At 69.4% G+C, this 57671-nt stretch carries 52 protein-coding genes (2 of these 52 only partly in view); 26 read left to right on the top strand and 26 right to left on the bottom strand.

The genetic code is table 11. From position 1 onward, the window contains the following. A protein-coding gene (locus tag FEK34_RS08935) for an RNA polymerase sigma factor (RefSeq protein ID WP_138447344.1) crosses the window boundary here: on the top strand, positions 1-471 show its 3' end. Its footprint begins 891 nt before the window's first position; the window shows 471 of its 1362 coding nt (coding positions 892-1362); its start codon lies beyond the left edge, outside the window; its stop codon occupies positions 469-471. A 67-nt stretch (positions 472-538) separates the two neighbouring features. On the opposite strand, the gene FEK34_RS08930 is transcribed toward FEK34_RS08935, so the two are convergent. The 3 genes from FEK34_RS08930 to FEK34_RS08920 all read right to left on the bottom strand — a co-directional run bounded on the left by FEK34_RS08930 (position 539) and on the right by FEK34_RS08920 (position 3288). Then, positions 539-1315 (bottom strand): MHYT domain-containing protein, encoded by a 777-nt coding sequence (locus FEK34_RS08930; RefSeq protein ID WP_138447343.1) that lies wholly within the window; start codon positions 1313-1315, stop codon positions 539-541. Between the two features lie 322 nt (positions 1316-1637). Beyond that, positions 1638-2801 (bottom strand): cation:proton antiporter, encoded by a 1164-nt coding sequence (locus FEK34_RS08925; protein ID WP_138447342.1) that lies wholly within the window; start codon positions 2799-2801, stop codon positions 1638-1640. Between the two features lie 4 nt (positions 2802-2805). Next, positions 2806-3288 (bottom strand): cation:proton antiporter regulatory subunit, encoded by a 483-nt coding sequence (locus FEK34_RS08920; protein ID WP_138447341.1) that lies wholly within the window; start codon positions 3286-3288, stop codon positions 2806-2808. A 236-nt stretch (positions 3289-3524) separates the two neighbouring features. Between FEK34_RS08920 and FEK34_RS08915 the strand changes: the two genes are divergently transcribed. Both FEK34_RS08915 and FEK34_RS08910 read left to right on the top strand, forming a co-directional pair. After that, complete coding sequence (locus tag FEK34_RS08915; RefSeq protein WP_249358889.1) at positions 3525-4736, top strand: sensor histidine kinase; 1212 nt, start codon at positions 3525-3527, stop codon at positions 4734-4736. Next, positions 4733-5380 (top strand): response regulator, encoded by a 648-nt coding sequence (locus tag FEK34_RS08910; protein ID WP_138447340.1) that lies wholly within the window; start codon positions 4733-4735, stop codon positions 5378-5380. The genes FEK34_RS08915 and FEK34_RS08910 overlap by 4 nt, the downstream gene beginning before the upstream one ends. 4 nt (positions 5381-5384) lie before the next feature. Here FEK34_RS08910 and FEK34_RS08905 read toward each other — a convergent pair whose 3' ends face one another. Then, positions 5385-5744: a DUF952 domain-containing protein gene (locus FEK34_RS08905; protein ID WP_138447339.1), complete on the bottom strand. Its 360-nt coding sequence runs from the start codon at positions 5742-5744 to the stop codon at positions 5385-5387. A 274-nt stretch (positions 5745-6018) separates the two neighbouring features. Here FEK34_RS08905 and FEK34_RS30680 point away from each other — a divergent pair, with 274 nt between their 5' ends. Beyond that, a complete protein-coding gene (locus tag FEK34_RS30680; protein WP_036538000.1) occupies positions 6019-6213 on the top strand; it encodes a DUF7455 domain-containing protein in 195 nt (64 codons plus the stop codon). Positions 6214-6324: 111 nt separating this feature from the next. Here the strand turns inward: FEK34_RS30680 and FEK34_RS08895 are convergent, their stop codons facing one another. After that, complete coding sequence (locus FEK34_RS08895; RefSeq protein ID WP_171048103.1) at positions 6325-7080, bottom strand: TetR/AcrR family transcriptional regulator; 756 nt, start codon at positions 7078-7080, stop codon at positions 6325-6327. Positions 7081-7210: 130 nt separating this feature from the next. Between FEK34_RS08895 and FEK34_RS08890 the strand changes: the two genes are divergently transcribed. Beyond that, complete coding sequence (locus tag FEK34_RS08890; RefSeq protein ID WP_138447338.1) at positions 7211-8974, top strand: DEAD/DEAH box helicase; 1764 nt, start codon at positions 7211-7213, stop codon at positions 8972-8974. Further along, positions 8974-9534 carry a hypothetical protein gene (locus tag FEK34_RS08885; protein WP_138447337.1) on the top strand — a complete coding sequence of 187 codons (561 nt, stop codon included), beginning with the start codon at positions 8974-8976 and terminating at the stop codon, positions 9532-9534. The genes FEK34_RS08890 and FEK34_RS08885 overlap by 1 nt, the downstream gene beginning before the upstream one ends. Positions 9535-9701: 167 nt before the next feature. Here FEK34_RS08885 and FEK34_RS08880 read toward each other — a convergent pair whose 3' ends face one another. Continuing rightward, a complete protein-coding gene (locus tag FEK34_RS08880) occupies positions 9702-11426 on the bottom strand; it encodes a DEAD/DEAH box helicase (protein WP_171048101.1) in 1725 nt (574 codons plus the stop codon). Between the two features lie 230 nt (positions 11427-11656). Between FEK34_RS08880 and FEK34_RS08875 the strand changes: the two genes are divergently transcribed. Next, entirely contained in the window at positions 11657-12718 is a 1062-nt protein-coding gene (locus FEK34_RS08875) for a YihY/virulence factor BrkB family protein (RefSeq protein WP_249358936.1), read from the top strand. A gap of 30 nt (positions 12719-12748) precedes the next feature. Here FEK34_RS08875 and FEK34_RS08870 read toward each other — a convergent pair whose 3' ends face one another. After that, positions 12749-12985, bottom strand: coding sequence for a DUF3039 domain-containing protein (locus FEK34_RS08870; RefSeq protein ID WP_036538019.1), 237 nt, complete (start codon positions 12983-12985; stop codon positions 12749-12751). Between the two features lie 146 nt (positions 12986-13131). On the opposite strand from FEK34_RS08870, the gene FEK34_RS08865 reads away from it, so the two are divergent. From FEK34_RS08865 to FEK34_RS08855, 3 genes are all read left to right on the top strand, one after another. Then, positions 13132-13482 carry a DUF3099 domain-containing protein gene (locus tag FEK34_RS08865; RefSeq protein ID WP_138447565.1) on the top strand — a complete coding sequence of 117 codons (351 nt, stop codon included), beginning with the start codon at positions 13132-13134 and terminating at the stop codon, positions 13480-13482. 65 nt (positions 13483-13547) lie between these two features. Beyond that, positions 13548-15068 carry a DUF7059 domain-containing protein gene (locus tag FEK34_RS08860; RefSeq protein WP_138447334.1) on the top strand — a complete coding sequence of 507 codons (1521 nt, stop codon included), beginning with the start codon at positions 13548-13550 and terminating at the stop codon, positions 15066-15068. A 184-nt stretch (positions 15069-15252) separates the two neighbouring features. Further along, positions 15253-16221, top strand: coding sequence for a sigma-70 family RNA polymerase sigma factor (locus FEK34_RS08855; RefSeq protein WP_014351896.1), 969 nt, complete (start codon positions 15253-15255; stop codon positions 16219-16221). Positions 16222-16356: 135 nt separating this feature from the next. Here the strand turns inward: FEK34_RS08855 and FEK34_RS08850 are convergent, their stop codons facing one another. Further along, entirely contained in the window at positions 16357-19032 is a 2676-nt protein-coding gene (locus FEK34_RS08850; RefSeq protein WP_138447333.1) for a bifunctional GNAT family N-acetyltransferase/acetate--CoA ligase family protein, read from the bottom strand. Further along, complete coding sequence (locus FEK34_RS08845) at positions 19025-20293, bottom strand: acetoin utilization protein AcuC (protein WP_138447332.1); 1269 nt, start codon at positions 20291-20293, stop codon at positions 19025-19027. Before FEK34_RS08845 ends, FEK34_RS08850 begins: the two co-directional genes overlap by 8 nt. A gap of 186 nt (positions 20294-20479) precedes the next feature. Here FEK34_RS08845 and FEK34_RS08840 point away from each other — a divergent pair, with 186 nt between their 5' ends. Beyond that, on the top strand, positions 20480-21166 hold the full coding sequence (locus FEK34_RS08840) for a metal-dependent transcriptional regulator (RefSeq protein ID WP_138447331.1): 687 nt from the start codon (positions 20480-20482) through the stop codon (positions 21164-21166). Between the two features lie 3 nt (positions 21167-21169). Next, entirely contained in the window at positions 21170-22150 is a 981-nt protein-coding gene (gene galE, locus FEK34_RS08835) for a UDP-glucose 4-epimerase GalE (RefSeq protein WP_138447330.1), read from the top strand. Positions 22151-22179: 29 nt separating this feature from the next. Here galE and FEK34_RS08830 read toward each other — a convergent pair whose 3' ends face one another. After that, entirely contained in the window at positions 22180-23259 is a 1080-nt protein-coding gene (locus tag FEK34_RS08830; protein WP_249358934.1) for a DUF4192 domain-containing protein, read from the bottom strand. 650 nt (positions 23260-23909) lie between these two features. After that, a complete protein-coding gene (locus tag FEK34_RS08825; protein ID WP_349292419.1) occupies positions 23910-24638 on the bottom strand; it encodes a DUF5642 family protein in 729 nt (242 codons plus the stop codon). Between the two features lie 250 nt (positions 24639-24888). Between FEK34_RS08825 and FEK34_RS08820 the strand changes: the two genes are divergently transcribed. The 4 genes from FEK34_RS08820 (at position 24889) to speD (ending at position 30817) form a co-directional block, all read left to right on the top strand. After that, positions 24889-25845 carry a PAC2 family protein gene (locus FEK34_RS08820; RefSeq protein WP_138447328.1) on the top strand — a complete coding sequence of 319 codons (957 nt, stop codon included), beginning with the start codon at positions 24889-24891 and terminating at the stop codon, positions 25843-25845. A gap of 42 nt (positions 25846-25887) precedes the next feature. Next, positions 25888-28386, top strand: a complete 2499-nt coding sequence (locus FEK34_RS08815) for a DEAD/DEAH box helicase (RefSeq protein ID WP_138447327.1) — start codon at positions 25888-25890, stop codon at positions 28384-28386. Between the two features lie 99 nt (positions 28387-28485). Further along, positions 28486-29598 (top strand): type III PLP-dependent enzyme, encoded by a 1113-nt coding sequence (locus FEK34_RS08810; RefSeq protein WP_138447326.1) that lies wholly within the window; start codon positions 28486-28488, stop codon positions 29596-29598. A 10-nt stretch (positions 29599-29608) separates the two neighbouring features. Beyond that, positions 29609-30817 carry an adenosylmethionine decarboxylase gene (gene speD, locus FEK34_RS08805; protein ID WP_138447325.1) on the top strand — a complete coding sequence of 403 codons (1209 nt, stop codon included), beginning with the start codon at positions 29609-29611 and terminating at the stop codon, positions 30815-30817. 55 nt (positions 30818-30872) lie between these two features. Here the strand turns inward: speD and FEK34_RS08800 are convergent, their stop codons facing one another. Then, positions 30873-31781 carry a hydrogen peroxide-inducible genes activator gene (locus tag FEK34_RS08800; protein ID WP_138447324.1) on the bottom strand — a complete coding sequence of 303 codons (909 nt, stop codon included), beginning with the start codon at positions 31779-31781 and terminating at the stop codon, positions 30873-30875. Between the two features lie 130 nt (positions 31782-31911). Here FEK34_RS08800 and FEK34_RS08795 point away from each other — a divergent pair, with 130 nt between their 5' ends. The 3 genes from FEK34_RS08795 to FEK34_RS08785 all read left to right on the top strand — a co-directional run bounded on the left by FEK34_RS08795 (position 31912) and on the right by FEK34_RS08785 (position 33862). Beyond that, positions 31912-32499 (top strand): peroxiredoxin, encoded by a 588-nt coding sequence (locus FEK34_RS08795; RefSeq protein WP_036538064.1) that lies wholly within the window; start codon positions 31912-31914, stop codon positions 32497-32499. A 9-nt stretch (positions 32500-32508) separates the two neighbouring features. Beyond that, complete coding sequence (locus tag FEK34_RS08790; protein WP_138447323.1) at positions 32509-33048, top strand: carboxymuconolactone decarboxylase family protein; 540 nt, start codon at positions 32509-32511, stop codon at positions 33046-33048. A 139-nt stretch (positions 33049-33187) separates the two neighbouring features. After that, entirely contained in the window at positions 33188-33862 is a 675-nt protein-coding gene (locus FEK34_RS08785; RefSeq protein ID WP_138447322.1) for a PhzF family phenazine biosynthesis protein, read from the top strand. A gap of 18 nt (positions 33863-33880) precedes the next feature. On the opposite strand, the gene FEK34_RS08780 is transcribed toward FEK34_RS08785, so the two are convergent. From FEK34_RS08780 to FEK34_RS08770, 3 genes are all read right to left on the bottom strand, one after another. Then, the gene (locus tag FEK34_RS08780) at positions 33881-34510 is read right to left on the bottom strand and encodes a DUF5134 domain-containing protein (protein WP_171048100.1); all 630 of its coding nucleotides are present in this window, start codon (positions 34508-34510) and stop codon (positions 33881-33883) included. A 218-nt stretch (positions 34511-34728) separates the two neighbouring features. Continuing rightward, the gene (locus FEK34_RS08775) at positions 34729-35952 is read right to left on the bottom strand and encodes an aspartate aminotransferase family protein (protein ID WP_138447320.1); all 1224 of its coding nucleotides are present in this window, start codon (positions 35950-35952) and stop codon (positions 34729-34731) included. Beyond that, positions 35952-36605 (bottom strand): Pr6Pr family membrane protein, encoded by a 654-nt coding sequence (locus tag FEK34_RS08770; protein WP_138447319.1) that lies wholly within the window; start codon positions 36603-36605, stop codon positions 35952-35954. The genes FEK34_RS08775 and FEK34_RS08770 overlap by 1 nt, the downstream gene beginning before the upstream one ends. Before the next feature lie 374 nt (positions 36606-36979). Between FEK34_RS08770 and hrpA the strand changes: the two genes are divergently transcribed. Next, a complete protein-coding gene (gene hrpA, locus FEK34_RS08765; RefSeq protein WP_138447318.1) occupies positions 36980-41164 on the top strand; it encodes an ATP-dependent RNA helicase HrpA in 4185 nt (1394 codons plus the stop codon). Between the two features lie 209 nt (positions 41165-41373). Next, a complete protein-coding gene (locus FEK34_RS08760) occupies positions 41374-41604 on the top strand; it encodes a hypothetical protein (protein ID WP_171048099.1) in 231 nt (76 codons plus the stop codon). A gap of 12 nt (positions 41605-41616) precedes the next feature. Here FEK34_RS08760 and nrdR read toward each other — a convergent pair whose 3' ends face one another. From nrdR to FEK34_RS08745, 3 genes are all read right to left on the bottom strand, one after another. Continuing rightward, positions 41617-42087: a transcriptional regulator NrdR gene (gene nrdR / locus FEK34_RS08755; protein ID WP_036538050.1), complete on the bottom strand. Its 471-nt coding sequence runs from the start codon at positions 42085-42087 to the stop codon at positions 41617-41619. A gap of 208 nt (positions 42088-42295) precedes the next feature. Then, entirely contained in the window at positions 42296-43552 is a 1257-nt protein-coding gene (locus FEK34_RS08750) for a hypothetical protein (RefSeq protein ID WP_138447316.1), read from the bottom strand. A gap of 391 nt (positions 43553-43943) precedes the next feature. Further along, positions 43944-44465, bottom strand: coding sequence for a hypothetical protein (locus FEK34_RS08745; protein WP_138447315.1), 522 nt, complete (start codon positions 44463-44465; stop codon positions 43944-43946). A gap of 289 nt (positions 44466-44754) precedes the next feature. Between FEK34_RS08745 and lexA the strand changes: the two genes are divergently transcribed. Both lexA and FEK34_RS08735 read left to right on the top strand, forming a co-directional pair. Further along, a complete protein-coding gene (lexA, locus tag FEK34_RS08740) occupies positions 44755-45489 on the top strand; it encodes a transcriptional repressor LexA (RefSeq protein ID WP_171048098.1) in 735 nt (244 codons plus the stop codon). 107 nt (positions 45490-45596) lie between these two features. Beyond that, entirely contained in the window at positions 45597-46268 is a 672-nt protein-coding gene (locus FEK34_RS08735; protein ID WP_249358886.1) for a histone deacetylase, read from the top strand. Positions 46269-46360: 92 nt separating this feature from the next. On the opposite strand, the gene FEK34_RS08730 is transcribed toward FEK34_RS08735, so the two are convergent. Next, positions 46361-47239, bottom strand: a complete 879-nt coding sequence (locus FEK34_RS08730) for a helix-turn-helix domain-containing protein (protein ID WP_171048097.1) — start codon at positions 47237-47239, stop codon at positions 46361-46363. Between the two features lie 94 nt (positions 47240-47333). Here FEK34_RS08730 and FEK34_RS08725 point away from each other — a divergent pair, with 94 nt between their 5' ends. Continuing rightward, positions 47334-48125, top strand: coding sequence for an SDR family oxidoreductase (locus FEK34_RS08725; RefSeq protein WP_138447314.1), 792 nt, complete (start codon positions 47334-47336; stop codon positions 48123-48125). A 10-nt stretch (positions 48126-48135) separates the two neighbouring features. After that, positions 48136-49209, top strand: a complete 1074-nt coding sequence (locus tag FEK34_RS08720; protein WP_138447313.1) for an NAD(P)H-dependent amine dehydrogenase family protein — start codon at positions 48136-48138, stop codon at positions 49207-49209. Between the two features lie 204 nt (positions 49210-49413). On the opposite strand, the gene FEK34_RS08715 is transcribed toward FEK34_RS08720, so the two are convergent. The 7 genes from FEK34_RS08715 to FEK34_RS08685 all read right to left on the bottom strand — a co-directional run bounded on the left by FEK34_RS08715 (position 49414) and on the right by FEK34_RS08685 (position 57026). After that, positions 49414-50559, bottom strand: a complete 1146-nt coding sequence (locus tag FEK34_RS08715) for an acyl-CoA dehydrogenase family protein (RefSeq protein WP_138447312.1) — start codon at positions 50557-50559, stop codon at positions 49414-49416. A 149-nt stretch (positions 50560-50708) separates the two neighbouring features. Then, positions 50709-51719 (bottom strand): lysophospholipid acyltransferase family protein, encoded by a 1011-nt coding sequence (locus FEK34_RS08710; protein WP_249358884.1) that lies wholly within the window; start codon positions 51717-51719, stop codon positions 50709-50711. A gap of 116 nt (positions 51720-51835) precedes the next feature. Then, positions 51836-53356 carry a GTPase HflX gene (gene hflX / locus FEK34_RS08705; RefSeq protein WP_138447311.1) on the bottom strand — a complete coding sequence of 507 codons (1521 nt, stop codon included), beginning with the start codon at positions 53354-53356 and terminating at the stop codon, positions 51836-51838. Between the two features lie 88 nt (positions 53357-53444). Beyond that, complete coding sequence (gene dapF, locus FEK34_RS08700) at positions 53445-54326, bottom strand: diaminopimelate epimerase (RefSeq protein ID WP_138447559.1); 882 nt, start codon at positions 54324-54326, stop codon at positions 53445-53447. 41 nt (positions 54327-54367) lie between these two features. Next, positions 54368-55201 (bottom strand): TrmH family RNA methyltransferase, encoded by an 834-nt coding sequence (locus FEK34_RS08695; protein WP_138447310.1) that lies wholly within the window; start codon positions 55199-55201, stop codon positions 54368-54370. Continuing rightward, positions 55198-56274: a tRNA (adenosine(37)-N6)-dimethylallyltransferase MiaA gene (gene miaA, locus FEK34_RS08690; RefSeq protein ID WP_249358882.1), complete on the bottom strand. Its 1077-nt coding sequence runs from the start codon at positions 56272-56274 to the stop codon at positions 55198-55200. Before miaA ends, FEK34_RS08695 begins: the two co-directional genes overlap by 4 nt. Next, positions 56271-57026, bottom strand: a complete 756-nt coding sequence (locus FEK34_RS08685) for a hypothetical protein (RefSeq protein ID WP_138447558.1) — start codon at positions 57024-57026, stop codon at positions 56271-56273. The genes miaA and FEK34_RS08685 overlap by 4 nt, the downstream gene beginning before the upstream one ends. Positions 57027-57291: 265 nt before the next feature. On the opposite strand from FEK34_RS08685, the gene FEK34_RS08680 reads away from it, so the two are divergent. After that, positions 57292-57671, top strand: partial view of a DUF349 domain-containing protein gene (locus FEK34_RS08680; RefSeq protein ID WP_138447309.1) — the beginning only. Its footprint extends 994 nt past the window's final position; the window shows 380 of its 1374 coding nt (coding positions 1-380); it begins with the start codon at positions 57292-57294; its stop codon lies off the right edge, out of view.

Raw genomic sequence — 57671 nt, 5'->3', positions numbered from 1 at the left:
GTCGAGGTCATCAACAAGCTCGGCCGCATCCAGCGCGAGCTGCTCCAGGATCTGGGCCGTGAGCCCACCCCGGAGGAGCTGGCCAAGGAAATGGACATCACGCCGGAGAAGGTGCTGGAGATCCAGCAGTACGCGCGTGAGCCCATCTCGCTGGACCAGACCATCGGCGACGAAGGCGACAGCCAGCTCGGCGACTTCATCGAAGACTCCGAAGCCGTCGTCGCGGTCGACGCGGTGAGCTTCACCCTGCTGCAGGATCAGTTGCAGTCGGTGCTGGAGACGCTGTCCGAGCGCGAGGCGGGCGTGGTCCGGCTGCGTTTCGGCCTGACCGACGGTCAGCCGCGCACGCTGGACGAGATCGGTCAGGTGTACGGGGTCACCCGTGAGCGCATCCGTCAGATCGAGTCCAAGACCATGAGCAAGCTGCGCCACCCCAGCCGCTCCCAGGTGCTGCGCGACTACCTGGACTAGGTATGTCGACTACGGCCCGCGTGCTGCCCCCATCTGGGCGGTGCGCGGGCCGTAGTCGTCGGTGGGTCTAGTCCCGGGTGGGCCAGTACTGGGCGGGCCGGCGGGACCGGGTGGTGCGGGCCTCCGATTCGCCGGCTTCGGTCATGGCCAGGTGCAGCAGCAGCACGACCGTCACCATGCTGACCCCGACCGTCAGCGGGGTCAGCAGTTGCGCCGCGCCCGCGCCGGAGGGTTCGTGCATGTGCGCGACGTGCTGCACGCGCATGGCGAACATGCCGGTGTAGTGCATGCCGGACACGGCCACCCCCATGACCGCCGCCGCGCCGACGGTCGCGAGGGTGCCGCGCACATGCAGGGTGAACCACAGCGCGGCCGTCGCGGCGATGACGGCGATCACGATGGACACCAGGACGATCCAGCCGTTGTAGTCGAGCGCGGCGTCGGATTTCATCGCGTACATGCCGCAGTAGTGCATGGTGCCGACGCCCGCGCCGGTGATGGCGCCACCGGCCAGCAGCGCCGCCGGCCCCCAGGTGCGCCGTTGCGCAACGCCGAGCCCGATCCACACCACCACCATGGCGATGAGCGCGCTGATCAGGGTGAGTGGCACGTTGTAGCGGATCGAGGCGCCGTCGATGGTGAAGCCGAGCATCGCGATGAAATGCATGACCCAGATGCCGGTGCCGCCGATGGCGACCGCGGCCGCGACCATCCAGCCGTCGCGCAGCGAGGTCGAGCGCGCCCTGGCCATGCAGCGTAGCCCTAGCAATGACCCGGTGAACGACATGAGATAGGCGACGACGGGTGTGAGCCACCCATAGCTGAAGTGATCGATCGTGGGCACACGAGCTCCCTAGCTGGCCTGAGCTCGGACCATGCGTGCGCATGATCCGAGCCATAGATGTACAAGGATCCGCAGCTAGAGAATTTACAGTAATAGTTTCCTTTTAAACAGGAATCCGGTTCGACCGAAGAATGGGAGGCCGGAGCACAGCACGCCCGAATGTCGCCAGGATGCTCCGGTGATCCTGCCCCCGAGCCGCGCGACGGTCCACCGGGTTGTCCCACGCAGGCCAGCGGCAACCTGCCGGCGCTGCCCGCCGTGCGCTCTCCGTGTCCGTCCCCGTCACCATCGGAGTGGGCGCGGCAGGCCGGCGGTAGCGCGATCAGCGCGCGGTCGTGACCCGTTCGAGCACCGGCTCCACCACGCGCGCGGCAATGGGCCCGACCACCGCCATGATCAAGACGTAGGCCGAGGCCAGCGCGGCGAGTTTGCCGTCGATGGCGCCGGTGGTGACCGCGAGGCCGGCGATGACGATGGAGAATTCGCCACGCGCCACCAGCGCCACACCCGCCCTGGCCCGGCCCATCCGCCGGATGCCCTGGCGGCGCGCACCCCACCAGCCGGTGGCGATCTTGGTGAAGGTGGTGACCACCGCCAGCGCCACCGCCCAGCCCAGGACCGGGGGAATGGCGGTCGGATCGGTATTGAGTCCGAAAGCCACGAAGAAGATCGCGGCGAACAGATCGCGCAGTGGTTCCAGCAGCCGCACCGCCTCTCGTGCGGTGGAGCCGGATATCGCGATGCCGAGCAGGAACGCGCCCACCGCCGTCGAGACGTTCAGCGCCGAGGCCACACCCGCCACCAGCAGGGCCGCCCCCAGCAGCTTCAGCAGGAACACCTCGCGGTCGGTGCTGTCCACCACCGCAGAGACGTAGCGTCCATAACGCAGCGTCACCACCAGGACCACCGTGATCGCGATCAGCGCGACGGCCAGCGATTTCAGTCCGCTGGCGAAGCTCAGCCCGGCCAGCACCGTGGTGAGCACCGGCAGGTAGACCGCCATCGTCAGGTCCTCGAACACCAGGATCGACAGGATCACCGGCGTCTCCCGGTTGCCCAGCCGCCCGAGGTCGTTGAGTACTTTCGCGGCGATGCCCGAGGAGGAGATGTAGGTGACTCCGCCGAGGGTCAGCGCGCCCACCGGACCCCAGCCCAGCAGCAGCGCCACCACCGCACCGGGCGTCGCGTTGGCGACGATGTCGAGCAGGCCCACCGGCCAGGAGCGGCGCATGCCGGTCATCAGCTCGGCGGCGGTGTATTCCAGGCCGAGCAGCAACAGCAGCAGGACCACACCGATTTCCCCGGCGATATGCCCGAACTCGTTGGCGGCGCCGAGGTGAATAAAGCCCCCTTGACCGAAGGCGAGGCCGCCGAGCAGATACAGCGGTATCGGTGAGAGCCCGAATCGGCCCGCTACCCGGGCGAAGACCCCGAGTGCGAACAACACCGCGCCCAGCTCGATGAGGGCGAGCGCGGTCGTGGTCACCGGATCAGCCGTGCGTGAGAATCTTCGCCGCGGCGTCCAGGCCGTCGGGCGTCCCGACGACGACGAGCAGGTCACCAGCGGTGAAGGTGAAATCCGGCCCCGGTGAGGGGTGCAGCTGCCCGGCGCGCATCACCGCGACGATGGACACCTTGGTGCGGGTGCGCATCTGCGTTTCACCGAGCGTGCGGCCGCTGTAGGGCGAGTCGTCGGAGATCGGCAGCTGCCGGGTGGTGATGCCGGGCATGTCGCGATGGTCGTCGTTGAGCCGGGACACCAGCTGCGGCGCGCCGAGCAGATTGGCCAGCACGGCGGCCTCGTCGGTGGTCAACGCGACCTGCGCGGCGCAGGCGTCCGGGTCCTCGAGCTTGGACACGATCAGATCGATATCGCCGTCGCGGTGGGCGACGACGCCGATCCGGCGCCCGGACTTCACCTCGAAGTCTTTTCGCACCCCGATCCCGGGTAACGCAGTGACATCGACATTCACAACTCCAGGCTAGCCGTCGCCGGACAATCCGCCGAGCGCGCCACGAGCGCCCCGGGTCCCCGTGCCCGCGAGCCCCATCGGCGGTGCTGTCTACCGGGCGCTCGAGCACACCATCGAGCCGGATGAGCAGCGGGTTCGACGCCGGCGCGCCGGGTCCGTGCCGGTGACCGGCGTCGCGTGGCGACTCATCACTTCGGCGGACCCGGGCGATGTGGACGCTGTGCTGAGATGAGTGGGTGAAGTGGCGGGCGACGTTGTCGGCGACGGCGCAGGATGCGCTGATCGTCGCGTTCGTGTTCACCCTCGGTGCCGCGCTCTACGGCTTCGGCCTGTACGCCATGACCGAACACGGCACGCAGACGCCGCTGGCGGTGCGGATGGTGTTGCTCGCGGCGCTGTGCGCGACGACCATGTGGCGCAGGCGCAAACCGATGTGGGCGCTGGCGGCCGGCCTGGTGCCGCTACTGATCGACTTCACGTTGGGGCCGACGATTCCGATCTGGCTCGTCTACTCCGATCTGGTCTACGCGGGCGTGCTGTACGGGACGCGGCGCCAGTCGCGCTTCGTGGTCGGCGCCGCCATCGCCGCCACCGCGGCAGGCTCGGTGGCCGCGCTGGCCGTCACCGGCGAGTGGCGCGCGATCGTGATCACGCTGCTGGCCTCGTCGGCCTTCCTCGGCACGTCGATCTGGTCGGCGCTGACGGTGCGCGCGCACAAGGAGACCGCGCAGGCCGAACGGGCCAAGGCCAGGGCGCTGTCGCTGGTGGCCGAACTGGATCGCCGGGCGGCCATCGCCGATGAACGCAAGACGATGGCCCGCGACCTGCACGATGTGATCGCCGGGCACCTGTCGGCCATCGCCATCCAATCCGAGGCCGCACTCGGGCTGCTGGCCCGGCGCGACGGCGGCGACCCGGCACTGGCCGGCGTCGTCGAATCCATCCGGTCGAACAGTGTCAGCGCGCTCCAAGAGATGCGCACCATGATCGGCTTGCTGCGCCGCGACGACGGCGCCGAGGATCTGGCCGCCCCACGCGGACTGGCGCAGCTGGCGCTGCTGGTGGACGCCGCGCACGCCGCGGGAAGCACGGTCCGAGTGCACGGCGAGGTGGGCGCGACCCCAGTGCCGAGCGCGGTCGATCAGGCCGCCTACCGGATCATTCAGGAAGCTCTGACCAACGCCATGAAGCACGCTCCCGGCCAGGAGGTCGACATCCACATCAGCACCGACGCGACGACGCTCACCGTCGCGATCCGCAATCCGCTCTCCCGCTCGAACGGCCTGGCCGACCCGGCCGACCTGCCCCATCGCGGCCTGACGAATATGCGCGAACGCGCTGCGGCGCTGGGCGGGGGACTCACGGCGGGCGCGTCCGCGCAGGGGTGGACGGTGCGCGCCGAACTGCCACTGTCGGCGCAGCCGGTCACCGGAGGTGAACGCCTATGACGATCCGGGTACTGATCGCCGACGACCACAGCGCGATCCGCGCCGGTTTGCGCATGATCCTCGACGCCGCCGAGGACATCGAGGTGGTGGGTGAGGCCGCCGACGGTGATGTGGCAGTCGCCCAGGCCAGGGCGCTGCGACCGGATGTGGTGCTCATGGATGTGCGCATGCCAGGCGTCGACGGCATCGCGGCCACCGCGAGAATCACCGCCGACGGCGTGGCGAAGGTGCTCATCCTGACCACCTTCGACCTGGACGAGTACGTCTTCCGCACGCTGCGGGCCGGCGCCTCCGGATTCGTGCTCAAATCGGTGTCGGGCCAAGACCTGGTGGCCTCGGTGCGTGCGGTCGCCGCCGGGGACGGTGTGCTCGCACCGGAGGTGACGCGGAAGGTGATCGACGCCTTCGCCGCCGCGCCCAGCGCCCCGGCCCACCGCGAGCCCGACGGACTCGCGGATCTGACCGAACGCGAACTCGAGGTGCTCGAATGCCTGGGTGACGGCCTGTCCAACGCGCAAATCGCCGGGCGGCTGTTCATCGGCGAGACCACGGTCAAAACGCACGTCTCACGCGTGCTGACGAAGCTGGGTGTTCGCTCGCGCGTACAGGCGGCGATCCTGGCGCGCGAGCTGCGCGGCGACTAGCGGCTCAGTGGTCGAGCGCGGCGAAGGTCCCGTCCTCGCGGGGCTGGTAGTCCTCGACCGCGACGACCGCGGCGGCGGGCAGTGGCCCGTACAGGTGCGGGAACAGCATGCCCGGATCGTCGGACGGCACGCCCGGCTCCCAGCGCACCGGCGATCCGAGCCGGGCGGGGTCCAGACGCAGCAACACCAAGTCGCGCCGCCCGGCGAAGAGGCGATTGGCGGGCAGGTGCACCTGCTGCGGCGTGGACAGGTGCACGAATCCCTCGGCGTCGAGCGACGGCGGCCGACGCGCACCCGTGGCCTCGGCGGTTCGCCATTCTGTGACCGTGCACAGGTGAACCAGCGTGTGAGTGTCGTAGGTCACGGGTAATCTCCCGGTAGACAACTGGATCGGCCTGTTCGAGTCGGTGATTCGAGTGGCTTCCCACCCACGACAAGCGTCGTTCGCGCACAGCGAAAAGCACTGGTCGTGTTAGGGAAAACACATCGATTCGCTTGCGGGAACAAAGCCCCCGTCCCGAACGTCTGACAGAGTAGTCATACCACTGCTGGGAAGTAGCGGTAGCGAGCCCGCGGAGTGACCACGGGCCCCACACCAGGTGAACGGTCTGTGTGCCGGGAGCCAGGACGGAGGAGTCATGCCAGGAACCCTGACAAGCACCCCACTGACCGCGGTCGATCGTTGCGACCGCTGCGGGGCGGCTGCCCGAGTGCGTGCCGTTCTGCCCGCAGGTGGAGAGTTGCTCTTCTGCCAGCACCACGCGAATGAACACATGGACAGGCTGCGTGAGCTCGACGCCGTGATCGACACGGAATCCGCTCCCGCCCTCTGACCGCTCCTCGCGTCCGACACAACAGCATCGAACAACCGGATACCGCGTACAACCACAGCGGGCGACCATACGGTCGCCCGCTGTGCTGCGTTCAGGGGCGACTCTCAGCTCTCAGCTCTCGGCAAGGATCCCGTCCAGCAACGCGTCCAACCCGAACTCGAAGGCCCCGTCGGGATCGGCGGGCGCCTGATACAGCTCCCCCACCGCAGCACCGACACGCGAGGCGAGCGGGAACTCATGGGCGGGCATGACCTGCGTCAGCAGCGGTCCGTGCACCTCCCACCACCGCGCATCGCTCATCTCTTCCGCCTCGCGCGCCGCGGCGACGGCCATGCGGGCGTTGCCGGTGGCGAACTCGGTCAGCACCGCCACCACGCGGTCCATCTCCACCTCACTCAGCCCGATCCCGTCCACCGCGGCGAGCTGGCGTTCGTAGCGGCGCATCCGCCCCGGGCCGAGCACCATGCGCCACGGCGAGACCTCCAGCAGCCACGGATGCGCGATCACCTCGCCGCGCACCTGCCGCGCCACCGCGACCAAACGCTCGCGTGGCGGCACATCGGTGGGCAGCGGTTCGTCGCCGGCCGCGACGGCGTCGACCATCAGCACGGTCAGCGCCCGCATGCTCGGCACGTAGGTGTAGAGGCTCATCGGGCGCAGGCCCAGCTCGGTGGCGACCGCGCGCACCGACAGTTTCGCCAGCCCGTCCCGGTCGGCCAGCGCGATGGCCGTACGCACCACCTCGTCGACGCTCACGGCCTGTTTGGGGCCGCGACCACCGGGGCGCGGCGGGAGCCGGTGACGCCACAGCAGGGCCAGCAGTTGCCCCGCCTGCTCGACGGGGTCCGGCGATGGACGAGCGGCCATCGAACTCCTTGTGCCAACGGCGGAACAATTCCGCTACGGTATGCGTTACCACATTACTCCGTACACCATACGATGATTTGAGGGGTCCGCTCTGCCCAGCACACAGGCCACCTACCTGCCCGACCGGAACATGTTCGCGATATGGACGTGGACCGGGCACGGTCCCGGGCGTCCGCCGCGCGATCTCGGTGTACCGGCGGTGCAGGCCCTTGCCGTCCCGACCGGCACCGCGGCGCAGGCCGCCGCGGGTAGCGCGACGGTCCAGGTCGCCGACGTCGACTGCGCGCTGCTCGAACCCGAGGAGTTCGCCGCGGCCGACGTCCCCGAGCCGGACGCCTCGGTCCGGGCCTGGCGAGAGGCCCTCGCCGACGATCACACCAGCGGCGAGATATCGCTGCCGCCCGCCGCGCACGCGGTGCCGAACGCGACCGGCACCGCCATCCTCTCCGCCCACTACCTGCGCACCGCGTTCACCACCACCCGCGCGGTCGCACACGAACTGCGCGACACCTTGAAAGCCGACCTGCGCCCCTATCAGGCCCGTGGCGTGAGCTGGCTGCGCGCCGCGGTCGACGAGCACGGCGGCGCGGTGCTCGCCGACGAGATGGGTCTCGGTAAAACCGTGCAGACCATCGGTTTCCTGCTCGGCCGCGCGAGCGACGGACCGCAACTGGTGGTGTGCCCGACCTCGCTGGTGGGCAACTGGATACACGAGATCCAGCGGTTCGCGCCAGGGCTGCGTCCGATCGCCTGGCGCGGCGGAGAATTCGAGGCCGGAGCAGCCACGATCGTCGTCACCGGCTATCCGACGTTGCGACTGCACGGCGCCGGCCTGCGTGAAACCCGCTGGGCCAGCGCCGTGTTCGACGAGGCGCAGGCCTTGAAGAACCCACGGACGCAGGTGTCCAAGGCCGCACGGTCCATCGACGCGGCCGCGACCGTGGCGTTGACCGGCACCCCGGTGGAGAACCACCTCGAAGAGCTGTGGGCATTGCTGAATCTGGTCGCGCCGCGACTTTTCGGCCATCGCAGCCAATTCCGGCGCCGCTTCGCCCGGCCGATCCAGGAAGGTTCGGCAAGCGCGGCGGCGCGACTGCGTGAGGCGATCGAGCCGGTGGTGCTGGCCCGCCGCAAGGATCAGGTCGCCGCGTCGCTGCCCGCCAAGATCCACACCGACCTGCTGTGTGATCTCACGACCGAACAGGAACGGCTCTACGATCAGCTACTCGACCGCGCCATCGACGACGGCTTCGGCCACGGCGCCCAACGCCAGAGCCGGGTGCTGGCCGCACTCACCGGCCTCAAGCAGGTCTGCAACCATCCCGGCCTGATCACCGGCGAGCTCGACGAGCTGGCCGGACGGTCGGGCAAGCTCGATCTGTGCACCGACATCGTGGCCAACAATCTCGATCTCGGCGCGCCGACGCTGGTGTTCACCCAATACCGCAAGACCGGTGACCTGCTCGTGCGGCATTTTGCCGAACAGTTCGGGGTGGACGCGCCGTTCTTCCACGGCGGGCTGAACCAGGCCGAACGCGCCCGGATCGTCAGCGGGTTCCAGGCCGCCGACGGGCCGCCGGTGCTCATCCTGAGCCTGCGCGCGGCCGGCACCGGGCTCACACTCACCCGCGCCGCCGACGTCATCCATTTCGATCGCTGGTGGAATCCGGCGGTGGAGGCGCAGGCCTCGGACCGGGCGCACCGGATCGGGCAGACGCGCACCGTCACCGTCACCACGCTCACCTCGGGCACCACCGTCGAGGAACACATCGCCACCATGCAACGACGTAAGTCGGCGCTGACCGATCTCGGTGACGCCGCCGGCATCGCCGAACTGGCCCGCCTCGACGACGACCAGCTGATCGAGATCCTGCGCCGCAAACGGGAGAACTGATGGCCGACAACGAATTCGGATACACCCGCTGGGGGATGGACTGGGTGCGCCTGGCCGAGCCCCTGCGCCAGACCCGCCCCGATCCGCTGCTACCGCGAGCGCGCAGCATCGCCCGCAACCACGGCGTACAGGCCACCGTCACCGGCCGGATCGTCAGCGCGCACATCCACCGGGGCGGACAGGCCTCGGTGACACATATCGAGGTGGCCCCGATGCCGCGCCCGGTCATCGACGCGATTGCCGCGATCGTCGGCCCTGACCCGGTAACTCTCACCGACGAGATGCACCGCGCCGTCATCGACGCCGGCATCACCGCGGCCCCGACGCTGTTCGCCGTCGACTGTTCCTGCTCCGCCCGCACCGACCGCTGCGTGCACCTGCTGGCCGCGCTCTACGACATGGCCCGCCGCATCGACGAAACCCCACGCCTGGCCCTGGAAATCCAGGGCTACTTCACCGCCGCCGACGCCCCGGCGGGCGCGGAAGCGACGGCGGAGCCGGCGCGCTGGATCCCGATCAACACCCTCGATCCGGTCGGATGGTTCGCGGTGCCGAGCTGAGAGGCGAACCGCGACCGGCGTTCGGCGCCGCGGCCGAAATCGCCGCCGTACGGCCGGCTGATCCGGCCGGCGCATACGTGGCCGCCTTCCGACCGCACTGTCGGCCTCCCGCCGGGACTGCCCAACGCCGTACATCCGACCCAACGCCGTACATGCGGCGCAGCGCCTTACATGCGGCGCAAGGCAGCGATGCGCTCACCCAACTGCTCGGCACTGGCCAGCGCCGTCGGCGGACCACCACACTGACGGCGCAACTCGCCGTGGATCACCCCGTGCGGTTTGCCGGTCCGGTGATGATGCATGGCCACCAGGCTGTTGAGTTCGCGCCGCAACTCACCGAGCCGGTCGGCGGTGGCGACCCGCTCGGCCGCCCCACCCGACTGCGGCGCCGGTTCGGCCGTCGCCACCGGCGCCCGGTCGGCGATCTGCTTGGCCTGGCGTTCCCGCAGCAGCGCACGCATTTGCTCGGCATCGAGCAGACCCGGGATACCGAGATAGTCGGCTTCCTCGGCGCTGCCGGCGAAGGTGGCGGTGCCGAAGGACGATCCGTCGTAGATCACCTGATCCAGTTCGGCGTCGGCGGCCAGCGCGACGAACGGCTTCTCGTCCTCGCCGGGCTCGTCCTTCTGCTTGTTGGCGTCGATGAGCAGCTCGTCGTCGAGGCCGTCCTTCTCCCGGTGCGGTTTGCCGATGACGTGGTCGCGCTGCAACTCCAGCTGCGCGGCCAGATCCAGCAACACCGGCACCGACGGCAGGAACACACTCGCGGTCTCACCGGGCCTGCGCGCACGCACGAACCGCCCGATCGCCTGCGCGAAGTACAGCGGCGTCGAGGCGCTGGTGGCGTACACGCCGACCGCCAGCCGCGGCACGTCGACGCCTTCGGACACCATACGCACCGCGACCATCCACGGCTGGGTGCCAGCACTGAACTCACCGATCCGCGCCGAGGAGGTCGGGTCGTCGGACAGCACCAGCACCGGCGGTGTGCCGGTGATGTGTTCGAGCAGCTCGGCGTAGGCGCGGGCGCGTTCCTGATCGGTGGCGATCACCAGCCCACCGGCGTCGGGCATGCCGGTGGAGCGCAGCTGCCCGAGCCGCATGTCGGCTGCCCGCAGCACCGCCGACATCCAGTCGCCGGCCGGGTCGAGGGCGGTCCGCCAGGCCCGCGCGGTCTGTTCGGCATTGAGCGGTTCGCCCAGGCGGGCGGAGTATTCCTCACCCGCGCTGTCGCGCCAATGCGCCTCACCGGAGTAGGCCAGGAAGACCACCGGGCGCACGACGCCGTCGGCGAGGGCCTCGGCGTAGCCGTAGGCGTGGTCGGCGCGCGAACGCGGGAAGCCGCCCTCGTCGGGTTCATAGGTGACGAACGGGATCTGGCTGTCGTCGCTGCGGAACGGCGTACCGGTCAGCGCCAGCCTGCGGGTCGCGTCGCCGAAGGCTTCGGCGACCGCGTCACCCCAGCTCTTGGCGTCGCCGGCATGGTGGATCTCGTCCAGGATCACGAGTGTGCGCCGGTTCTCGGTGCGCACCCGGTGCCTGGACGGATGCGAGGCGACCTGCGCATAGGTGACCACCACGCCGTGATAGTCACCGGAGGTGCCGCCGGTGCTGTTGGAGAACCGCGAATCCAGCGCGATCCCGGCCCGCGCCGCCGACTGCGCCCACTGATGCTTGAGGTGCTCGGTCGGTGCGACCACGGTGATCTGGTCGACGGTGCGATCGGCCAGCAACTCCGCGGCGACCCGCAGAGCGAAAGTGGTCTTACCCGCGCCCGGCGTGGCGACCGCGAGGAAGTCACGTGGTTTTGTCGCAAGGTATTTGGTGAGCGCACGCCTCTGCCAGGCGCGTAGCGCTCCTCCCGCCGCAGTGGCGCCACCCGAACCTGTCACGGAAGCCAACACTAACGGTCGGAGGCCGCGAGTCGCCAAACCGACGCGACGGGCGCGACCGGCATCACAGCGCCCACCCGGGTAACCAGCGGTTCACCTGTTGCCCGCCGACACGATGCCCGCCCCGCCCGGCCGACGCGGCGCCGGTGCGCGATGCTTGTCACACCATGAGCAACCTGTCAGGCACTCGCGCGAGCGCGGCCGCCCTCGCGCGCCGTGCGGGCGCCGGGATGGCGCAGGCGGGGCGGCAGACGTGGCGGCTGGTGGCCAGGGTGGCGGTCAAGGCGTGGCAGGATTCGATCTTCGCCAAGTCGGCGGCGGCGGCGTTCTGGCAGACGCTGTCACTGGCGCCGTTGTTGCTCGGCGTTCTCGGCAGCCTCGGCTATGTCGGCGGATGGTTCGGCCCCGACACCGTCGAGATCGTCGAGTCCAAGATCCTCACCTTCAGCCGCGACCTGTTCAACCCGACGGTGGTGCACGACCTCATCGAACCCACGGTCCGCGATGTGCTCGGCCAGGGGCGGGCGGCGTTCGTCTCGGTGGGTTTCGTGCTCTCGCTGTGGGCCGGTTCCTCGGCGATGGCCACCTTCGTCGACGCGATCGTGGAGGCCCACGACCAGCAGGACGCCAGGCATCCGGTGTGGCAGCGGATCTTCGCGCTGCTGCTGTATGTGCAGTTCTTGGTGGCGGCGGTGTTCATCCTGCCGCTGATCGCACTGGGCCCGGTGCTGATCGGGCGGGCACTGCCCGACGGCTGGCGCGAGCCGGGACTGCGGTTGATCGACGCGTTCTACTACCCGGGCGTCGGCCTGCTGCTGATCGTGGGACTGACCACGCTGTACAAGCTGGCCCTGCACACCACGCTGCCCTGGCACCGGCTCTTCGGCGGGGCGCTGGTGGCGGGCGTGTTCTTCATGGCGGCCAGCGAGGGACTGCGCCGGTATTTGGGGTGGGTCACCCGCACCGGCGTCAGCTATGGCGCGCTGGCAACGCCGATCGCGTTCCTGCTGTTCACGTTCTTCCTTGCGTTCGCCGTCATCGTGGGAGCGGAGTTCAACGCGGCGGTGCAGGAGTTCTGGCCGGCCCGGGCGACCCGGGTGGAGCAGGTGAAGGCGTGGCTGGCCGAGCAGGTCAGGGGCGATTCCGCCGAACCGGCCACGATCGGCGCGGCTGCCGGGATCGAACCGGAGTGGGCGCAGCAGCCGAGCGGCCCCGAATCACCCGACGACCGGACGCGCGGGAAGCCGCCGCTGGACAGCCCGCAACCCTCGCGCGCCGGGCCGGAAAGCTGACGGGCCGGGCGGCGCGAGGGGCCATGGCTGTCAGTCGCCCTTACGCAGCTGCTCGTAGACCTTCTTGCATTCCGGGCACACCGGCGAGCCGGGCTTCGGCGAGCGGGTCACCGGGAACACCTCACCGCACAGCGCGACGACATGGGTGCCCATGACCGCGCTTTCGGCGATCTTGTCCTTCTTCACGTAGTGGAAGAACTTCGGGGTGTCATCGCCGGTCGACTCGTCGGTAGTCGTATCGGGGCGAACCAGAGTGTCGGTACTCACGCCTTCCATGATGCCGCATGCCGTCCCCGGCGTCGTGACCACCGGGTGTGCGCCCCGCTGCGGACAGTGGAAGACTCGGGGGTATGCAGCAGCACGGCGATTCTTCCGACGAGAGCGTCGGCCGTGACGACTCGACCGGCGCGCCGATGCCGCCCCGGCCCCGCCGTTCTGCCGGCTACTTCCCCGGAGACGACAAACATCCGGTGCTGATCACCGAGGCCGCCCCCTCGCTCGAGGATCAGCATCGCGCCCGGGTCCGGCGCTACCTGACGATCATGTCCTTCCGCATCCCGGCGCTGATCCTGGCGGCGATCGCCTACAGCGCCTTCAGCAACGCGCTCATCTCGATCCTGATCATCGTCGCCTCGATTCCCCTGCCCTGGATCGCGGTCCTGATCGCCAATGACCGCCCGCCGCGGGGCAAGAACGAGCCCAGTCGCTGGGATCGGCCACGTCCGGCGCTGGAATCGCGGCCGCACAACGCCATCGACGGCTGAGCCGGACACCCGTTCTCGCGGGCAGTGACGGCGGCCACGGCGGGAGGCGGTGGCAGAGTACCGATGTGCCTACGAATCGTTCGACTACCACGGGATCGCTGCTGACCGCCCTGTGCCCGGCCCTGCGCACCGCGCTGATCCGGGTCGGCTACGACGCCGACACCTTGCTGGAGGCTCTCGGCGCCGACGCGCACGCCGCACTCGGCCGCTCCGAACCGGTGCCGGTGCGCCGGGCCGCTCGGGCCGCGGGTGAACTCGGCACGCTGATCCGGCTACTGCTGCTCGGCGACGCGCTGCCGGAGGCCGAGGTCGGGGCCGCGCTGGCGCCGGTCGAGCTCGACCAGGCGGTGGCGGCGGGTCTGCTGGAACGCGACGGCGATCAGGTGCGTGCGGCGCTGGACCTGCGTCCGCTCGACACCGGTGCGGGTACGCGCTGGATCCTGTCCGATCTGGACGATTCGATGCGCAGGCGAACGCTCACCGCCGACCACGTCCTCGGTGTCGGCCATGCCTCGCTGTCGCTGCTTCGGGCCACGCCGACCGAACCGGTGGGCTCGGTGCTCGATCTGGGCACCGGCTGCGGTGTGCAGGCCGTGCACGCCGCGTCCTATGCGGGCCGCGTCACCGCCACCGACGTCAACCGGCGGGCGCTGTGGCTGGCCGAGGCCACCGCCGCGCTCAACGAACTGGCCGTGGAGCTGCTGGAGGGCTCGTGGTTCGAGCCGGTGGCCGGGCGGCGATTCGACCAGGTGGTGGCCAATCCCCCGTTCGTGGTCGGTCCCGCCCGCGTGGAGCACACCTACCGTGATTCCGGTCTCGCCCTCGACGGCGCCAGCGAACTGGTGATCTCCCAGGCGCCGCGGTTGCTCGCGCCGGGCGGCACGGCGGCGATGCTGGCGGCCTGGGTGCACGTCGACGGCGAGGACTGGCGCCAGCGGGTCTCCTCCTGGCTGCCCGAACACGGGGTCGACGCCTGGGTGGTGCAGCGCGACGTCGCCGATCCCGCCCTCTACGTGGGTACCTGGCTGCGCGATGCGGGCCTCGACCCGCGCGATCAGCACGCCCAGCAGCGCGCCGAACAGTGGCTGGAGGCTTTTTCCGCCGCCGATGTCGAGGGCATCGGATTCGGGTTCGTCTACCTGCGTGCCATCGACGGCCCCACCGAGCTGCTCGCCGAGGACCTCACCCACGGCTTCGACGACCCACTCGGCGAGGAAGCGACCCGCTACTTCGAACGGTCGGCCTGGCTGCGCGCCGTGGCCGCCGACAATGATCTGGCCTGGTCGGCGCGCTTCCGGGTCGATCCAGCGACCGCGCTCGAACGGGTGTATCTGCCCGGGCCACAGGGCTGGGAGCAGCGGGTGGCGCGGCTGCATCGCGGCGACGGACCCCGCTGGCAGCATGAGGTTGACGAGACCACGATCTCCCTGGTAGCGGGAATGCGACCGGACGGTCTGCCGTTGCACGAACTGATCGAACTGCTCGCCATCGCTCACGGATCCGACACCGTCACGCCCGAGTTCGCGGCAGAGGCACTGGGAGTGGTGGCCGGATTGGTACGCCACGGACTGATCGTTCCCGGATAGCGAGGACGCCAGGATCGGCCGAGGCAGGACAGGGCCGTTCCCCTCGCGCGGTGTTCTCAGGAACTTCTCAGCCGAACGTGGCGAAAACCGCAGTTCAGAACCGGTTTACCCGCGCCCGGTCAGGGAACTTTCCCTATGTCGGGTCCGTTGATCGGAGTGAGACACCACCGACAGGAGGCAAGTCATGACAAGCCCCGCCACCACTCGAGTGCGCGCCAGCGATTCGGACCTCGACGCCCAGAGCCCCGCCGCCGACCTGGTACGTGTGTACCTGAACGGGATCGGCCGTACGGCGCTGCTCACGGCGGCCGACGAGGTCGAGCTGGCCAAGCGCATCGAGGCGGGCCTCTATGCCCAGCACCTGCTGGAGACCGGCAAGCGATTGTCGGCCGCCCGCAAGCGCGATCTGGCCGTCATCGTCCGCGAAGGCCAGGCCGCCCGCTCGCATCTGCTGGAAGCCAACCTGCGTCTGGTCGTGTCCCTCGCCAAGCGCTACACCGGGCGCGGGATGCCGCTGCTGGACCTCATCCAGGAAGGCAACCTCGGCCTTATCCGCGCGATGGAGAAGTTCGACTACGCCAAGGGCTTCAAGTTCTCCACCTACGCCACCTGGTGGATCCGTCAGGCCATCACCCGCGGCATGGCCGATCAGAGCCGCACTATCCGGCTTCCCGTCCACCTCGTCGAGCAGGTCAACAAGCTGGCCAGGATCAAGCGTGAACTGCACCAGCAGCTCGGCCGCGAGGCCACCGACGACGAACTGGCCAACGAATCGGGCATCCCGGTGGAGAAGATCGCCGATCTGCTCGACCACAGCCGCGATCCGGTGAGCCTGGACATGCCGGTCGGCAACGACGAGGAAGCCCCGCTGGGTGATTTCATCGAGGATTCCGAAGCCACCTCCGCCGAAAGCGCCGTCATCGCCGGTCTGCTGCACCACGACGTCCGCAGCGTGCTCGCCACGCTGGACGAGCGCGAACAGCAGGTGATCCGGTTGCGTTTCGGCCTCGACGACGGCCAGCCGCGCACCCTCGACCAGATCGGCAAGCTGTTCGGCCTGTCCCGTGAGCGGGTCCGCCAGATCGAGCGCGAAGTGATGTCCAAGCTGCGCAAGGGCGAACGCGCCGACAGGCTGCGCGCCTACGCCAGCTGATCCGCAGCGTGCCGGCGTCCCCGGCACGAGCCACACTCGGTGACCGTGCGCGGTCACCTTCCCGACGCCGACCGGTGTCCGCACGTACCCGCCCCCTCCGGAGCGTGCGAGCCGGTCGGCGTAAACGTGTGTGATTCATCCGAGTCTGCGCGGGCCGGTATCGAAACGGCTGGGCTGGGGACCGATTCGGGCTCGCGCGTAGAGGATTTCGGCAGATGTCGGTGACGCGAGCACCGGATCGAAGGACAGCTCCCGCATTTCCGGCAGATCATCGAACAGCGCTGAAATGCGTTGGGCCAGCTCGACCAGCGCCGCCTTGTCCACCCGTGGGCTGGCCGGCGTGCCCGACAGCAGCGGGGCCGCACGCGGCGCATCGATCAGCGCCGCGGCCTCGTCCGGTGACAATGGCAGCGCGCGATAGGCGCGGTCGCCCAGCATTTCGATGATCAGCCCCGACAAGCCGAACTCGATCACCGAACCGAACGACGGATCATCCTGCACCCGCAGCACACAACCCACACCTTTGGTCGCCATCTTCTGGATGTGCAGAGCCGGTTCCCCGCTGAGCGCGACGAGATCGGTGTAGGCCTGTCGCACCGCGTCCGGGCGCCACAGGTCCAGGCGTACCCCACTCAAGTCGGGCCGCCGCCTCCAAGCGTCGCTGGTGGCCTTGGCGGCCACCGGGTAGCCGAGTTCCTCCGCCGCCGCCACCGCGGCATCGGCATCGCGCACCTCGCGGAACTCGACCACCGAAATCCCGTAGCACTCCAGCAATGCCACCGTCTCCAGGTCGGTCAGGCGGCGGCCGCCGGACTCGGCCATCCACCCCGCGACCAACCCGGTGGCGCGCACACTGTCGATGCCGTCGGGCCGCACAACCGCCGACTGCGGGCGATCACGCCATTCCGCATAGCGCCGAACCCGTGCCAGCGCCCGCGCGGCCCGCTCGGGATCCGGATACGACGGAATGGATCCCCGCACCGCGGAGGCACCGGCGCCACGCACCGCCAGCAGGTTCGGAATACCCTGCTCGGCAATGAACGTGGTCAGGATCGGTTTGGCTGCCTCCGGCACCGCCTCCGACGCGGACCGGATCGCGGCCGCGAACTCACCGGTCGGCAACGGCACCGGCGGGGCGAAGACCACGATCACCGAATCGACGTCATCGGAACGCAATTGGGCGAGCACCGCGTCGAAATAGTCGCCGGGGGTGGCCTGCGGGCCCAGGTCCACCGGTTCGCCGACCACCAGGCCCTCACCGCGGGCAGCGTCCACGGCCAGCCATCCCAGCGCCGCACTGTTGCCGATCACCGCCAGCCGGGAGCCCGCGGGTAGCGGTTGGTAGCCGAGCAGCGCCGCGCAGTCGAACAGTTCCGAAATCGAGTCGACCTGCACAATTCCTGCCTGCGCGAACAGATCCCGCACGATCGAGCGGTCCATGTCGCCGGCGGGCTGGGCGCGTGCGGCCAACCGGCCGCTGCTGACCGCGACGATCGGTTTGGTCCGCGCCACCCGCCGTGCGATCCGGGAGAACTTGCGCGGATTACCGAAACTCTCCAGATACAGCAACACCACATCGGTGTCGGGATCGGTGTCCCAGTACTGCAACAGGTCGTTGCCGGACACGTCGGCACGGTTGCCCGCCGACACGAACGTGGACAGCCCGAGATTACGAGCCGCCGCCTCACCGAGGATCGCCGCACCCAACGGCCCGGACTGACAGAAGAATCCGATCCGCCCGCGCCCGGGCAGCACCGGCGCAAGCGTGGCATTGAGCGCGATCGCGGGATCGGTATTGGCGATGCCGAGCGCGCTCGGCCCCACCACCCGCATACCGTGGCCGCGAGCTGCCGCGACCAGGGCGCGCTCGGCCTCCAGACCCGCCTCGCCGGTCTCGCCGAAACCGGCGGTGAGCACCACCAAACCCTTGACGCCCTTGGCCATACAGTCGTCGAGCACCGATCCGATGGATTCGGCGGGCACCGCCACCACCGCAAGATCCACTTCATCGGGGATGTCGCGCACGGTCGCGTAGGCGCGCACGCCCCGCACCGAACGACGGGCCGGATTCACCGGGAACACCGGGCCCTGAAACGCTCCCGAAAGCAGGTTGGCCAGTACCGCGCCACCGACGCGGCCGGCACTCGGCGTGGCACCGATGACGGCGATGGAGCGCGGTGTCAGCAGGTTGCCCACACTGCGGGCCTCCGAAGCGCGTTCGCGCGCATCGCGTACCGACAGCAGCGCCTCGGTCGGGTCGATGGCGAATTCCAGGTGCAGCACCGAACCGTCCCTGCTGCGCTCGACCTGATAGCCGGCTTCCCGGAACACCGTCACCATCACCGTGTTCTCGGCCAGCACCTCGGCGACGAAGGTCTCGATCTCGTTCTCGGCGGCCGCGCCGGCCAGATGCTCGAGCAGAATCGATCCGAGACCGCGGCCCTGATGCCCATCGGCGACCACGAACGCGACCTCCGCGGCGCGCGGGCCGGTGCGGTCGAGCAGTTCGTAGCGCCCGACGGCGATGATCGACTCGCCCAGCTCCGCCACCAGCCCGACCCGATTGTGATGATCGACATGGGTGGAGCGGTACAGATCCTTCGGTGAGATCCGCGGATAGGGCCCGAAGTAGCGCAGGTACCTGGTGCGATCCGATAGCGCGGCGTGAAACTGCTGCAATCGTTCGGCATCGTCGGGTGTGATCGGGCGCAGCCGCACCACACCGCCGTCGGAAGCCAGCACATCGGCGAACCAGTGCTGGGGCGGTGGTGGCGGCACCGCGGGGGTGTCCGGGGTGTCGATCTCAGTCACGGGGATCCTCCGGGTCGAGGCCGAGCGGGCCGAAGCACGCACGACGGGTGGCCAGCACGGCGGTGTCGATGGCGCGCTGCGCTCGGTCCACCCGCGCATCACCGGTTTCGGCGGTCCCGCCCGGGCCGTCCCAGCGCTGGAACGACACATCGGCGCCGTCGCTCATCGTGCGCGGTGGATCGACCCGTGGTGCGGCAGCCTGCACCAGATCGATCCAGTCCTGCGGTATGCCGGTCTCGGGTGCGAGGTCGCGGTCCAGCGCGGCGGCGAGCAGATGAGTCCAGGCCCGCGGCACCACCCGGACCAGCCCGTATCCGCCGCCACCCACCACAAGCCAGCGACCTTCGGCGTAACGATCGGCCAGCTCGCGCATGGCCAGGAACGCCGCGCGCTGACCGTCTACGCTCAGCTCCAGGTCGGCGAGGGGATCTTCGCGGTGGCTGTCCACCCCGCACTGACTGACCACGATCTGCGGCCGGAACGCCGCGACCGCTCCTGGCACCACCGCATGAAATCCACGCAACCACTGCGCGTCCCGGGTGCCGGGCAGCACCGGCAGGTTGATCGACGTGCCCGTGCCCGCCCCACTGCCGTTCTCCTCGGGCCAGCCGGTGTTGGGCCACAACGTCGCCGGATGCTGGTGGATCGAGACGGTGAGCACCCGCGGATCGGCGTAGAACGCGCGCTGTACGCCGTCGCCGTGGTGGACGTCGACATCGAGGTAGGCGATGCGATCGAAACCGTGGTCGAGCAGCCATGAGATGGCCACCGCCGCATCGTTGTAGACGCAGAACCCGGCCGCCGACGCCGGCATCGCGTGATGCATGCCACCGCCGATGCTCACCGCGCGGCGGGTGCGCCCCTCGGCGATCGCGCGGGCCGCGGCCAGCGTGCCGCCGACGATCACCGAGGCCGCCCGGTGCATGCCGGGAAACACCGGGTTGTCGGCCGAGCCGAGGCCGAACGGCGGCGCGAGCGGCGGTTCGCCATGCGGCATGGGCGGGGCGACGGCGTGCTCGACGGCGTCGATGTATTCGGCGGTGTGGATGCGCAGCAGGTCTGAGGTGCCCGCCTCGGCGGGCTCGAGCAATTCGACGCCCTCGAGCACGCCGAGGCTGCGGGCCAGCGCCATCGTGTACGCCAGCCGGGCCGGTTTCATCGGATGTTGCGGGGTCCAGGTGTAGTCGAGGAACCGGTCGGTCCACACGACCGTCGCCGGGTCCGCGGGTCCCGGGCGCGCGCCGGGCACTGCAGTGGCCATGCTCGCAACGCTAGCGGGAAGCGCAGCGCCCCGTTCGGCGTTCACATGCAGTAGAAATACAAGCATCAGCGAACACGGCGGTATGCCGTGCGCCGACAGGGTTCCCGACGCGCGACGCGTGCTGCTGTGGCGTGCGCGAATCGAGACGTCGCGTGGGTAGAATTCGTGCCGACGAAGGGGTAACAGGTGAAGGATCTGGTCGACACCACGGAGATGTACCTCCGTACCATCTACGACCTCGAGGAGGAGGGCGTGGTGCCCCTGCGTGCCCGGATCGCCGAGCGCCTCGAGCAGAGCGGGCCCACGGTCAGCCAGACGGTCGCCCGCATGGAACGCGACGGGCTGCTGCTGGTGGCCGGTGACCGGCATCTCGAGCTCACCGACAAGGGCCGCAGCATGGCCGTCGCGGTGATGCGCAAGCACCGGCTGGCCGAGCGGCTGCTGGTCGACATCATCGGCCTGGACTGGCAGAACGTGCACGCCGAGGCCTGTCGCTGGGAGCATGTGATGAGCGAGGACGTCGAACGACGCCTCGTCGAGGTGCTCAACCACCCCACCACCTCCCCGTACGGCAACCCCATCCCCGGTCTGGACGAGCTGGGTGTGGCCCCGATCGCGCCGGCCGACGAGAACCTGATCCGGCTCTCGGAGCTGCCGCACGGCCAGACGCATGCGGTTGTGGTCCGCAGGCTCGCCGAGCACATTCAGACCGACCCCGAGGTCATCAACCGGCTGCGTGAGGCCGGCGTGGTGCCCGACGCCAGGGTGACCGTCGAGACCAAGCCCGGCTCGGTGGTCATCACGGTGCCTGGCCACGAGGGCTTCGAGCTGTCGGACGAAATGGCCCACGCCGTCCAGGTGAAGCTGGTCTGACCGGTGAAACTTCTGGTCACCGGCGGTGCCGGGTATGTCGGTGGGGTGTGCGCGCAGGTCCTCATCGAGGACGGTCACGAGGTGGTCGTCCTCGACGATCTGTCCACGGGTAACGCCGACGGTGTGCCCGGCGACGCGCGGTTCGTCGAGGGCGATATCGCCGAGGCCGCGCCCGGCCTGCTGGCGTCCGAAAAATTCGACGGCGTCCTGCATTTCGCGGCCCAGTCGCTGGTGGGCGAGTCGGTGCAGCAGCCGGAGAAGTACTGGCACGGCAATGTGGTGAAAACGCTGGAGCTGCTGGAGGCTATGCGCCGCACCGGCACGCCGCGTCTGGTGTTCTCCTCCACCGCAGCGGTGTACGGCGAGCCCGAACAGGTGCCGATCACCGAAGACGCGCCGACCCGGCCGACCAACCCCTACGGCGCCTCGAAGCTGGCGATCGACCATGCCATCACCTCGTACGCCGTCGCGCACGGTCTCGCGGCCACCAGCCTGCGGTATTTCAACGTCGCGGGTGCTTACGGCGGGCTCGGTGAGAACCGCGTGGTGGAGACCCACCTCATTCCGCTGGTACTGCAGGTCGCGGCCGGTCATCGTGAATCCATCGCGGTCTTCGGCACCGACTGGCCCACCCCCGACGGCACCGCCATCAGGGACTACATCCACATCCGCGATCTGGCCGACGCCCATCTGCTCGCTCTCCGGTCGGCCGAGCCGGGCACTCACCGGGTGTTCAACCTCGGTAGCGGCACCGGGTTCTCGGTGCGCGAAGTGATCTCGGCCTGTGAGCGGGTCACCGGGCTGCCCATCGCCGCCAAGGATTCGCCGCGGCGCGCGGGCGATCCGGCCGTGCTCATCGCCTCCAGCGATCGCGCGGTCGCCGAGCTCGGCTGGCGTCCCGCACACAACGATCTCGACGAGATCGTCACCGACGCCTGGAACTTCCTGCGGGACCTGGGCCCACGCGCCCACAGCGCGAAATAGCCCGGCCCCCGGGCGCACTCGCCGGCGGATCACCATGATTGGCCGAGATCGATGCCGAGATCGACGGCCGCTTCGCGACCGCAGGTGATCAGCCGCTGCAACCGCTGCGGCTCCATCCCTGACGTGAGCGCGGCGTCGAGCAACGCTGCCATCGGGTGTTCGGGGTCGGCGTCCAGCGCCGCCGCGAACGCGATACCGGCGAACGGCCCGTCACCGCGGGCGTAGGCGCAATAGCCGAGCAAAGTGGCGGCTTCGGCGCGGTCGGTGTCGGGCAGGCCGCGCGTCAGCATCGCCCACAGTTGTTCGGCGGCACCGGCGTGATCGGTGCCCGCGAGGGCGAACATGGCGTCGCGCGCGTGTTTATCCCGCAGCGCCGCAGCCGATTCCGCGAGCTCGGCCGCCGACAGCCGCACCCCGGATTCCACGTTCGCGATCTGCCACAGCAGGTATTGCGCCGCCCGCCGGCTGTAGCCGATCCGGTCGCCGCCGCCGGCCGCGTCGGCGAATCGCTGGTGGGCTCGCGCGAGCGCCGAACCCATTTCGGCGCAGACCCGTTCACGCATCGCGGGGTCGACCGACACCGCCGCGATCAGTTCCGATCGTGACCGGCGGATCTGCTTGCCGTCGAGCACGTGGCTCAATGTGATCGGTGAGGCGGCCGGATCGGGTACCACCCCACGGCGGTCCGCACCGAGCACGCTCCACCACCCGTGCCCGGCCGCGATCGCCTGCACGGCCCACGCACCGCACAGCGGTATCGACCGCGCCTCCAACTGTGCCGCCAGTGCCGTGACCAGCCCATCGCGGCCGGCTATGCCCGGCTCGGGTTCGCAACGGCGGTCATCGACGACACTTGCCAGCACACCGACCACGCCGTGCTGGTCACACACCTCGGCCACGGTGGCCGCCAGCGTCCGAGCCCCGGTGCCGACCGGCGTGGACACCAGGTCGAAGCGCGCCACCACATCGATCAACGCGCTATCCGGATCGCGCGGCGCCGCCCGCAACACCGCCACTACCAGTGAGCGCACCGGCACGAACCCGAGAATCGCCGGTATGCCGGCCAGGAACTCCCCCGGTTCGGCCAGCCTGATCTCCCCGAGCCGCATATCGATCACGTCGCCCTCGGGATGCGTGAGGTCCTCGGCAGTGTCGCCCGCGCTGCTGTTCCCGCGTTCAGCTCCGGGCTCGGAGCCTCGCGCAGCTGCGTCACCGTCGGCATTCGCACCGTCGGCGCAGCTCAGAATCCCGACCTCGGAACCGCCAGAACCGCCGCACAGTGTGCCGGTCCCCGGCCTCGACTCGGCGGAGCCGAACCACGGTGCCCACGGCCCGTCCAGCCCCTCTGCCGTGGCGCCGACCGACTCGATCGGGCCGGATGAGGCGCCTGCGCTCGATGCAAGGACTACCGGCCCGAGCTCGACCGGGCCCGGTCCGCTCCCGCCGCCGCAACCTCCGTTCGGCCGCTCGGCGGCACCGACTCGGCAGGCCCCGCAGCTTCCCGAACGGCCTGCGCGGGCGGGTGATCTGCGCATTCCGCCTGCACGGATACGCGCACACGCTGGTTCGGAATCGCCGGGCGGCGGGGAGGGGCGCGCGGCGCGGGTGAGGGCGGCCTGCTCGCGCCCGGTGGGGTCGGTGGGTGTCGCGGGAGTCGTCATGGGTGCAGCCTGCCGGATCGCCGATTCGGTGACCGGGACGCGACCTGGGCTTTTCACCCGGCCTGTGGATAACTTCCGCCTGTGGACAACTCCACGTTTCAGCTGGTCGCGACCTTGTTCACGGCGGCGTCGAACAGCTGCTCCAGTGCCTGTGTATCGGGCTCGTTGTCGCTGAACGACATGTAGGTCACCGCGATGCGCACGTCCCCGATCTGCCCGATCAGCGTGCTCATCGACTGGGTGAGTCCGGCTCCCCCGACATCTGGCCGCACCGTGCGCCGCAGCGCCATGGCGTCGTCGGCGTCGACCTGCGGCGCCGGTCCCAGTTCGGTGGTCACCGTGCTCGACGCCCCGGAACGCGACACCCGGATGGTTTCGCACTGCTGCACCTGATTGCGCAGCCGCAGCAGCGGCGTGTCGGTGCGGGTCAGTTCGACGGTCAGGGTGGCGCGGGCCGCGTCGTCGGTGCCGACGGCGACGGCGAGACCGTCGGCTCCCGAACGAGCCTCGGGCGGTGTGCATTCGGCAGGCTCAACGCTCGCGCCTGCCCCGACACCGTCGAGATCACCCGCGGCCTGTCCGGCGGCCTCGGCGGGCAACACCACGGCCGGGTAGCCGTCCGGGAATTCCGCGGGCTCGGGGAGCAGGTCGGCCAAGGATTTCTCGACCTGCCGACTGACCGCGGTCGGCTCGGCGGGTACCGCCCGGCCGGACATCTCGGACCCGCAGCCGGCGCTCAGCAGCACGGCCACCGCCAGCGCGCCGCCGGCCACCGCGCGACCCAGCGACGATCTGTGCGTCGAATCCGGCACGCCCACAGGCCCCACTCTGCCAAACTCCTCTGGCGGCCCGCCCACGCCACGCCGACCACCCTGGTCGCGCGTGCGTTGCCCGGGAATGCTTGTGCCATCGACGCTGTTGCTCCCACGGAAGGGTCGATGTCCGCCCGCGCGCGAAGCAGTGCATCGCCCATGGGGGACAATGGACTGTGGTACACCACGCGACGCGGCGACCGGTGCGAGATACTGGCCCGTCGGCGTCGGCACGTCGGGTGCGCCGCGCAGGAAGGAGTACGCGATGGACTACGAGTCGCGAATGTACGAACTGGAGTTCCCCGCTCCGCAGCTGTCGTCCGACGACGGTTCGGGTCCGGTCCTGGTGCACGGACTCGAGGGTTTCACCGATGCCGGTCACGCGGTGCGGCTGGCCACGACGCACCTGCGCGAGAGCCTGGAAAGCGAACTGGTTGCCTCGTTCGACGTGGACGAGCTACTCGACTACCGGTCGCGGCGGCCGCTGATGACGTTCAAGTCCGATCACTTCGCCGATTACGCCGAGCCCGAACTGAACCTGTGGGCGCTGCGCGACACCGCGGGCACCCCGTTCCTGCTGCTGTCGGGTCTGGAACCGGACCTGCGCTGGGAGAAGTTCACCACGGCTGTGCGTTTGCTGGCCGAGCAGCTGGGTGTGCGCCGCAGCATCGGCCTGAGCGCCATCCCGATGGCCATCCCGCATACCCGCCCGCTCGGCATCACCGCGCATTCGTCCAACCGCGATCTGATCGAGGACAACCAGCGCTGGCCGGGTGAGTTGCAGGTGCCGGGCAGCGCCTCCTCGCTGCTGGAATACCGGATGGCCCAGCACGGGCACGAATCGCTCGGCTTCTCGGTGCACGTGCCGCACTACCTGGCACAGACCGCCTATCCGGAGGCCGCGCAGACGCTGCTCGAGCACGTCTGCGAGAACGCCGGACTGGATATTCCGCTGGCCGCGCTCGGTGAGGCCGCCGCACGCGTGCGCGAGCAGGTCAATGAGCACATCGCGGGCAATTCCGAGGTCGAGACGGTCGTGCACGCCCTCGAGCGCCAGTACGACACGTTCGTCTCCGCGCAGGAACGTCAGTCGAGTCTGCTGGTCGGTGACGGTGAGCTGCCCAGCGGTGACGAGCTCGGCGCCGAATTCGAGCGCTTCCTCGCCGAACAGGGCGGATACGGCGACAACGGCTCCGGCACCGGCGAGGACGACCCGCGCTGACCTGGATCGGTCCCGGCTCCGGCGGCCCGTAGGGTTGTCGGAGTGGATCTGACCGAGCTGCTCGAGATACCGGGAACCGACGCCGACGCGCTGTACGAGTCGTTCGGGACGTGGGCGGCCGAGCAGGGGACGCCGCTGTATCCCGCGCAGGACGAGGCGCTGCTGGAGCTGGCCTCGGAGTCCAACGTCATCCTTGCCACCCCGACCGGCTCGGGGAAGTCGCTGGTCGCGGTGGGTGCGCATCTGTTCGCGCTGACGCGCGGGCAGCGCACCTACTACACCGCGCCGATCAAGGCGCTGGTCAGCGAGAAGTTCTTCGCCCTGTGCGAGGTGTTCGGTGCCGAACGCGTCGGCATGGTCACCGGCGACGCGGCGGTGAACCCGGATGCGCCCATCATCTGCGCGACCGCCGAGATCCTGGCCAATCTGGCCTTGCGCGAGGGCGCGGACGCCGATATCGGCCAGGTGGTGATGGACGAGTTCCATTTCTACGCCGATCCCGATCGCGGATGGGCCTGGCAGGTGCCGCTGCTGGAGTTGCCGCGCGCCCAGTTCCTGCTCATGTCGGCGACGCTGGGCGAGGTCGATTTCTTCGCCACCGATCTGCGCAGGCGCACCGGGCGTTCCACCGCCGTCGTCGCCGGGACCGAGCGCCCGGTGCCGTTGACGTTCTCCTACGCGCGTACTCCGATCACCGAGACGCTCGAGGAGCTGGTCACCACCCATCAGGCGCCGGTCTATGTCGTGCATTTCACCCAGGCCGCCGCTCTCGAGCGCGCGCAGGCGCTCACCAGCGTGAATTTCGCCAGCCGGGCCGAGAAGGACGCCATCGCCGAGGCTTTGGGCAGCTTCCGGTTCTCCGCCGGTTTCGGCAAGACCCTCTCGCGGCTGATCCGCCACGGCATCGGCGTGCATCACGCCGGAATGCTGCCCAAATATCGCAGGCTGGTGGAGAAGCTGGCCCAGGACGGGTTGCTGAAGGTGGTGTGCGGCACCGACACCCTCGGCGTCGGCATCAACGTCCCGATCCGCACCGTGCTGCTCACCGGGCTGACCAAGTACGACGGGGTACGCACCCGCAGGCTCAAGGCCCGCGAGTTCCATCAGATCGCCGGGCGCGCCGGTCGCGCCGGGTACGACACCATGGGCACAGTGGTGGTGCAGGCGCCCGATCACGAGGTCGAGAACACCCGGATGCTGGCCAAGGCCGGCGACGATCCGAAGAAACTGCGCAAGGTACAGCGGCGTAAGCCGCCGGAAGGTTTCGTGTCCTGGAGCGAGGAGACCTTCGACCGCTTGGTGGCCGCGCCGCCGGAACCGATGGTGTCGCGCTTCGCGGTCACCAATTCGATGCTGCTCAATGTGATCGCCCGGCCCGGCAACTGTTTCGACGCCATGCGGCATCTGCTCGAGGACAATCACGAACCGCGCCCGGCGCAGCGCAAGCACATCCTGCGCGCGATCCGGTTGTATCGCGCGTTGCGCGATGCCGGTGTGGTGCAACAGCTTTCCGAACCCGATGCCAAGGGCCGAATGGCGAGGCTGACGGTGGATCTGCAACGTGATTTCGCGCTCGATCAGCCGCTGTCGCCGTTCGCGCTGGCCGCGTTCGAACTACTCGATGATCAATCTCCCACCTACACCCTCGATGTGATCTCGCTCATCGAGTCGACGCTCGAGGATCCGCGCCAGCTGCTGATGGCGCAGCAGCACAAGGCCAGGGGCGAGGCGGTCGCGGAGATGAAAGCCGACGGCATCGACTACGACGAACGGATGGAGCTGCTCGAAGAGGTCACCTGGCCCAAGCCGCTGGCCGAGCTGATCGAACCCGCCTTCGAGACCTACCGGGCGGGCCATCCCTGGGTGTCGGAGTTCGCGCCGTCACCGAAGTCGGTGGTGCGCGAGATGGTGGAACGGTTGATGACCTTCGCCGAGCTCATCTCTCATTACGAGCTGGCCCGCTCCGAAGGTGTCGTGCTGCGCTACCTGGCCGACGCCTATCGCGCGCTGCGCCGCACGGTGCCCGAGTCCGCGCGCACCGAGGAGCTCGACGACATCACCGAGTGGCTGGGTGAGCTGATCCGGCAGGTGGATTCGAGCCTGCTCGACGAATGGGAGCAGCTCACCAACCCCGGCGCGGAGACCGACGCCGAGCAGCTGGCCTTCGGCGCGGAGACCATCCGGCCGATCTCGGCCAACGAGCGCGCCTTCCGGGTGCTGGTCCGCAACGCGATGTTCCGGCGGGTGGAGTTGGCGGCCCTGCGCAACTGGCAGGCGCTGGAGGACCTCGGCACCGGCCCGGACTGGGAAACCGAACTCGCGCCGTATTTCGCCGAGTACGACACCATCGGCACCGGCCCCGACGCACGCGGTCCGCAGATGTTCCGGGTCGAGACCCGGCCAGGTTTCTGGCAGGTGCGCCAGACCCTCGACGACCCGGCGGGCGATCACGGCTGGGCGATCGTCGGTGTGGTCGATCTGGCCGAGTCCGACGCGGCGGGAGAAGTGGTATTCGACGAGGTCACTGTGGTCGCGGGCTGACCGGGCACCGATCACCGGAACTCGAGGTTTGACGGATTCGATTCCGGGTAGGGGCCGCTGATACTGTTGCGCTCCGCTGCCCGACCGAAAGATCCACCGATGCCCGAATCCCCGTACCTGCTCGTCGACCCCGGGCGCGTGCGCGAGAACTACCGAGCCCTCGACGCCGCCCTTCTGCGGGCCGGTCGGCGGGCCCGGATCCGTTTCGCCGTGAAGGCGTGCCCGGTGCCGCAGGTGGTGCGGGTCCTCGATGCCGAAGGCGCGCAGTTCGACGTCGCGAGTGTCGGCGAGATCCGGATGTGCCTGGATCTCGGCGTCGACCCGGGTCGGCTCTATTACGGCAATCCGATCAAGAAGGCCGCCGATATCGCGCTCGCGTACGCGCTCGGTGTGCGCGGGTTCGCCTTCGACACCGAGGACGATCTGGTGCGCATCGCCGAGCACGCGCCCGGCTCCGCCGTCGAATGCCGGTTCCTGGCCGCGGCGCCGCAATCGCAGACGCCGTTCGGCACCAAGTTCGGTTGCGCGCCGGTCGAGGCGCTGCGGCTGCTGGTGCGCGCCCGCGACCTCGGCCTGACCGTCGCGGGTCCCTACTTCCATGTGGGATCCCAGCAGCTCGATCCGCAGGCCTGGCGGATCGGCATCGAGCAGGCGGCGCGGATCGTGGACGCGTTGTCCGACAAGGACATTGCGGTATCGACGGTGAATATCGGTGGCGGTCTTCCGGTCTCCTATGCCGAATCCGCGCCCGGTATCGACCAGATCGCCGCCGTGACAGCTCGGGCGGCAGTCGACCTGCTGCCCGAGACGGCCGAACTGGTGGTGGAGCCCGGCCGCGCACTGGTGGCCACGGCCGGCGTGGTGCATGGCGAGGTGGTCGCGGTGCGGACCGCACCGGACGGGCGGCGCTGGGTCTATCTCGACATCGGCCGCTACAACGGCCTGGCCGAGACCGAAAACGAGTACATCGCTTACCGTTTCGTCACCGACCGCGACGGCGATCCGGTGGACGAGGCGGTGGTCGCGGGCCCGACCTGCGACGGCGACGATGTACTGTATCAACGCACGCGGGTCCTTCTGCCGACCACGTTGCGAGCCGGGGATCGAGTCCGGATTCTCGATACCGGCGCCTATACCGCGAGTTATTCGTCGGTGTCCTTCAATGGTTTCCCGCCCTTGACCGTGCATGTCGTGGGCGCTGAGGGAGAGTGAGTGTGTGTCCATGACGGCGGAGTTCACCGGTTGGCATGTGCTGGCCGAGTTCGGCGGGGTCGACGCGGATCTGTGCAACGACCTGGAACGACTCGACCAGGCCTTGCGCCGGTCACTGGTCGGTGCCGGCGTCACCATCTGCGATGTGGTGCGCAAACAGTTCACCCCGCAGGGCGTGACGGTGCTCGCATTGCTGTCGGAATCGCATGCCTCGATCCACACCTACCCCGAATCCGGTGACATCTTCGTCGACGTGTTCACCTGCGGCAGCATCGGCGACGGCGCGGAGAAGGCCGTGGAGTTGCTGCGGGAGGAGTTGTCGCCCAAGGAAGTTCGCATGTCGACCGTGCGCAGGGGCCGGGCCGGGCAGCGCGTCGAAGAACCCATGGGCGCCGGCCTGACCCGGATCTGGGATCTGTCGGACGTCCTGTTCGACACCAGGACCGAGTTCCAGCATCTGCTCATCGCACGCACCGAACAGGGCATCAGCCTGTTCTCCGACAACGACCGCCAGTCCACCGAGTTCTCCCAGATCACCTATCACGAGGCGATGATGGTGCCCGCGTTCGTGCTGGCCGAGAAGCTCGACAATGTGCTCATCATCGGGTCCGGCGAGGGCGTGGCGAGTCAGATGTCGGTCGCCGCGGGCGCCACCCGGGTCGACCACGTCGACATCGACCGCGAGGCCGTGCAGTTGTGCGCCGAACATCTGCCCTACGGCTACACCGCCGACGAATTGGCCGCCGCCGTGGAGGGTTCGGGCCCGGTGCGGGTGCATTACGCCGATGGCTGGGATTTCCTCGCCGGCGCCGCCGCCGAGGGCGTGCGCTACGACGTCATCGTCATCGATCTGCCCGACGAGCGCGTCGAAGACGCCCAGCACAACCGGCTCTACGAGGCCGAATTCCTGCAGCGATGTCGCGCCCTACTGGCTCCCGGCGGCGTGCTGAGCGCCCAGGCCGGCTGCGCGACCATGTGGCGCAACGACACCCTGAAACGCTCCTGGCAGCGTTTCCACGACAACTTCGGCACCGTCGTGCACTACGGCAGCGATGAACACGAGTGGTCGTTCCTGTTCGGCCTGGTCGACCCGATCGCCGACCCCGTACCCGGCATGCTCGACCGCCTCACCACTCTCCCCTACCGCCCCTCCACCATCGACGCGCGCGCCCTGATGCGGGGGGCGATCGAACCGTACGCGCTGCGCGCGGCGAACTGAGACCGGGACCGGCCCTCCCCCAGACGCATCCGGCGCCGACGGGGAGGGCGGTGGTTCACGCCGGACGCTGGGTGCGGATGATCTCGGCGATATAGGCGTAATCGTCGGCGCGCGCGGTGGACGTGCGGTAGACCATGCCGAGGGTCCGGCCGGGCGCCGGATCGGCGAAGCGCGCTGTCGCCAGTGTGCCGCGCGCGGTTTCGGCCGCCACCGCCATCTCCGGGATCAGCGTGATGCCGAGCCCACCCGCCACACACTGCACCACCGTCGTCAGCGAGGCGGCGCGGGTGTCACCGACCGTGGCGGGATGGGCGTCGGCCGAGCGGCACAGCTCCAGGGTTTGATCGCGCAGGCAGTGACCTTCGTCCAGCAGCAGCATCGGCAGCGCGTCCAAGGCCGCGGGCTGGATGTCGGTGCGGCCGGCCAGTTCGTGTTCACGCGGCAGGACCAGCACGAACTCCTCGGTGTACAGCGGGATCTCGACCAGGCCCGAGGCCTCGGTGGGCAGCGCGAGCACCGCGACATCCAGGACACCGGTGCGCAGGCCCTCGAGCAGCCGGGCGGTCTGATCCTCGACCACCTGCGGCACCAGCGCGGGCAGCTTGCGCCGCAGAGCGGGTAGCAGCGACGGCAGAATGTAGGGGGCAGCGGTCGGGATGATGCCCATGCGCAGGGTGCCGCCGAGACCGTCACCGGTGGCCGAGGCCAGGAACCGATCGGCCGCCTCCAACGTCGCCATCGCCTGTGGCAGCAGCCGCATTCCGGCGGCGGTCACCAGAACGCGCCGGGTGCTGCGCTCGATCAACTGTAACCCGAGGCCGTGTTCGAGCGCGGCCAGCGCCTGCGATAACGTGGGCTGGCTCACATTGAGCCGGGCCGCAGCCGTGCCGAAGTGCCGATACTCGGCGATCGCGACGAACGCACGCAGCTGCGACAGGGTTGGCTGATAAGTCTGATCAGTCACGCCTATCAGTGTAGTGCGACTTATCACCTTTACCTTTCACCGGTTGTTGGGCAAGATCACAGATGAGCTTTTTCGCACCGCCGGCTGGTCGCACGACCAGCCGGCTTCCGACATGAAAGAGGAGATGAGCATGGCCCTGCTGACCATCGGCGACCAGTTCCCGGCGTACAACCTCACCGCGGTGATCGGCGGTGACCTGTCGAAGGTCGACGCTCAGCAGCCAGACGACTACTTCACTCAGATCACCAGCGACGACCACGCGGGCAAGTGGCGGATCGTGTTCTTCTGGCCGAAGGACTTCACCTTCGTCTGCCCCACCGAGATCGCCGCGTTCGGCAAGCTCAACGACGAATTCGCCGACCGCGACGCGCAGGTGCTCGGCGTGTCCGTCGACAACGAGTTCGTGCACTTCCAGTGGCGGGCCCAGCACGAGGACCTGAAGACCCTCCCCTTCCCGATGCTGTCGGACCTCAAGCGTGAGCTGGCCACCGCCACCGGCGTTCTCAACGCCGACGGCGTCGCCGACCGCGCCACCTTCATCGTCGACCCGAACAACGAGATCCAGTTCGTCTCGGTCACCGCGGGTTCGGTCGGCCGCAACGTCGACGAGGTGCTGCGGGTGCTCGACGCGCTGCAGTCCGACGAGCTGTGCGCCTGCAACTGGAAGAAGGGCGACCCGACCATCAACGCCGGCGAGCTGCTGGCCGCGAGCGTCTGAGGTAGCACCATGAGCATCGACAATCTGAAGAATTCGCTACCGGAGTACGCGAAGGACCTCAAGCTCAACCTGTCCTCGATCGCGCGCACCACCGTGCTGAACGAGCAGCAGCTGTGGGGCACCCTGCTGGCCACCGCTGCCGCGACCCGCTCGGCCACCACGCTGCGTGAGATCGCCGAAGAGGCCGCGGACACCCTGTCGGCGGAGGCCTACAATGCCGCGCTCGGCGCCGCCTCCATCATGGGCATGAACAATGTGTTCTATCGCGGCAAGGCGTTCCTGGGCGGCAAGTACGACGACCTGCGGGCCGGTCTGCGGATGCAGATCATCGGTTCCCCAGGCGTCGACAAGGCCGACTTCGAGCTGTGGTCGTTCGCGGTGTCCTCGATCAACGGCTGCCAGCACTGCCTGGAGGCGCACGAGCACACCCTGCGCGAAGAGGGTGTTTCTCGTGAGGTGATCTTCGAGGCGCTGCGCGCGGCCGCGATCGTGGCCGGTGTCGGCCAGGCCGTGCAGACCACCGAGGCGCTGGTCACGGCCGCGGTCTGACCCGTATTCCGCCGTTTCGATGGCCCCGGCCCCGGGTGGCCGGGGCCATCGTCGTCCGGTCATGTTTGCCAGATATTTGCTGTGATGTGCGACATTCACCCCCTTACGGTCTCGCGTGCGCCGAGTACGCTCGGCTGACATGGGCACACAGGCTGAAGTGTTGCGGGTATTCACCGATACGACGGGGCGATTCGGCAACCCGCTGGGTGTCGTCCGGGCCACCGAGGTCGCGGAGCCGCAACGGCAGGCGGTCGCGGCCCGCCTCGGCTACAGCGAGACGGTCTTCGTGGAGGACCCTGTCGCCGAGATCGCCCGGGTCCGGATCTACACCCCCGCCGTGGAACTGCCCTTCGCCGGACACCCCTCCGTCGGCACCGGCTGGTGGCTGGCCGAGCACGGCATGCCGGTGCACACTCTCGACGTCCCGGCGGGACCGGTGCCGGTGGAACTGGCCGACGGCCTGGTGTGGATCAGGGCACGGGGCACCTGGGCGCCCACGTTCAGCTTCCATCAGCTCGACCAGCCGGAAGAACTCGCCGCCGTCGACCCCGCGGACTTCACCGACGGTTCGCACTATCTGTGGGCGTGGACCGATGAGCATCGCGGTTCGCTGCGCTCGCGGATGTTCGCGCCCGCCATGGGGATCGCCGAGGACGAGGCCACCGGCGCCGCCGCGGTCGCGCTGACGGCGTTGCTGCGGCGCGGCCTGAAGATCACCCAGGGCCAGGGGTCGCAGATCTTCACCGAATGGGATTCCGACGGCTGGGTGCGCCTGGGCGGGCGCGTCGTCGCCGATTCGTTCGTGGACCTGTAAGCGCGGTCCGAGCCGGCGTCAGCCCGCGACCGCGGCGATCAACATGTACGCGGTGCCCAGATCCATCACGAGGTGCGGCACGAGTGCGGCGGGCCGCGCACCGGCATGGTCGAGCCAGGGTAGGTCCCGCCGGGTGACCGCACAGCCGAGCAGGACGGCAGCGTCGACAGCGAACAGCAACGCCAACGCGATCACCGCAGCGGACGACGGCCCGGCGTTATGGTCGCTCGCGCTATGGCCGGACATGGCGTACAGCATCACCGCAGCGGCGACCATGTGGTAGCCGAGGGCACCGACCCGCGCCACCGGCAGCACCCGGCCCTCGACCTGCCATTCGACCACCCGCACCGCGAGCAGCATCGCGAACGCGACTGTCATCGAGATCAGCACGCCGCGCATCGCGGGCCCGTGCGCATGCACCGGGAACACCAGCATCGCGAGCATGACCGCGCACATGATCAGATGGGCCGCATCCGATTCCCGGTGGTGCGCATCGGCCGAACACCCGACACGCGCCGGCGAGGCGTCTGCCGCGACAGCCGCGGGCACCGGTGCCATCACTCGCGCGAGGACCACGACCGCCGCGATGACGAACGCACCGACCACCATCCACCGCAGCGCCGCATATTCGAGCACGAATTCCGCCACCCCGCACCGCCTTTCGCCGCAGCGACCGTGGACACCGTTGTCCATGATCGCATCACGGCAGGCGATGCGGCGGACTTTCGTCGCGGATGCGACGCGGGATCAGCTGATGATCCGCCGGATGCGGACGGCGTCGACTCGGCCGGACCGCCCGGCCGTCGTCGGCGGGATCGGTTGCGCCGGCACCTCGAGACGGACCTGCGGCCGATGCCGGACGCGGTTCAGCCGAGTGCGCGAGTGAAGGCGCCGGCGAGCTCGGTCAGTTGGTCGTCGATCATGACGAACGGCGGGGACAGCTGAAGGGCGCCCGCACCGGCGGCGCGCGCGGAAACCCCTTGGGCACGCAGCGCTTTCACCATGGCGGGGGCTTCGGCGGGATCGGTCAGCTGGACGGCGGCGACGGCGCCGAGCCCGCTGCGGACCTCGGCGACCCTGGGATGGGCGGCCAGCGGCGCCAGATGGGTGTGCAGCGCCGATTCCAGGTGCGCGGACGCGGTGAGCAGGGATTCGCGTTCGATGATGTCGAGATTGGCCATGGCCGCGGCAGCCGAACCGGCGTGACCGCCGTAGGTGTAGCCGTGACGCCACCACACGCCACCGCGGAAGAAGGGCTCGGCGACCCGCGGGGCGATGAACACCGCGCCCATCGGCAGATAGCCGGAGGTCAATCCCTTGGCGGTGGTCATCAGATCCGGCTCGAGGCCGAAGCGGGTGGAGGCGAACCAGGACCCGCCGATCCGGCCGAAGCCGGTGACCACCTCGTCGACGACGAACAGGATGTCATGATCTCGGCAGATGCGGCGCACCTCGTTCAGATAGCCCTCGGGCGGCAGATACACCCCGCCGGCGCCGATGATCGGCTCGCAGAAGAACGCCGCGATGCGTTCGGCGCCGATCTCCTCGATCAGCGCCAGCAGGGCCTTGGCGTCATCCCATTCGACGGTGCGGGCGTCGGCCATCAGCTCGCCGTACCCTTCCCGGTTCGGCGCAAGGCCCGACAGGGCGGTGCCGGCGACATGCATGCCGTGATATGCGAGCCGGCGCCCGACGATGATCGACTTGCCCGGCCGGCCCAGCTCATGCCAGTAGCGGCGGGCCAGTTTCGCGGCGGTGTCGATGGAGTCGGATCCGCCGGAGGTGAAGAAGATCTTGCTGCCGGGCACCGGCGCGATGGCGGCCAGCCGTTCGGCCAGGTCCCGGGTGACGGGCGCGGCGAGATCACCGAAATTGGAGTAGTGGGCGAGCTGGGACAGCTGGCGGCTCACCGCGTCAGCGATCTCGCGGCGACCGTGGCCGACGTTGGCGAACCACAACCCGGCGGTGGCGTCGAGGTAGCGGTTGCCGGCTTCGTCCCAGATGTAGGCTCCCTCGCCCCGCGCGACGACAAAGGCGCCGTCACGTTCGACGGCGCCCATATCGGCGAAACCATGCCACAGTGATCCCATCAGGCGCTCCTCGGTTCGACGGCGGTGCGCCGTCCATCCTGCCAGCGCCGCGCGAGCCCGCCGAGCGCGACAACCGCCACCGCGAGCAGCGCGAACACACCGGTGAGCACGACCAGCCCGATGAACAGCGACACATACCCCTGTTCGCGCGGGTCGAGGAAGGGGTACGGATACCAGTCCACGAAGGGGCCGCGGATCAGCGTGTACGCGCCGTACACGGCCGGATAGATCAGCAGCGCTCCGAGCAGACGGCCGGTGAGGCCGAGAGCAACCGGGACCAGCACCCAGTCGAGCACCATCACCAGCGGCAGCAGCCGGTGCAGCACATCGTTGATCCAGCGGTCGGTGAGCATGACGTCGATGTTCGCCAGCAGCACCGCGTACACCACCCCGGTGATCAGCAGGTACAGCGCGCTCGCCCCGCGGATCGCCTGCCACCGGCGATCGGCCGGGTCGAACAGGGCACCGACCAGCAGCACCACCACGCCGAGCACATTGGATTGGATGGTGAAGTAGCTGAAGTAGTTGACGGTGGAGAATCCGGACTCACCGAGATTGCGCAGCGGAATCCAGGCCAGCGCCACCACTCCCAGCACACCGAAAGCAAGTCGCAGCACCCGAACCCACACCGGTGCACCCGAGCTGGTGATCATGGGCCTGATGGTCGCATATGAACAGTCGATCGACTCGGCGAATCGCGGACGCGCACACCGACGGCAACCTGCCGGACCCCGACGCGAGGCCCGCTCGCCCTGAGGCATCGGTTCCACCGGGTGCCGGTCCACCGAGCTCGCACTGCTCCGGTTCCTGTGGATCGCGCCTCATGTCCGCGCCGGAACCTGGCACAGACGCCGGCCCGGCTCACCGGAGAACTGCGACGCCGGCATGCCCGCCACCGCGCGTGTGTCTCCGGTCACCTCACCCGCAAACGGCGGCTCGATGAGCTGGCCGTCCGCTGTGTTCGGCTGGCGTCGGGCGGAAAACCGGAGGACCGCCGCAGACTGCGTCCATTAGGCTGGATGCCGCAATGACCAGGACCGCAACCACCCCGCGTGAGCTTCGCAACCGCCTGGCCACCCTCACCCTCCGCGACGAGCACCGGCTGCGCAGGCAGCTCGACCGCGCACGCGGCGGTGATCTCGGGCGCATCGAGACCGAGATCGCGGTGGCCGAAGCGCGGATCGAGAACCGGCGGTCCGCCGTACCCGAGATCCGGTATCCGGAACAACTTCCGGTCACCGCCCGCCGCGACGATATCGCCGCCGCCATCGCCGCCCACCAGGTCGTGATCGTGGCGGGTGAGACGGGTTCGGGCAAGACCACGCAGATCCCGAAGATCTGCCTCGAGCTCGGACGCGGTATCCGCGGCATGATCGGCCACACCCAGCCGCGCAGGCTCGCCGCCCGCGCGGTCGCCGAACGCATTGCCGAGGAACTGGGCACCGAACTGGGCGACGCCGTCGGATACACCGTCCGCTTCACCGATCAGGCCGCCGAACACACCCTGGTCAAGCTGATGACCGACGGCATCCTGCTCGCCGAGATCCAACGCGACCGGCTGCTGCGCAACTACGACACGATCATCATCGACGAGGCGCACGAACGCAGCCTCAACATCGATTTCCTGCTCGGCTATCTCAAACAGTTGCTGCCGCGCCGGCCCGACCTGAAGGTGATCATCACCTCCGCCACCATCGATCCGGAACTGTTCGCCCGCCATTTCGCCGACGCCGCCGGGACACCGGCACCCATCGTCGAGGTGTCGGGCCGGTCGTACCCGGTGGAGATCCGGTATCGGCCGCTGGCGCTGCCGGTGCCCGCCGCCGACGAGGACGACGAGGACCGCGTCCTGGACCGCGATCCCGTCGACGCCATCGGTGACGCGGTGACCGAGCTGTTCGCCGAGGGCGACGGCGATGTGCTGGTGTTCCTGTCCGGTGAACGCGAAATCCGCGATGCCGCCGACGCCCTGCGTGAGCTGAAACTGCCGCGCACCGAGATCCTGCCGCTGTATGCGCGGCTGTCGGCGGCCGAGCAGCATCGCGTCTTCGCCCCGCACACCGGCCGCCGTGTCGTGCTGGCCACCAATGTCGCCGAGACGTCTCTGACAGTCCCTGGCATCCGCTACGTCGTCGATCCCGGCACCGCACGGATTTCGCGGTATTCGATGCGCACGAAGGTGCAGCGGCTGCCGATCGAGCCGATCTCGCAGGCCTCGGCGCGTCAGCGGTCCGGGCGCTGCGGGCGTGTGGCCGACGGCATCTGCATCCGGCTGTATTCCGAGGACGATTTCGAATCACGTCCGCTGTTCACCGATCCGGAGATTCTGCGCACGAATCTGGCGGCGGTCATCCTGCAGATGACCGCGCTCGGCCTCGGTGACATCGAGAAGTTCCCGTTCGTGGAGCCGCCGGATTCGCGGGCGATCCGCGACGGCATCGCACTGCTCGAGGAGTTGGGGGCAATCGCCCGCCGGGCCGCGCCCGCGGGCAGCGGCCGCCCCGCAGCAACCGATGGCACCGAGCCCGCCGAACTTGCCGACAGCGGCACCGAGCCCGCCGACGCCGGCGAGCCCGCCGGATCGGCCGCGCGTGCGGACCGATCGCGGGGACGCGGACGTGGATCGCGTCGCCGAACCGAGGACGACGGCGGCCTGGCGTTGACGCCGATCGGCCGGGAGATGGCGCGCCTGCCGGTGGATCCGCGGATGGCGCGGATGCTGGTGCAGGCCCATCGCGACGGCTGTCTGGCCGAGGTGCTGATCATCGTGGCGGCGTTGTCGATTCAGGATGTGCGCGAACGGCCGGCCGATCAGCAGCAGGCCGCCGACACCAAGCACGCGCGGTTCGTCGTCGAGAATTCCGACTTCCTGGCGTACCTGCGCCTGTGGGACTACCTGTCGGTGCAACGTAAATCGTTGTCGTCCAATCAGTTCCGGCGCATGTGCCGCGAGGAGTTCCTGCACTATCTGCGCATTCGCGAATGGCAGGATCTGCACGGGCAGCTGCGCACCATCACCAAGGGTCTGGGCTGGTCGGCGCACAGCGACGGCAGCGCCCATGCGGCCGAACCGCCGCGCGCGGCGAAGACAGAGGGGCGCGGCAAGGCATCGGGCACACCGGCGAAGGCTGCCGTCATCAGCGATGATGACACGCTCCCCTGGGATGTGACCGCGATCCACCAGGCGCTGCTGGCGGGCATGCTGTCGCATATCGGCGTCCGGGAGGCCGAATCGCGCGAGTTCCTCGGTGCGCGCGGCGCGAAGTTCATGATTTTCCCCGGCTCGTCGCTGGCGAAGAAACCGCCGCTCTGGGTGATGGCCGCCGAACTGGTGGAGACCTCGCGGCTGTGGGGCCGCATGGCCGCGCGGGTGGAACCGGAATGGGCCGAACGCCTGGCCGGCGATCTGGTCAAACGCACCTATTCCGAACCGCATTGGTCGTCCAAGCGCGGTGTCGCCCGCGCCTACGAACGCGTCACCCTCTACGGCGTCCCCCTGGTGACGCGCCGCCCCGTCGATTACAGCCGCATCGACCCGGTCGTCTCGCGTGAGCTGTTCCTGCGCCACGCCCTGGTACAGGGGGAATGGCAGACCCATCACGAGTTCTTCCATCGCAACCGTGAACTGCTCGACGACGTCGCCGATCTCGAACATCGCGCGCGCCGCCGCGACATCCTGGTCGACGACGAAGTGCTGTTCGAGTTCTATGACCGGCGGGTGCCCGCCGACGTCGTCTCGGTCCGGCATTTCGACAGCTGGTGGCGTACCGCGAAGCGCACCGATCCCACGCTGCTGGATTTCACCGCTGACACCGTCGTCAACGAGGGCGCGGCACCACTGGACCCGACCGATTTCCCGGACGCCTGGCGCCAGGGCGAGCTGAGTTTCCCGCTCACCTATCAGTTCGAGCCCGGCAATGACGATGACGGCGTCACCGCACGGATCCCGGTCGCGCAGCTGGCGCACGTCCGGGCCATGGGATTCGACTGGCTGGTGCCCGGCATGCGCGAGGAGCTGGCGACGGCGTTGATCAAGACGCTGCCCAAGAACCTGCGCCGCGCGGTGGTACCAGCACCCGATTTCGCCGCGGCGGCGCTGGCGGCGCTGACCCCGCGGGCCGAACCGCTGCGCACCGGGCTGGCCCGGGAGCTGTCGCGGCTGGGGTCGGTGCCGATCGCACCGAGTGATCTGGACCCGTCGGCATTGCCCGACCATCTGCGGATGACCTTCGCCGCCGTCGACACCGACGGCACGGTCCTGGCCCGCGACAAGAACCTGGCCCGGCTGAAAACCCGGCTGTCGGAACAGGTGTCGGAATCGGTCGCCCGCGCCACCGCGGGCGCCGAGCGCGCCCCGGCGGTCGTGTGGACCGCCGAATCGCTGGGCACGGTGCCGGCGACGGTGAAGCGGGAGGTCGCCGGGCAGACCATCACCGGGTATCCGGCGCTGGTCCCCGAGGACGAGGGTGTCGCGGTGCGGGTGCTGAGCTCACCCGCCGAGCAAGCCACCGCCATGCGGGCCGGCACCAGGGAGCTGGTCCTGCGTGCCATACCGACCTCGCTGCGCACGGTCACCGCCGGCCTGTCCCCCGCCGACCGCCTGGTGCTGAGCCAGAACCCCTACGGTTCGCTGGACGCGCTGGTCGCCGATTGCCGGGCGGCCGCCGCCGACGAACTCATCGCCGCAGCCGGTGGACCGGTGCGCAGCCCGGAACAGTTCGAGGCGCTGGTCGCGAAGGTCCGGCCGGAGCTGGCCGGTGCGGCCGCGCGGATGGTGCGTCTGGTGGTGCCGGTGCTCACGCAGGCGCACCGCGTGTCGACGGCCTTGACCAACGCCACCGACGACGACATCGCCGACGATGTGCGCACGCAGCTCGCGGATCTGGTGTTCGACGGATTCATCTCCGAATGGGGCAGCGCGCGACTGCGTGAACTGCCGCGCTATCTCCAGGCCGCGGTGGTTCGGCTGGAGGCGCTACCCGGTTCGGCGGTGCGCGACCGGCAGGCGATGGCCGAGGTGGACACCGTGCTCGCGGCCTACGACCGGCTACTGGCCGGGTTGCCCGAACCGCGCAGGCACGCGCCGGAGGTGGTCGAGATCTGGTGGATGATCGAGGAGCTGCGGGTCAGCTTGTTCGCGCAGAAGCTCGGCACGCCCTATCCGGTGTCGGCCAAGCGAATCCAGAAGGCGATCGGCGCCATCCGCCGTTAGGTGCGAAGCCCGGACAGCCGTATTCACGTGTGCGGTTTCCGGCCGCCGGTGTCGTGCCCCATGAATTCGTGGCGGCGGATTACGGGGCGCGCCCAGTGGCTCCGGGCGGTCTAGCGTGATCGGTGTCCCGCGGTCGGCGGAGGGCACACCCGCCGCCGCGCCGCTCCCACCCGATCAGCCGGGTGATGTGTCATGAGGAAGTGGTGACCATGCGAAAAGCTCTCGCCGGCATCGGAATCGGGGCAGGTCTCATGCTCGCGACCACGCTGGGCGCCGGGCCCGCGGCTGCGGAAGCGCCGGCACCGGTGGCCTCGCCGTCGAACCTCACCATGTGGCTGCGCCCGCTCGCGAGCCTCGTCGGCTCCGGTTCGGTGACGATCTGCCCGGGCCAGGCCATGGGCAGCTTCGGCTGCTCCTGCCCGCCGGGCATCTGCCTCTGAGCGGCGTGAGGCTCAGTCGCCGGAGCCGACGGACGCGGCGCGCGCCTGGCGCATGCCCTGGATCTCGCGTTCGAAATCCTCGGCCGAGGTGAAGGAGCGGTAGACCGAGGCGAACCGCAGGTACGCCACTTCATCGAGATCGCGCAGCGGACCGAGGATGGCCAGTCCGACCTCATGGCTCGGAACCTCCGGCGACCCCTTGGCCCGGACGGTGTCCTCCACCTGCTGGGCGAGCAGGTTCAGCGCGTCGTCGTCGACCTCGCGGCCCTGGCAGGCGCGGCGCACCCCGCGGATGACCTTTTCCCGGCTGAACGGTTCGGTGACGCCGCTGCGTTTGACCACGGACAGGATCGCGGTTTCGACCGTGGTGAAGCGCCGCCCGCATTCCGGACAGGAACGTCTGCGGCGGATCGCCGCGCCTTCATCGGCCTCGCGCGAGTCGACCACCCGGGAGTCAGGGTGCCGGCAGTACGGGCAGTGCATCCGAGATCCTTCGTCGATGCGTACGCTCGCGTCCGGATCGACGGCCGATCGGGGCCTGCCATCCGGCGAGCGCATGGGCCGGGACGGTGCCCGGCGGCGGGTACACCCGTGGTGAACTCCGGTATACCCGCACAGCACTTCGAGAATACCCGCGTGGGGTTCGCCTCGGTGCTGCTCACCCCAGGAGCGCACCGGATGGTTATCGGCGTCAGCCGCTCAGCTGCCACTGGCTGGTCATATCGGCGAGGACATCGGGCAGACGCTGGAGCAGGCGCCCGCGCGCCAGCTTGTCCCAGAATGGCTCGGCCAGGACCGCGGCCGCCAGGGACGGGTCGGACTTCATGTCGATATGGCGCGGCACCAGGTCGCCGGTGATGTAGGCCCAGCGGGCGTCACGGTCGGCCCAGTTCCAGTTCGGCAGCGGCGTGCGCAGAGCCAGCGTGCGGCCACCGGCCGCGACGGTGACGGTGGCGGGCCCGAAGACGCCGGGAGCACGCACCCCGGGAACGCCCGCCTTTCCGGCGACGGTGCTGACGTAGGTGAGCACACGCCCCATCGAGCCACGCCCGGTAGCGGTGACGTCCCACTGGTCGGCGACCACATGGTTCTGTTCGCGGTCGGTCATCCGGATCAGCGCGTCGACGAATCCGGCGCGGGTCCCCGACGCCACCGAATGCCAGGCGGTGCGCAGGCCGTCATCGAGGATTCCGGCCCGGTGCATCTCCTCGATGCCCGCCAGTCCTTCGGCGAGGTAGGCCTCGTGCATCGGCACCAGGTCGACGAAGATGTGCTTCTGCATGGTCATCAGCCGGATCTGGTACCAGACCAGGTCATCGGCCGTCAGGCGCGGGCCTTCGGTGGCGAGCAGATGGATATCGGCGGGTAATCCCCGCACCAGCTCCTCGGGGGTGTGACGCAGCAGGTCGGCGACGGCGTTGCCGAGCTGGTGGATGGCGGGGAGGTCCACCATCCGGCCGACATCGCTCATGTCGAAGTAGCCGGAAGCGAAGGAGCCGCCCGCGATTCCGGCCAGCGCGGCCCACCAGAATTCCGGATGCTGCGAGGCCAGGCGCAGGTAGTTGACGTAAACCTGGTTGAAGATTCGCTCGCCCGCGGCCGGGCCGCGGCTCGGATCCCAGGCCGCGAGCTCGATGTCCGCGTTGTCGGTCGCGACGACAAGCCAGTACTGGTGCAGCAGGGTCGCGTAGCGATCGGGTGCGATGCCGTCGGCCCTGGCCTGGTCGAGTGCGGTGCGCAGGGCAGTCGCGTCCAGTGGCAGCGCGGGATTCAGGCCACCGGCACCGGAGCCGTCATCGTTGGCGGCCGGCAGATCGAGGTAGGCCGCATAGGCCGGCGCCGCCTGCGCGGCCGGAAGCGCGGCGAGCACGAACACCGTGCAGATGAGGACGACTGCGGTCCTGGCGAGGAACCGGAAACGAACTCCGGCGGTGTGCTGATGCGTCATGCGGTCCCGGTTCGGTTGTCGGCAGCGTTGCCTGGATCAGGTGTTCAGCACAGTAGCAACGTGTTTCAGTTGACGATCAACATATTCGGCCACCCGTCGTGACCGTTCTTCGATGCCATCACATGACATCGTGAGCCGGTCTGTTCACACGGCGCTGCCTCGCCAGCACACACCCGAACTGCACCGGCGCCAGCCACGGCGCTCGGCGCTGTCGATGCCAACACAGCGTCCACGTGGTGAACCCTTCGGCGTCGGAGGCCGATATCGACGTGCTCACCAGCTCCGAGCAGCGGCGAGGCGGGTGGATCGGAGCGGGTCGCGGCCACGAGCGTTCGCGCGCTCGGCATGGTCGCAGTCGCGGGCGAGGCGCATTTGGCGCGATGCGCAGCCTTCAGCGCGGCGCATCGGCCGGAACACCGTCCGGCAGGAGCGCCGGTTCGACGATGGCAGGGCCCTGCGGATGCTGCTGCGGGGCAACGGACTCCGCCCGTAGGTGCGCGATGCCGATCAGCGCCGTCACCACCAGCGCGCTCAGCAGAGCGGAGATCGCCAGCACCGCGAACCCGACCTGGGCCTGCTCGACCCGTTGTGCGGAGTCCGCCGGATATCCAGCGGGAGCGAGCCGGATGGGCCGAGAGTCGTAGCGCACCACTCCCGCTCGCGGTCCGGCGCCGCGCGGGCGCCGTTCGGCAGGCCGGTGGATCGCCTGCCGAGTGCGCAGGGCGCCCCGGGCCGGGCGGACGCGGACAGCAACGGACTCGCGCCCGCCGGCCCCGTCTTCGACGGCCCCGGGCTGCGACCGCCTCGGGGTTGCTTGCGCTTCATCGCCGGTATCGGGAACGAGGTCGCGCCGCGCTGCCGGCGCCACGGACCCGCTCGCCACCGTGTCGATATCGCTGATCGCTGTGCTCATCGGACAAACCTCCGTGGTGATACCCCGTCGTTGCTGTCATAGGCCGCACCTCGCGGCGCCCGGCCGCCCTACCTGCGGACTCACCGTCCGCCTCGACCCTCATTCGATCACATGTTCGAAGAACTGATGTTCGATTTCTACCACGGCGCACCGACAAAGTCAGTAGAAACGCCGGACATGCTCGAACAGATGTTTGATACATCGCGCCGACCGGACTAGATTCGGAGGACGACATCGACTCCCGGTACGGCGCGGTCGAGCCGGGCACCGACACGAAAGGGCGGCAACGGTGAGCCAGACAGACGGCACGGGCGACGGGAGCGGTCTCGGCACCGAAACAGCCGGGACCGCAACGGATCTCACCGTGCGTCAGCGGAAGGTGCTGGAGGTGATCCGCACTTCGGTGAGCGAGCGCGGTTACCCGCCCAGCATCCGCGAGATCGGCGACGCGGTCGGACTCACCTCCACCTCCTCGGTGGCGCATCAGTTACGCACTCTGGAACGCAAGGGCTATCTGCGTCGCGATCCGAACCGTCCGCGTGCGGTGGACGTCCGGGGCCTCGACGAAGCCGTGCGCGCCGTGACCAGCCTGTCGGCGGTGGGCGCGGAGACCACCGGCGACGACCTCGCAGCCGACGCCGATCGTCCGGTACCGACCTTCGTTCCCGTGCTGGGCCGGATCGCCGCCGGTGGCCCGATCCTGGCCGAGCAAGCCGTGGAAGACGTTTTCCCGCTGCCCAAGGAACTGGTCGGCGACGGATCGCTGTTCCTGCTGAAGGTGGTCGGCGAGTCCATGGTCGACGCGGCCATCTGCGACGGCGACTGGGTGGTGGTCCGCCAGCAGAATGTCGCCGAGAACGGCGATATCGTCGCAGCCATGATCGAGGGCGAGGCCACGGTGAAGACGTTCAAGCGCACCGGCAAGGACGTGTGGCTGATGCCGCACAACCCGCATTTCGAGCCCATCCCCGGTAACGACGCCCAGATCCTCGGCAAGGTCGTCACCGTCATCCGCAAGATCTGAGTCGCGATGATCAGGGTCCCGGCGGGCGCGTGATGATCGACGCGGCCGTCGGGAGCACGGATGCCGGCAGCCCGGGGCTGGTCTGGTACGCCAGTTATGGCTCGAATATGAATCCGCGTCGCCTCGACTACTACCTGCGTGGCGGCGCGCCCAATGGCGGGGTGATGACGCTCCCGGGCTGCCGGGACCCGAGCCCGCCGCTGCGGTCGGTGCCGCTGCTGCTGCCCGGTTTGCTCTACTTCGCCACCGAATCCGCCATCTGGACCGGCGGGCGCGCCTTCTACGACCCGGACATCGCCGACCACACCGCCGCCCACGCCTACCTGCTCACCGCCGCCCAGTTCAGCGATATCGCCGCGCAGGAGATGTACCGCGAACCGGGCACGGACCTGGATTTCACGCTTGTGCTCGGCACCGGACGCGCCCGCTTCGGTCCTGGCCGCTACGAAACTCTCGTCCACGCAGGGACCCGGGACGGCTACCCGATCCTCACCTTCACCGCGCCGTGGGGCCGCCACGACGTCCCCGGCAACCCGCCCGCCGCGGCCTACTTGCGACACCTGGCCCACGGACTGATCGCCTCGCACGGCTGGACGATCCTGCGCACCGCCACCTATCTCGCCTCCCGGCCCGGCGCCGACCTCACCTGGACCACCGAATCGGTGGTCGGATTGCTGAGCGACGAGACCCTCTCACCACCATCGGATCCCGGCCAGAGCATCGCCGATGCGCCCCCTCGAGGAAGCCGGGCCCGGATCGAGCCGCCGCCAACGCGATAGTGCAGCGAGCGGGACGATCGGGGCCAGGAATCGCGCGCCGGGCCCCGGCCAGCTTCAGGCCGGTGCCATGCCGCGGCACACGGTCGTCGCCCTTACCTCGCCCGCTCCCCCAACGCTGCCGAGATCTTCTGTGCGCCCGCCTGAATCGCGGCGATATACCCCGCCCGCTCCTGCGGGCCGACCGCGGGCAACAGCGGACCGATCTGCACCTCATAGGGTGCTGCCGCGCCGTCGAACACCGGCGCGGACAGGTAGCTGACCGGCAGCGCCTCCCCCGAGGCGATATCGGCGGCGGTGTAGGGCCGCGCGGTCAGCCGCGACAGCTGGCGCAGCACCCGCGACCGCAGCCGGGGTTGCAGCACCTCGGCACCGACCGCGCCGAGCAGATCGGCGAGCACGTCGACCAGTCCGGCATCGTCGGCATCGGGGCGGAACACCGCGTAGCCGTTGTCGGCCACGAACCGAAGCAGCGCCGGTGCCGCCCGCCGGGCCGGGCCGGATACCGTCGCCAGCCAGGCGCGGCGTTCGGCTTCCGCACGCCACGGCATCACCGCCGCTCCGGCCGGATAGGCCAGCGGAAGCGATTGCCCCACACTCAAACCGGGCACCACCCGCTCGCCCGAATACTGCTTGGCCACCACGGTCAGCCGGTCGCTGTCGATCCGGCTGAGGGTGGCGCCGCAGCCGGCGGCCGCAGCCAAGGCGGCCAGTTCGGCCTGGGCCGGGCCGACGTCGTCACCGGGCGGCACCGGCGCCAACCTCGCCAGCGCGGGTCCCGGCCGGTACCTCAGGTCACCGTCACGGCGAACCCATCCCGCATCGGCGAGTTCAGCAAGGACGGCCGTGACGGTGGCGCGCGCCAGCGACAGCGCCGCCGCGATCTCCGACGCGTTCATCGCCCGCTCGGATTCGACCAGCAGCTCGACCACCGCGATCACGCGACGGGTCGGCGGTGACCCTGATACCGACATCGCAACCCCTTGTCGCCGGACGCGCAGCGCCCTACACTGCATCGACTATTCGCCGAATAGTAGTCGAATATTCGACACAGGAAAGGAAGCGGCGATGATTCTGGATCGATTCCGGCTCGATGGCCGGGTAGCGATCATCACCGGCGCGGGACGTGGTCTCGGCGCCGCGATCGCCCTCGGATTCGCCGAAGCGGGCGCGGATGTGGTGATCGCCGCACGCACCGAAGCAGACCTGCGGGCGGTCGCCGCCCAGGTGGAGGCGACCGGCAGACAAGCGCATGTCGTGGTGGCCGATCTCGCCGATCTCGACGCTGCGGCCGCCCTCGCCGACGCGGCCGTCTCACAGTTCGGCCGCCTGGACATCGTGGTGAACAACGTGGGCGGCGCGATGCCGAAACCACTGCTGGACACCAGCGCCGCCGAACTGGCCGAGGCGTTCACGTTCAACGTCGGCACCGCGCACTCCCTGGTGCGGGCCGCGGTGCCGAAGATCCTGGAGACAGCGGGCACCGGCTCGATCATCAACATCACCTCTACGATGGGTAGGCTGCCCGGCCGCGCCTTCGCCGCCTACGCCACCGCGAAGGCCGCGCTTGCGCATTACACCCGCAGCGCCGCCATGGATCTGTGCCCACGCATCCGGGTGAACGCCATCGCGCCCGGGTCGATCCTCACCTCGGCGCTGGCTGTCGTGGCCGGCAACGACGAGATGCGCGGCAAGCTCGAACAGGCCACGCCGATGCGCCGCCTCGGCGACCCCGCCGATATCGCCTCGGCGGCACTGTTTCTCGCCTCGCCCGCGGGCGAGTTCCTGACCGGCAAGGTGCTCGAGGTCGACGGCGGTCTCATCGCACCCAATCTCGACATCCCCCTTCCCGATCTGTGAGGTGACGACCATGGTCTATCGCGTAGTGCACTGGGGCACCGGCAATGTCGGGCGCCACGCCCTCGCCGGCGTGCTCGACGATCCACGCCTGGAACTGGTGGCGGTGCGGGTCTCCGGGCCGGACAAGGAGGGTAAGGACGCGGGTGAACTCGTCGGAGCCGCCCCGACCGGCATCACGGCCACCACCGACACCGGGCGGATCCTCGCGCTGAAGCCCGACTGCGTGGTCTATACGGCCATGACCGACAACCGGCTGATGGAGGCCCTCGAGGACCTGCGGACCTTGCTCGCGGCCGGCATCAATGTGGTGGCCAGCGCGCCGGTGTTCTTGCAGTACCCATGGGATGTCATCCCGGACGAGCTGCTGGTGCCGGTGGAAAAGGCCGCGGCGGCGGGCAATGCGTCGCTGTTCGTCAACGGCATCGACCCCGGCTTCGCCAACGATCTGCTGCCCATGGCGTTGCTGGCCACCTGCCGCCGCGTCGATCAGGTGCGGTGCCTGGAGATCGTCGACTACTCGACCTACGACAATCCCGCGGTCATGTTCGACATCATGGGCTTCGGCAAGCCGATGGACGAGACGCCGTTGCTGTTGCAGCCGGGTGTGCTGTCGCTGGCCTGGGGCAGTGTGGTCCGGCAGTTGGCGGCGGGCTTGGAAATCGAACTCGACGCCGTCACCCAGACCTATGAGCGCATCCCGGCTCCGGAGACTTTCGAGATCGACTCCGGGACCATCGAGAAGGGCACCGCGGCCGGGCTGCGGTTCGAGGTGTGCGGCATGGTGGGCGAACGGGCCGTCACGGTGCTCGAACACGTCACCCGGTTGCGCGCCGATCTCGCGCCGGACTGGCCGCAACCGGCCCGTGCGGGCGGCTCCTATCGCGTGGAGGTCACCGGCGAACCGCATTACACCCTGGACCTGGCCATGTTCAGCGATAACGGCGATCACAACCACGCCAGCCTGGTCGGCACGGCCATGCGCCTGGTCAACGCGATCCCGGCCGTCGTCGCCGCGCCGCCGGGAATCCGCACTACCCTCGATCTGCCGCTGATCACGGGGGCAGGCCTGGCATCCCGTACCTGACGCCGACGGCGGTCGAATCGGCGAGGGCCCGAAACCCTCGCCGCTGACACATGTGCCTTCCGCACACCGTGCCGAAGATCGCGGGCCGTCATCTCGCCGCGGCCCGGCTGCCCACCACTCGATGCGGGCTGGAGACGGAAACCGCCCCGCCCCACCGTGATCGGCAGGACGAGGCGGCGGATCAGCACGCGGCGTTCGCGGGAATCAGGCCAGTTTCAGCGACCGGCCGATGATCTCCTTCATGATCTCGGTGGTGCCGCCGTAGATCGTCTGGATGCGAGCGTCCATGTACGCCTTGGCGATCGGGTATTCCTTCATGTAGCCGTAGCCGCCGTGCAGTTGCAGGCAGCGGTTGATCAGGTCGAGCTGCTCCTCGGTGCTCCACCACTTGGCCATGGCGGCGTCTTCGGGAGAGAGCTTGCCCGCGTTCAGGTCTTCGATGAAGCGGTCGACCATGATGCGCACGGCGGTGGTCTTGGTGGCCAGTTCGGCGAGCACGAAACGGGTGTTCTGCAGGGCACCGATCGGCTTGCCGAAGGCCTTGCGGTCGCGCACGTACTGGCAGGTCATCTCGAGGCAGCCCTCCATGGCGGCCGCCGCCATCACGGCGATCGACATGCGCTCCTGCGGCAGGTTCTGCATCAGGTGGATGAAGCCCATCCCCTCGGTGCCGAGCAGGTTGGCCGCGGGCACCCGGACATCGTTGAAGCTCAGCTCGGCGGTGTCCTGCGCCTTCAGGCCGATCTTGTCCAGGTTGCGGCCACGTTCGAAGCCCGGCATACCGCGTTCGACGACCAGCAGGCTGAAGCCCATCGCGCCCTTGTCGGGGTCGGTCTGGGCGACCACGATGACGATGTCGGCGTTGATGCCGTTGGTGATGAAGGTCTTGGCGCCGTTGAGCACCCAGTCGTCACCGTCGCGCACCGCGCGGGTCTTGATGCCCTGCAGGTCCGAGCCCGTGCCCGGTTCGGTCATCGCGATCGCGGTGATGATCTCGCCGGAACAGAAGCCGGGCAGCCAGCGCCGCTTCTGCTCATCGTTGGCCAGCTCCAGCAGGTACGGCGCGATGACGTCGTTGTGCAGCGAGAACCCCAGGCCGGAGTACTGCCCGCGCACCGTCTCCTCGGTGATCACCGCATTGTAGCGGAAGTCCTTCACCCCGCCGCCGCCGTACTCCTCCGGCACGGCCATGCCGAGGAAACCCTGCTTGCCCGCCTCGGTCCACACCGACCGGTCGACGATGCCCTGCTCTTCCCATGCCGCGTGGTTCGGCGCGACGTGGGTGTCGAGAAACTTGCGGAACGACTCCCGGAACAGGTCGTGCTCGGGTTCGAACAGTGTGCGCTCCACACCAACCTCCTAGTGACCACACGAACCGGTCCGCACCGGTCCGTCGTTGTCACCCACCGTACCCGGAATGAGAATGGCTGTTCACTTCACTCCCCGAATTCGTTGCCTCACCTGCTCGAGTACCGGGGCCGAAGATGATCAAAGGAGATTCACGACAAACGAAAACGCCGCAGCCGGTCGATCGCGCCGGAGGCGAACGCGGTCAGGTCCCCGCGTACCCGCCCGGCCAGGGTGCGACCGGCGTCACGGTCGCGTTCGGCGAACAGGAACCGCAGCTCCTCCTCCAGGCTCTTGCGCACCACGGCCCGCAATTCCACCGCCGCGGCACCGAGATCGGGGGCGTCACGCCAGGGCGCGGGATCGATCGGTGCGCCCGCGGCGAAGTAGAACCGCTCCGGGCGTGGCAGCGGGGTGGGGCCGATGCCGCGCACCAGGGGCGGGGTCAGCTCACGGTTGATGCCGAGCGCTTCGACCACCCAGCGCAGCGGCCGCAGCACCGGGTGATCGCCGTCGACGATGATGTCGTAGGCGTCGTCCACACCGATCATCGCAACCGGCACGATGGGCGCGCCCGCCTCGATCGCCATCCGGGCGAACCCGGTGCGGCCCTCCCATTTGAGGTGGTACTTCTCGTTCTTGCGGCGCACGGCTTCACGCCCGCCTCCAGGAAAGACCATCACGGCCTCGCCGCGTTCCAGCAGCGCCAGGCAGTTCTGCCGGGTGCCGCGCACCGAACCGTAGTGGTGCAGCAGGTGGCGCACGCCGGGCACCGCGATGAGCACGTTCTCCGCGAGCCCGCGAATCAGCCTGCCGCGCCGGCGCAGCACCTCCGGCAGCAGCAGCGGCGCGTCGATACCGCCGAGCAGATTGTGATTGCCGACCAGCAGCACCGGGCCCTCGGCCGGGATGTTCTCCAGGCCGTAGAACCGCGGGCTGGTCCATGCGCGCAGCGGGGCGAGCAAGGTCTCGATGACGCGCAGGTCGGTATCGCTCAGCGATACCGTCAGCGGCGCGCCGTCGCTGAGCACAACGGTTTCGCCCGTGGCCCCGGCCTCTTCGGACAGAGCACCAGCTCCTTCGGGCAGAGCACCGGCCCCCTCGGACAGAGCACCGGCCGGCCGATCATCGGAATCGGCCGAGCCGGAACGGTCGTGCGACATGAACCCTCCTGATGTCGATTCGATGACGATAACGCAACGAAATCGACTGTGTCGCATCGGATATGCCGTCAGCGGCTGACCTGCGACATTGTTCACGTGCCGGAAACCCGGCGGTTTTACGCCCCGTCGCCCGCGGCGGTGCCCGCGTGCGCGTACTCCGACAGCGCTGCGGCCAGGGCCTGCGGGACGTGCGCGTGCACCCGAGTGCCGGATTCTTCGTGGCTGGAGCTGTCGATCCGGCCGTCGGCGTGGATGCGGGCGAGCAGGTCACCGCGCGTGTAGGGCAGCAATACACTGACCTCGACATCGAGGCCGCCGAGTACCTCGGCGAGCCGGTCGCGCAACTCGTCGATGCCGGTGCCCTTGTGCGCGGAGACGAACACCGCCCCCGGCAGCAGTGCGCGCAGCCTGGTGAGCTCGACCGGATCGATGGCGTCGATCTTGTTGACCACCAGCAGTTCCGGCGGTGCGGGCGTGCCCGATTCGCGAATCACGTCGGTGACGACCTCGCGCACCGCCTTGATCTGCTCCGAGGGCATGGCGTCCGAGCCATCCACCACGTGCAGCAGCAGGTCGGCGCCGGTGACCTCCTCCAGGGTGGAGCGGAAGGCCTCGACCAGCTGGGTCGGCAGATGCCGGACGAACCCGACGGTGTCGGTGAACACGACCTCGCGGCCGTCGTCGAGTTCGGCGCGACGGGTGGTCGGGTCGAGGGTGGCGAACAACGCGTCCTGGACCAGCACACCCGACCCGGTGAGCGCGTTCATCAGGCTGGATTTGCCGGCGTTGGTGTAGCCGACGATCGCGACCGACGGGATGCCGCTGGAGGTGCGCCGCGAACGCATGGTGTCGCGCGCGGTCTTCATCTCGCGGATCTCGCGGCGCAGCTTGGCCATCCGTTCCCGGATGCGGCGCCGGTCGGTCTCGATCTTGGTCTCACCGGGACCGCGCAGACCCACACCGCCATTGCTGCCGGCCCGGCCACCGGCCTGACGCGACATCGACTCACCCCAGCCGCGCAACCTGGGCAGCATGTACTCCATCTGGGCCAGCGCGACCTGCGCCTTGCCCTCGCGGGAAGTGGCGTGCTGGGCGAAGATGTCCAGGATCAAGGCGGTCCGGTCGATCACCTTGACCTTGACGACCTTCTCCAGCGCGGTGAGCTGGGCGGGGGTGAGTTCACCGTCGCAGATGACGGTGTCCGCGCCGCTGGCGAGTACCACCGAGCGCAGCTCGTCGGCCTTACCGGAACCGATGTAGGTGGCCGGATCGGGGCGGTCGCGACGCTGGATCAGCGCCTCGAGCACCTCCGAACCCGCGGTTTCGGCGAGCGCGGCGAGTTCGGCCATGCTGGCTTCGGCGCGCGCGGCACTGCCTTCGGTCCAGACCCCGACCAGCACGACCCGTTCCAGGCGCAGCTGGCGGTACTCGACCTCGGTGATGTCGGTGAGCTCGGTGGACAGCCCGGCGACGCGGCGCAGCGCGCTGCGGTCCTCGAGCTGGAGTTCACCGGTGGTGGGCTCGGGCGCCCAGCCGCCGCGGCGGCTCGGTGTTGCGTCGGCGACGTCGTCGGTGCCGTCGAAATCGGCGCCGTCCACGTCGTCGGCGCCGTCGTACAGATCGCTACCGTTGGTCATATCGAAAGACTCTGAATTCCTCATACACCATCTATGCTGCCACGAAATCCCAGGACAGCGCATATGGTTATCCGCCGGCGCGGTCCGGTCACAGGGTTTGCCACCACTCGGCGGCGATCCGGCCGGTCGCCACCAGCACCGATGGGCCGCGCAGCCAAGCCAGGCCGCGGTCGAGCCCGACCGATACTTCGCCGCCGGGAACCCGGACGGTCACCTCGCCGGTGTCGTCGGCGATCCGGAAACCACCAGCGGCCAGGGCGGCGGCCGCGGCGGCCACCGTCCCCGTGCCGCAGGAGCGGGTCTCGCCGACGCCGCGTTCGTAGACGCGCATATCGACCGCACCCGTCGAGTCGAGGGCGGTGACTAGTTCGATGTTCACCCCGTGCGGGAACAAGTCCGGGTCGTAGCCGGGGGCCACGGTCAGATCGAGCTTCGCCAGCGCGTCGGCGCTGAGTTCCGGGTCGACGCAGGCCAGGTGCGGGTTGCCGACGTCGATGCCGATGCCGCTGTAGCCCCAACCGGCCACGGTCGCGGTCGATGCGCCGAGCTCGCGGACCTCGCCCATGGCGACGGTGACCTCCCCGTGTACCGGGCCTGCGGAGTGCACCGTCACCGGACGCGCGCCGGCGCGGCTGCCGACGACGAACTCCGCGCGCGTCTCCAGCCCCGAGGCGGCCAGGTAGTGCGCGAACACCCGCACACCGTTACCGCACATCTCGGCGATCGAGCCGTCGGCATTGCGATAGTCCATGAACCAGTCCTGGTCGCCGACGCCGTCGGGCAGCTCGGCCAGCACGCCCGCGGCCTGCAACGCACCGGCCCGCGCGACCCGCAGCACACCGTCCGCGCCGAGGCCACGTTGCCGATCGCACAGCGCCGCGACCCGGTCGACGGTGAGCTCGAGTCGCACTCCGGGGTCGGGCAGCACCACGAAATCGTTCTGGGTGCCGTGGCCCTTGGTGAACTCGATGCTGTCGGTGTCTGGCACGTGCCGGCCGCCTCTCGTCGTGGTCATCTGGCAAACGTCCGGCGTTGCCGGGAAATTTCGTACAGCGCAACCGCCCCCGCCGACGGCGCGCCCAGCGAGCTGGCGGTCCCGCCCATGGGGATGTCGACGATATCGTCGCAGGCCTGCGCCCAGGCCGCGCTCATCCCACTGGTCTCGTTGCCGACCACCAGGATGGTGGCCTCGGTGAAGTCATGATCGAACACCGCGTGCGAACCGCCTTCGTCGGTGCCGACGATGCGGGTGGGGATGCCGCGATTCACCTGCCGGTCGCGGAAGGCGAGAATCTGGGCGGGCCCGGCCGTGCGCAACACCGGCACCGCGAACAGTGAGCCGGTCGAGGCCCGCACGGCCTGCGGGTCGTACTGGTCGGCGCCGTGACCGGTGACGATCACCGCGTCCGCGCCGAACGCGTCGGCCGAGCGGATCAGCGTCCCGAGGTTTCCGGGCGAATTGGGCCGGTCGAACACCACGACCACCGGCGCGTCTCCGGGTTCGCCCGGTTCGAAGGTGTCCAGTTCGAGGATGCGTTGTTCGGCCACGGCCACGACCTCCGGCACACCGCCGGACTTCTCCCCCAGATCGGCCATCAGCTCCGGCACCAGGCCCACCTGCGGCACCTCGCTGGTCGCCAGCAGCTCGCGCGCCCAGCTCGACAGCTCCGGCCCGCCGAGCCGGTACAGCAGCGTCTCCAGCGGCCAGTCGTTGGCGACGGCCTGGGTGATCGGGCGCACGCCCTGCACCAGGAACCGGCGGTCACGATGACGCTTGGTGCGATTGTTCAGGTAGGCCTGCCACACCTGCACGGAGGCATTGCGGGTACTGACGCGTCGGGTCACTGCGGGGTCCGCTCCTCGGAGTCGATGCCGGTGCTCGGCTGATTCGTGGCGGCGCTGGCGTCGGTCGTGGCCGGCCCGGTGCTGGGCGTGCTCGCCTCGGTCGTGGCAATGCCCACGTCGGTCGCGCCGGTGCTCGTCTGGGCGGTCGCCGCATCGGGTTCGGCGGTGGCGAGCAGCGACGCGACTGTAGCGACCAGGTCCGGATCGGCGCCGTCGGCCCAGCGCACCCGCTGATCGCGCCGAAACCAGGAGCGCTGCCGACGGACGTAGCGGCGGGTGCCGATGAAGGTCCGTTCCTTGGCGTGGGCGAGGTCGTATTCACCGTCCAGATAGGCCAGCACCTGGGCATAACCGATGGCGCGGCGGGCGGTCTGACCGTCGCGCAGCCCCCGCTCGACCAGCCCGCGCACCTCCTCGACCAGGCCGGTATCGAACATCAGGTCGGTGCGGCGGGCGATGCGCTCGTCGAGTTCGGCGGTCTCCCGGTCCACGCCGATGATGACCGTGCCCCAGCGCGGACGCCCGATCACCGGGGCCGACGCCGCGAACGGCTTTCCGGTGAGTTCGACGACCTCGAGCGCGCGCACCATCCGCCTGCCGTCGGTCGGCAGGATGGTCGCCGCGGCGGCCGGGTCGGCGGCGCGCAACGCCTCGTGCACGGCTGCGACGCCGCGTTCGGCGAGCAGTGCCTCCCACCTGGCCCTTACCTGCGGATCGGTCGCGGGGAAGTCCCACTGGTCCAGCAGCGCCTGCACATACATCATCGAACCACCGACGATGACCGGCGTGTGCCCGCGGGCCATGATCGCCTCGACATCGGCGGACGCGGCGGCCTGATAGGCGGCCACGGTCGCGGTGTCGGTCACCTCGAGTACGTCGAGCTGATGGTGCGCAATGCCGCGGCGCTGCTCCGGCGGCACTTTGGCGGTGCCGATGTCCATGCCGCGATACAGCTGCATCGCGTCGATATTGACGATCTCGCCGTCGAGGCGTTCGGCCAGCTCGAGCGCGAGATCGGATTTGCCGGTGGCGGTCGGGCCGACCACGGCGATCGGAGTGGGCGATGGCGTCACCGCTGATCGGCTCCGCTGTCCGGGCGCCACATGCTCACCTGGTAGCCGACGCCGAAAGGTGCGTCCTGGTAGCGGGTGTCCACCGCAGGCGCGGCCGGATCGGCGGCGAAGAGCCCGGCCAGCACCTGAAAGGCGGCCCGGCCGCGCATGCCGACCTCGGCGCAGGCGAGCGGATCCAGGGCGAGCAGCCCGTCACGATCGCCCGCGCTCAGGGCCTTCTCCAGCGCGGCCTGGCGGTCAGCGGCGCGCGGATCGAAGTACCCGGGCGCCGAAGTGGACAGCGTGCTGGCTCCGTCGGCGACCACCAGCACACCCTGCGGCTGCGAGTCGGCGTCCAGTTCCGCGCGCAGTTTCGCGCCGAGTTCCGCGCACTGACCCGCGGGGGTGCCGGCATCGACGATCCGGGCCTGGGCGAGCGCGCGCGGCGCGGCCTGTTCCCGCAGCCAGGCCCCGATGAGCACCGGCAACGGCAGATCCGGGTCGGCGCTCTCACCTGACGGTGCGGCACCGCCGAGGCCGACGGCGAGGTCGACGCCGAAACCACGGAACGTGCCGACCGTGTCCGGCCCGGCCACCCGGTCACCGGAGCCCACACCGACCACCGTCCAGCGCGAGGCCACCGCCGCCAGCTCGGCCGCGGCGGCCAGCGCCGCCGCGCGCACCTCGTCGACCGCCGCACCCGCGCCGAGACCACCACAGAGCTCGGGAACCAGGATCGGCGGCGAGGGAACCAGGGCCGCAAGACAGAACACGCCGTCAACGGTAGTCGCCCGCCCCTGCGGCCCAGCGCCCTGCCAGTCCTCGTGCGCCACCATGGGTTCGAGTGTCTCTGCCGGAAACCGGGCTGCAATTGCTAGTGTTCGAGGTACTCCAACCCAGGTCATCGCGGGTCGGGGTCCGTGGCGCCACACCGCGGTGCGTGCTCGATCGATGTGGTTTCCAGGGCTCGGACCGGGTTCAATGGGATGAGCTAGGGCGTAACCAGGCAGCCGTGACGCGCGGCAGGGACGAGGAGCAATGACCGACAGCAACGGAACCGCGAAACCCGGCCCCGGCACCACCCCGCGACCGTCCGGAATGCCGAAACCCGGCGGCTCTCCCCACCCCAAACCGCACGCGGTCAAACCGGCGCCCGGCGCGTCGCATGAGCACCCGCACCCCGTCATCGTCCCCACGGTGACCGATCCCAGCGAATGGGGCCGCGTCGACGAAGACGGCACCGCCTGGGTCAAGACCGCCGACGGCGAACGCGTCGTCGGATCCTGGCAGGCAGGCGACGCCGCCGAAGGGCTTGCGCACTTCGGCCGCCGCTTCGATGATCTGGCCACCGAGGTCGCGCTGCTGGAAGCCCGGCTGGCCGCGGGCGCCGATGCCCGCAAGACGAAGGCCGCGGCGTT

It is taken from the genome of Nocardia cyriacigeorgica (assembly GCF_005863245.1).
Taxonomy (GTDB): Bacteria; Actinomycetota; Actinomycetes; order Mycobacteriales; family Mycobacteriaceae; genus Nocardia; species Nocardia cyriacigeorgica_C.
The sequence above is the reverse complement of the archived record's forward strand: the minus strand, read 5'-3'. Positions and strand labels throughout refer to the sequence as shown.

Excerpts from the sequence above, each read along its gene's own strand:
- FEK34_RS08910 (WP_138447340.1), top strand. The coding sequence starts at position 4,733 with ATGACGATCCGGGTACTGATCGCCGACGACCACAGCGCGATCCGCGCC.
- FEK34_RS30680 (WP_036538000.1), top strand. The coding sequence starts at position 6,019 with ATGCCAGGAACCCTGACAAGCACCCCACTGACCGCGGTCGATCGTTGC.
- FEK34_RS08895 (WP_171048103.1), bottom strand. The coding sequence starts at position 7,080 with ATGGCCGCTCGTCCATCGCCGGACCCCGTCGAGCAGGCGGGGCAACTG.
- FEK34_RS08890 (WP_138447338.1), top strand. The coding sequence starts at position 7,211 with ATGTTCGCGATATGGACGTGGACCGGGCACGGTCCCGGGCGTCCGCCG.
- FEK34_RS08885 (WP_138447337.1), top strand. The coding sequence starts at position 8,974 with ATGGCCGACAACGAATTCGGATACACCCGCTGGGGGATGGACTGGGTG.
- FEK34_RS08875 (WP_249358936.1), top strand. The coding sequence starts at position 11,657 with ATGGCGCAGGCGGGGCGGCAGACGTGGCGGCTGGTGGCCAGGGTGGCG.
- FEK34_RS08865 (WP_138447565.1), top strand. The coding sequence starts at position 13,132 with ATGCCGCCCCGGCCCCGCCGTTCTGCCGGCTACTTCCCCGGAGACGAC.
- FEK34_RS08855 (WP_014351896.1), top strand. The coding sequence starts at position 15,253 with ATGACAAGCCCCGCCACCACTCGAGTGCGCGCCAGCGATTCGGACCTC.
- FEK34_RS08845 (WP_138447332.1), bottom strand. The coding sequence starts at position 20,293 with ATGGCCACTGCAGTGCCCGGCGCGCGCCCGGGACCCGCGGACCCGGCG.
- FEK34_RS08830 (WP_249358934.1), bottom strand. The coding sequence starts at position 23,259 with ATGCGGCTCGGGGAGATCAGGCTGGCCGAACCGGGGGAGTTCCTGGCC.
- FEK34_RS08820 (WP_138447328.1), top strand. The coding sequence starts at position 24,889 with ATGGACTACGAGTCGCGAATGTACGAACTGGAGTTCCCCGCTCCGCAG.
- FEK34_RS08810 (WP_138447326.1), top strand. The coding sequence starts at position 28,486 with ATGCCCGAATCCCCGTACCTGCTCGTCGACCCCGGGCGCGTGCGCGAG.
- speD (WP_138447325.1), top strand. The coding sequence starts at position 29,609 with ATGACGGCGGAGTTCACCGGTTGGCATGTGCTGGCCGAGTTCGGCGGG.
- FEK34_RS08795 (WP_036538064.1), top strand. The coding sequence starts at position 31,912 with ATGGCCCTGCTGACCATCGGCGACCAGTTCCCGGCGTACAACCTCACC.
- FEK34_RS08790 (WP_138447323.1), top strand. The coding sequence starts at position 32,509 with ATGAGCATCGACAATCTGAAGAATTCGCTACCGGAGTACGCGAAGGAC.
- FEK34_RS08785 (WP_138447322.1), top strand. The coding sequence starts at position 33,188 with ATGGGCACACAGGCTGAAGTGTTGCGGGTATTCACCGATACGACGGGG.
- FEK34_RS08775 (WP_138447320.1), bottom strand. The coding sequence starts at position 35,952 with ATGGGATCACTGTGGCATGGTTTCGCCGATATGGGCGCCGTCGAACGT.
- FEK34_RS08770 (WP_138447319.1), bottom strand. The coding sequence starts at position 36,605 with ATGATCACCAGCTCGGGTGCACCGGTGTGGGTTCGGGTGCTGCGACTT.
- hrpA (WP_138447318.1), top strand. The coding sequence starts at position 36,980 with ATGACCAGGACCGCAACCACCCCGCGTGAGCTTCGCAACCGCCTGGCC.
- FEK34_RS08760 (WP_171048099.1), top strand. The coding sequence starts at position 41,374 with ATGCGAAAAGCTCTCGCCGGCATCGGAATCGGGGCAGGTCTCATGCTC.
- nrdR (WP_036538050.1), bottom strand. The coding sequence starts at position 42,087 with ATGCACTGCCCGTACTGCCGGCACCCTGACTCCCGGGTGGTCGACTCG.
- FEK34_RS08750 (WP_138447316.1), bottom strand. The coding sequence starts at position 43,552 with ATGACGCATCAGCACACCGCCGGAGTTCGTTTCCGGTTCCTCGCCAGG.
- FEK34_RS08745 (WP_138447315.1), bottom strand. The coding sequence starts at position 44,465 with ATGAGCACAGCGATCAGCGATATCGACACGGTGGCGAGCGGGTCCGTG.
- FEK34_RS08735 (WP_249358886.1), top strand. The coding sequence starts at position 45,597 with ATGAATCCGCGTCGCCTCGACTACTACCTGCGTGGCGGCGCGCCCAAT.
- FEK34_RS08730 (WP_171048097.1), bottom strand. The coding sequence starts at position 47,239 with ATGTCGGTATCAGGGTCACCGCCGACCCGTCGCGTGATCGCGGTGGTC.
- FEK34_RS08725 (WP_138447314.1), top strand. The coding sequence starts at position 47,334 with ATGATTCTGGATCGATTCCGGCTCGATGGCCGGGTAGCGATCATCACC.
- FEK34_RS08720 (WP_138447313.1), top strand. The coding sequence starts at position 48,136 with ATGGTCTATCGCGTAGTGCACTGGGGCACCGGCAATGTCGGGCGCCAC.
- FEK34_RS08710 (WP_249358884.1), bottom strand. The coding sequence starts at position 51,719 with ATGTCGCACGACCGTTCCGGCTCGGCCGATTCCGATGATCGGCCGGCC.
- hflX (WP_138447311.1), bottom strand. The coding sequence starts at position 53,356 with ATGACCAACGGTAGCGATCTGTACGACGGCGCCGACGACGTGGACGGC.